The sequence below is a fragment of the Micromonospora sp. NPDC048935 genome (assembly GCF_043197875.1).
In the GTDB taxonomy this organism is placed as follows: domain Bacteria; phylum Actinomycetota; class Actinomycetes; order Mycobacteriales; family Micromonosporaceae; genus Micromonospora.
In genome coordinates this window covers 170,753-228,423 of the sequence record NZ_JBICTZ010000009.1, presented here as the reverse complement: position 1 = coordinate 228,423, position 57,671 = coordinate 170,753, and the positions used below count along the sequence as shown (strand labels likewise).

43 protein-coding genes and 1 pseudogene (1 of these 44 cut by a window edge) are annotated in these 57,671 nt (G+C 71.1%); 20 read left to right on the top strand and 24 right to left on the bottom strand.

The window, feature by feature from the left end; translation table 11 throughout:
* Together ACGFIW_RS24610 and ACGFIW_RS24605 are read right to left on the bottom strand one after the other, a co-directional pair.
* Positions 1-798 carry the 5' portion of a metallophosphoesterase family protein gene (locus tag ACGFIW_RS24610; protein ID WP_393319986.1) on the bottom strand. Its footprint begins 42 nt before the window's first position, so only the first 798 of its 840 coding nucleotides appear in the window; the start codon lies at positions 796-798; its stop codon lies beyond the left edge, outside the window.
* A gap of 178 nt (positions 799-976) precedes the next feature.
* Positions 977-2,179, bottom strand: a complete 1,203-nt coding sequence (locus ACGFIW_RS24605; protein WP_393319983.1) for a DUF418 domain-containing protein — start codon at positions 2,177-2,179, stop codon at positions 977-979.
* Between the two features lie 552 nt (positions 2,180-2,731).
* On the opposite strand from ACGFIW_RS24605, the gene fxsT reads away from it, so the two are divergent.
* Positions 2,732-8,659, top strand: coding sequence for an FxSxx-COOH system tetratricopeptide repeat protein (gene fxsT / locus ACGFIW_RS24600; RefSeq protein ID WP_393319980.1), 5,928 nt, complete (start codon positions 2,732-2,734; stop codon positions 8,657-8,659).
* A 68-nt stretch (positions 8,660-8,727) separates the two neighbouring features.
* Positions 8,728-10,053: pseudogene (locus tag ACGFIW_RS24595) on the top strand (FGGY-family carbohydrate kinase); the annotation flags it as partial.
* Positions 10,054-10,162: 109 nt separating this feature from the next.
* Here ACGFIW_RS24595 and ACGFIW_RS24590 read toward each other — a convergent pair.
* The gene (locus ACGFIW_RS24590) at positions 10,163-11,407 is read right to left on the bottom strand and encodes a PQQ-dependent sugar dehydrogenase (protein ID WP_393319977.1); all 1,245 of its coding nucleotides are present in this window, start codon (positions 11,405-11,407) and stop codon (positions 10,163-10,165) included.
* A gap of 566 nt (positions 11,408-11,973) precedes the next feature.
* On the opposite strand from ACGFIW_RS24590, the gene ACGFIW_RS24585 reads away from it, so the two are divergent.
* Positions 11,974-12,555 carry a hypothetical protein gene (locus ACGFIW_RS24585; protein WP_393319975.1) on the top strand — a complete coding sequence of 194 codons (582 nt, stop codon included), beginning with the start codon at positions 11,974-11,976 and terminating at the stop codon, positions 12,553-12,555.
* A gap of 249 nt (positions 12,556-12,804) precedes the next feature.
* Positions 12,805-13,485: a lytic polysaccharide monooxygenase gene (locus ACGFIW_RS24580; protein WP_393319972.1), complete on the top strand. Its 681-nt coding sequence runs from the start codon at positions 12,805-12,807 to the stop codon at positions 13,483-13,485.
* Positions 13,486-13,575: 90 nt separating this feature from the next.
* On the opposite strand, the gene ACGFIW_RS24575 is transcribed toward ACGFIW_RS24580, so the two are convergent.
* The 4 genes from ACGFIW_RS24575 to ACGFIW_RS24560 all read right to left on the bottom strand — a co-directional run bounded on the left by ACGFIW_RS24575 (position 13,576) and on the right by ACGFIW_RS24560 (position 20,422).
* Positions 13,576-16,443 carry a M48 family metalloprotease gene (locus tag ACGFIW_RS24575; RefSeq protein WP_393319969.1) on the bottom strand — a complete coding sequence of 956 codons (2,868 nt, stop codon included), beginning with the start codon at positions 16,441-16,443 and terminating at the stop codon, positions 13,576-13,578.
* Positions 16,444-16,711: 268 nt separating this feature from the next.
* Entirely contained in the window at positions 16,712-17,344 is a 633-nt protein-coding gene (locus ACGFIW_RS24570; RefSeq protein WP_393319966.1) for a TetR family transcriptional regulator, read from the bottom strand.
* Positions 17,345-17,894: 550 nt separating this feature from the next.
* Positions 17,895-18,449 (bottom strand): hypothetical protein, encoded by a 555-nt coding sequence (locus ACGFIW_RS24565; protein WP_393319963.1) that lies wholly within the window; start codon positions 18,447-18,449, stop codon positions 17,895-17,897.
* Between the two features lie 125 nt (positions 18,450-18,574).
* Complete coding sequence (locus ACGFIW_RS24560) at positions 18,575-20,422, bottom strand: glycoside hydrolase family 15 protein (RefSeq protein WP_393319960.1); 1,848 nt, start codon at positions 20,420-20,422, stop codon at positions 18,575-18,577.
* Between the two features lie 181 nt (positions 20,423-20,603).
* Between ACGFIW_RS24560 and ACGFIW_RS24555 the strand changes: the two genes are divergently transcribed.
* Positions 20,604-21,356, top strand: a complete 753-nt coding sequence (locus tag ACGFIW_RS24555) for an MBL fold metallo-hydrolase (RefSeq protein WP_393319957.1) — start codon at positions 20,604-20,606, stop codon at positions 21,354-21,356.
* 382 nt (positions 21,357-21,738) lie between these two features.
* Complete coding sequence (locus tag ACGFIW_RS24550) at positions 21,739-22,512, top strand: hypothetical protein (RefSeq protein WP_393319954.1); 774 nt, start codon at positions 21,739-21,741, stop codon at positions 22,510-22,512.
* A 64-nt stretch (positions 22,513-22,576) separates the two neighbouring features.
* Here ACGFIW_RS24550 and ACGFIW_RS24545 read toward each other — a convergent pair whose 3' ends face one another.
* The 6 genes from ACGFIW_RS24545 to ACGFIW_RS24520 all read right to left on the bottom strand — a co-directional run bounded on the left by ACGFIW_RS24545 (position 22,577) and on the right by ACGFIW_RS24520 (position 28,316).
* Positions 22,577-23,422: an oxygenase MpaB family protein gene (locus tag ACGFIW_RS24545; RefSeq protein ID WP_393319952.1), complete on the bottom strand. Its 846-nt coding sequence runs from the start codon at positions 23,420-23,422 to the stop codon at positions 22,577-22,579.
* Positions 23,419-24,657 carry an MAB_1171c family putative transporter gene (locus ACGFIW_RS24540; protein ID WP_393319949.1) on the bottom strand — a complete coding sequence of 413 codons (1,239 nt, stop codon included), beginning with the start codon at positions 24,655-24,657 and terminating at the stop codon, positions 23,419-23,421. Before ACGFIW_RS24540 ends, ACGFIW_RS24545 begins: the two co-directional genes overlap by 4 nt.
* 7 nt (positions 24,658-24,664) lie before the next feature.
* Entirely contained in the window at positions 24,665-25,237 is a 573-nt protein-coding gene (locus ACGFIW_RS24535; protein ID WP_393319947.1) for a hypothetical protein, read from the bottom strand.
* 2 nt (positions 25,238-25,239) lie between these two features.
* Positions 25,240-25,749, bottom strand: coding sequence for a hypothetical protein (locus ACGFIW_RS24530; protein WP_393319944.1), 510 nt, complete (start codon positions 25,747-25,749; stop codon positions 25,240-25,242).
* A 523-nt stretch (positions 25,750-26,272) separates the two neighbouring features.
* Positions 26,273-27,526, bottom strand: a complete 1,254-nt coding sequence (locus ACGFIW_RS24525; protein WP_393319941.1) for a hypothetical protein — start codon at positions 27,524-27,526, stop codon at positions 26,273-26,275.
* A gap of 139 nt (positions 27,527-27,665) precedes the next feature.
* The gene (locus ACGFIW_RS24520; RefSeq protein ID WP_393319938.1) at positions 27,666-28,316 is read right to left on the bottom strand and encodes a class I SAM-dependent methyltransferase; all 651 of its coding nucleotides are present in this window, start codon (positions 28,314-28,316) and stop codon (positions 27,666-27,668) included.
* Between the two features lie 109 nt (positions 28,317-28,425).
* On the opposite strand from ACGFIW_RS24520, the gene ACGFIW_RS24515 reads away from it, so the two are divergent.
* The gene (locus ACGFIW_RS24515; protein WP_393319935.1) at positions 28,426-29,022 is read left to right on the top strand and encodes a helix-turn-helix domain-containing protein; all 597 of its coding nucleotides are present in this window, start codon (positions 28,426-28,428) and stop codon (positions 29,020-29,022) included.
* 273 nt (positions 29,023-29,295) lie between these two features.
* Here the strand turns inward: ACGFIW_RS24515 and ACGFIW_RS24510 are convergent, their stop codons facing one another.
* The 3 genes from ACGFIW_RS24510 to ACGFIW_RS24500 are packed head-to-tail and all read right to left on the bottom strand — an operon-like array spanning position 29,296 to position 31,393.
* Positions 29,296-29,937, bottom strand: a complete 642-nt coding sequence (locus ACGFIW_RS24510) for a hypothetical protein (protein ID WP_393319931.1) — start codon at positions 29,935-29,937, stop codon at positions 29,296-29,298.
* Positions 29,934-30,683 (bottom strand): hypothetical protein, encoded by a 750-nt coding sequence (locus tag ACGFIW_RS24505; RefSeq protein ID WP_393319928.1) that lies wholly within the window; start codon positions 30,681-30,683, stop codon positions 29,934-29,936. Before ACGFIW_RS24505 ends, ACGFIW_RS24510 begins: the two co-directional genes overlap by 4 nt.
* Entirely contained in the window at positions 30,680-31,393 is a 714-nt protein-coding gene (locus ACGFIW_RS24500) for an ABC transporter ATP-binding protein (RefSeq protein WP_393319925.1), read from the bottom strand. Before ACGFIW_RS24500 ends, ACGFIW_RS24505 begins: the two co-directional genes overlap by 4 nt.
* Positions 31,394-31,505: 112 nt before the next feature.
* Here ACGFIW_RS24500 and ACGFIW_RS24495 point away from each other — a divergent pair, with 112 nt between their 5' ends.
* Both ACGFIW_RS24495 and ACGFIW_RS24490 read left to right on the top strand, forming a co-directional pair.
* Positions 31,506-32,354, top strand: coding sequence for a sensor histidine kinase (locus ACGFIW_RS24495; protein ID WP_393319921.1), 849 nt, complete (start codon positions 31,506-31,508; stop codon positions 32,352-32,354).
* Positions 32,351-33,016: a response regulator gene (locus tag ACGFIW_RS24490; protein WP_393319918.1), complete on the top strand. Its 666-nt coding sequence runs from the start codon at positions 32,351-32,353 to the stop codon at positions 33,014-33,016. The genes ACGFIW_RS24495 and ACGFIW_RS24490 overlap by 4 nt, the downstream gene beginning before the upstream one ends.
* A gap of 21 nt (positions 33,017-33,037) precedes the next feature.
* Here the strand turns inward: ACGFIW_RS24490 and ACGFIW_RS24485 are convergent, their stop codons facing one another.
* The gene (locus ACGFIW_RS24485) at positions 33,038-35,218 is read right to left on the bottom strand and encodes a HelD family protein (RefSeq protein ID WP_393319916.1); all 2,181 of its coding nucleotides are present in this window, start codon (positions 35,216-35,218) and stop codon (positions 33,038-33,040) included.
* A gap of 307 nt (positions 35,219-35,525) precedes the next feature.
* Here ACGFIW_RS24485 and ACGFIW_RS24480 point away from each other — a divergent pair, with 307 nt between their 5' ends.
* On the top strand, positions 35,526-36,476 hold the full coding sequence (locus ACGFIW_RS24480; RefSeq protein ID WP_393319914.1) for a hypothetical protein: 951 nt from the start codon (positions 35,526-35,528) through the stop codon (positions 36,474-36,476).
* Positions 36,440-36,895 (top strand): serine hydrolase domain-containing protein, encoded by a 456-nt coding sequence (locus ACGFIW_RS24475; RefSeq protein ID WP_393319911.1) that lies wholly within the window; start codon positions 36,440-36,442, stop codon positions 36,893-36,895. The genes ACGFIW_RS24480 and ACGFIW_RS24475 overlap by 37 nt, the downstream gene beginning before the upstream one ends.
* 269 nt (positions 36,896-37,164) lie before the next feature.
* Here ACGFIW_RS24475 and ACGFIW_RS24470 read toward each other — a convergent pair whose 3' ends face one another.
* Together ACGFIW_RS24470 and ACGFIW_RS24465 are read right to left on the bottom strand one after the other, a co-directional pair.
* On the bottom strand, positions 37,165-37,443 hold the full coding sequence (locus ACGFIW_RS24470) for a hypothetical protein (RefSeq protein ID WP_393319908.1): 279 nt from the start codon (positions 37,441-37,443) through the stop codon (positions 37,165-37,167).
* Between the two features lie 11 nt (positions 37,444-37,454).
* Positions 37,455-38,336 carry an alpha/beta fold hydrolase gene (locus ACGFIW_RS24465; protein ID WP_393319905.1) on the bottom strand — a complete coding sequence of 294 codons (882 nt, stop codon included), beginning with the start codon at positions 38,334-38,336 and terminating at the stop codon, positions 37,455-37,457.
* Between the two features lie 321 nt (positions 38,337-38,657).
* Between ACGFIW_RS24465 and ACGFIW_RS24460 the strand changes: the two genes are divergently transcribed.
* Both ACGFIW_RS24460 and ACGFIW_RS24455 read left to right on the top strand, forming a co-directional pair.
* Positions 38,658-39,554, top strand: coding sequence for an S-4TM family putative pore-forming effector (locus ACGFIW_RS24460; RefSeq protein WP_393319902.1), 897 nt, complete (start codon positions 38,658-38,660; stop codon positions 39,552-39,554).
* A gap of 49 nt (positions 39,555-39,603) precedes the next feature.
* Positions 39,604-45,273 carry a hypothetical protein gene (locus tag ACGFIW_RS24455; RefSeq protein ID WP_393319899.1) on the top strand — a complete coding sequence of 1,890 codons (5,670 nt, stop codon included), beginning with the start codon at positions 39,604-39,606 and terminating at the stop codon, positions 45,271-45,273.
* Between the two features lie 87 nt (positions 45,274-45,360).
* Here the strand turns inward: ACGFIW_RS24455 and ACGFIW_RS24450 are convergent, their stop codons facing one another.
* A complete protein-coding gene (locus ACGFIW_RS24450; RefSeq protein WP_393319895.1) occupies positions 45,361-46,215 on the bottom strand; it encodes an SMP-30/gluconolactonase/LRE family protein in 855 nt (284 codons plus the stop codon).
* Positions 46,216-46,722: 507 nt separating this feature from the next.
* Between ACGFIW_RS24450 and ACGFIW_RS24445 the strand changes: the two genes are divergently transcribed.
* Positions 46,723-47,115 (top strand): hypothetical protein, encoded by a 393-nt coding sequence (locus ACGFIW_RS24445; RefSeq protein WP_393320121.1) that lies wholly within the window; start codon positions 46,723-46,725, stop codon positions 47,113-47,115.
* Positions 47,116-47,190: 75 nt separating this feature from the next.
* Here ACGFIW_RS24445 and ACGFIW_RS24440 read toward each other — a convergent pair whose 3' ends face one another.
* From ACGFIW_RS24440 to ACGFIW_RS24430, 3 genes are all read right to left on the bottom strand, one after another.
* A complete protein-coding gene (locus ACGFIW_RS24440) occupies positions 47,191-48,276 on the bottom strand; it encodes a glycosyltransferase family 2 protein (protein ID WP_393319892.1) in 1,086 nt (361 codons plus the stop codon).
* Positions 48,277-48,330: 54 nt separating this feature from the next.
* Positions 48,331-50,070 (bottom strand): hypothetical protein, encoded by a 1,740-nt coding sequence (locus ACGFIW_RS24435; RefSeq protein ID WP_393320118.1) that lies wholly within the window; start codon positions 50,068-50,070, stop codon positions 48,331-48,333.
* Between the two features lie 251 nt (positions 50,071-50,321).
* Entirely contained in the window at positions 50,322-50,777 is a 456-nt protein-coding gene (locus ACGFIW_RS24430; protein ID WP_393319889.1) for a MaoC family dehydratase, read from the bottom strand.
* 178 nt (positions 50,778-50,955) lie between these two features.
* Between ACGFIW_RS24430 and ACGFIW_RS24425 the strand changes: the two genes are divergently transcribed.
* The 3 genes from ACGFIW_RS24425 (at position 50,956) to ACGFIW_RS24415 (ending at position 53,871) form a co-directional block, all read left to right on the top strand.
* On the top strand, positions 50,956-51,843 hold the full coding sequence (locus tag ACGFIW_RS24425; protein ID WP_393319886.1) for a helix-turn-helix transcriptional regulator: 888 nt from the start codon (positions 50,956-50,958) through the stop codon (positions 51,841-51,843).
* A gap of 102 nt (positions 51,844-51,945) precedes the next feature.
* Positions 51,946-52,950 carry a hypothetical protein gene (locus tag ACGFIW_RS24420; protein WP_393319883.1) on the top strand — a complete coding sequence of 335 codons (1,005 nt, stop codon included), beginning with the start codon at positions 51,946-51,948 and terminating at the stop codon, positions 52,948-52,950.
* A gap of 24 nt (positions 52,951-52,974) precedes the next feature.
* Positions 52,975-53,871: an MBL fold metallo-hydrolase gene (locus ACGFIW_RS24415; RefSeq protein ID WP_393319881.1), complete on the top strand. Its 897-nt coding sequence runs from the start codon at positions 52,975-52,977 to the stop codon at positions 53,869-53,871.
* Between the two features lie 64 nt (positions 53,872-53,935).
* Here the strand turns inward: ACGFIW_RS24415 and ACGFIW_RS24410 are convergent, their stop codons facing one another.
* Positions 53,936-54,364, bottom strand: a complete 429-nt coding sequence (locus ACGFIW_RS24410) for a hypothetical protein (protein ID WP_393319879.1) — start codon at positions 54,362-54,364, stop codon at positions 53,936-53,938.
* A 195-nt stretch (positions 54,365-54,559) separates the two neighbouring features.
* Here ACGFIW_RS24410 and ACGFIW_RS24405 point away from each other — a divergent pair, with 195 nt between their 5' ends.
* The 3 genes from ACGFIW_RS24405 to trpA all read left to right on the top strand — a co-directional run bounded on the left by ACGFIW_RS24405 (position 54,560) and on the right by trpA (position 57,439).
* Positions 54,560-55,330 (top strand): GntR family transcriptional regulator, encoded by a 771-nt coding sequence (locus tag ACGFIW_RS24405; RefSeq protein WP_393319876.1) that lies wholly within the window; start codon positions 54,560-54,562, stop codon positions 55,328-55,330.
* Between the two features lie 130 nt (positions 55,331-55,460).
* Positions 55,461-56,663: a tryptophan synthase subunit beta gene (gene trpB / locus ACGFIW_RS24400; RefSeq protein ID WP_393319873.1), complete on the top strand. Its 1,203-nt coding sequence runs from the start codon at positions 55,461-55,463 to the stop codon at positions 56,661-56,663.
* Positions 56,660-57,439: a tryptophan synthase subunit alpha gene (gene trpA / locus ACGFIW_RS24395; RefSeq protein WP_393319870.1), complete on the top strand. Its 780-nt coding sequence runs from the start codon at positions 56,660-56,662 to the stop codon at positions 57,437-57,439. Before trpB ends, trpA begins: the two co-directional genes overlap by 4 nt.
* Positions 57,440-57,671: the final 232 nt, after the last annotated feature.

The window sequence follows — 57,671 nt, the reverse complement described above, 5'->3', positions numbered from 1 at the left end:
GCCCCGCCGTCCCCACTCGCGCGGATAGCCGACCGAGACCTCGGTGTGCGGCACCCCGCCGTGCCACGTGACACGCGGAATGTGCAGGTGGCCGTACACCACCGCGGCGGCCCGGTAGCGCAGGTGCCACTCCGCCGTCCGGTCGGTGCCGCACCACTGCGCGAACTCCGGGTAGTGCAGCACCCGGGTCGGCTCCCGGACCAGCGGGAAGTGATTGACAAGGACGGTCGGCAGGCCGGGGTCGCAGGCGGCGAGGCGGGCCTCGGTCTCCGCGACCCGCCGGTGGCACCACGCGTCCCGGCTCGGGTACGGGTCCGGATGCAGCATGAACTCGTCGGTGCAGACCACGCCGGCGTCGTACGCCAGCTTCAGGCCCTCCTCCTTGGTCCGCGCGCCGGCCGGCCGGAAGCTGTAGTCGTAGAGCACGAACAGCGGCGCGACGGTGACCGGCCCGCCCGCCCCACGCCACACCGGGTAGGGATCCTCGGGCGTGTGCACGCCCAGCCGCCGGCACACCGACACCAGGTGCCGGTAACGCTCCTCGCCGCGCAGTTGCACGGGGTCGTCCTTCGTCGTCCACAGCTCGTGGTTGCCGGGCGCCCACACCACTGTCGCGAAGCGCCTGCTGAGGAGGTCGAGCGCCCACTCGACGTCGGCCGCCAGCTCACCGATGTCACCGGCCACCAGCAGCCAGTCGGCACTGGACTCGGGGCGCAGCTCGTCGGCGACGAACCGGCGATTGTCCGCATAGGACACGTGCAGATCGCTGATCGCCAGCAGCTTTCCGGGCGCTTCCACCCGGCCACCCTAGCCCGTCGCGGTGGTGCGCCCTCATCGCCGTGTGGCCGTCCCGACCGAGTTGAGCCCGACGAGGTTCGGATCGGCGTGGGTCGGTCCGGCCGGCGCGGACGGGCAGTGGCCAGCGGAGACCGGGGCGAGCCGGCACCGGGGCGGCAGGCCGCCCCACCGGGGCCCGTCATGCCGGCGCCCCGGCCCGCAGCCGTGGCCACCGCTGCTCGGTCCAGGCCCGCAACAGCCACTCCATCGGCCCGTACCGGAACCGGGCCATCCACACCGCGCTGAGGGCGACCTGCACAGCGTAGATCGCAACCGCGATGAGGACGACGACCGGGGGCGCGACGGTACCGGCGAGGCCCAGCCCGACGCCGGTGAAGACAAGCACGCAGAGCAGCGACTGACCCAGGTAGTTCGACAGGGACATCCGGCCGGCCGGCGCGAGCACGGCGACGACCCTGCGCCCCCGGTCGGTCTGGAAGAACTGGAGCAGACTGGCGGCGTACGCGGCCGCGAGCAGCGGCGCGGTGAGCACTCCCGCCGTCAGCCCGGTCAGGTTGGAGGTGCCGCCGCCCGATGCGAAGATCACCCCGCCGGCCAGGCCGACCGGGTAGCCCACCTGCTGTACGCGACGCAGGAGTTGCCGGTTACCGCCGACGTTGGTGAGGAGCCGGCGCCGCCCGGCCGCGTAACCGAAGAGGAAGGCCGAGAGGGCGAGCGGCCCCTGCACGAGGAGCGCGCCGAACATCGCCGGGAGCTGACGTACGTGCTCGGCGATCACGGAGCCGAGGCCGCCCTGTAGTGCCTCGGTGGACCGCTGCCCCGCCGCGAGTGCCGTCGCCGGATCGGTCACCAACTGGGTCCCGGCCGTGGCGGCGAGCGCGAGGACGAAGCCGATCCCGGCGGTCACCAGTACGGCGGTGCGCAGCGCGGTGCCGACCTTGACTCCCCGCATGGCGAGCAGGACCAGGCCGAGCAAGGCGTACGTGGTCAGGATGTCGCCCTGGAACAGCAGCACCGCGTGCAGGATGCCGATCACGAAGAGCCCGGCCAGCCGTCGCCGGAACCGTGGGGCGAAGTCGACGCCGCGCCGTGCGGCGGAGTCGAGCTGGAGCGTGAAGCTGTAGCCGAACAGGAAGGAGAAGAGCAGGTACGCCTTCATGGCGAGCATCATCTCGACAAGCCACACCACCGTCCGGTCGCTCCACGAGTCGTGGGCGGGGTCCGGAATGAGCTGGAAGGAATAGCCGGAGGCGAAGAAGGCGATGTTGACGATCAGGATGAATAGCAGCGCCACGGCGCGCAGGGCATCGACGTCGACGATCCGGGAGAGCGTCCCGGGCGCTCGATTCTCGACTGTCGGGTCTTCGATGGAAGGATTCACGTGACTACCTCCGGAACGGACAGGAACAGCGTGAGACAACTCTCCTGTGACCCTAGGAAGCGGCCCGTCCGGATGACATCCAGTGAGCGGGAAGGTCGCCGGTGGGGTAGGCCCTACCCCGGCTCCCGGCCAGCATTGGACGTCGCCGGTATACCGGAGCGCAGACGGCACGTGTGGTGCGGGTAGCCGGTTCTCGGCCTCCGGACCGCATTCGCACGGCGAGAAAGGAAGGTCGTTCGGTCAGGCGTGCGTAAGCCGCTTCGTCGACCTCTCGGAGCTCGACGCAGGGCCGTGGCTCGACACGTTTCTCCAGGGTGAGTCCCGCGTCCAAGAGTTCACCGAGGAAGGCTTCCAGCGTCATGCGCTGGAAGTGCAGAGCGCCCGGTCCGTGGGGTCATTCGACAAAGGAATCGTCGTAGTAGGAGTCGCCGACGTGTCGCGTCGCCCAGGATCCGCATCCGAGAAATGTCGGGCGGTACGTATCCGTTGGCTGCGGCGCGCCATCCGTCAGGTCGATCCCCCGGGGTGGTCACCCACCGCTAACCTCTGGGCATGAGTGGGCCGGCGTGGCTGGAGTTCGCCGATCACCTCGGCTCCATTGTCGGGGCGGCGGCAGGCGTCCTCAGTGTCGTCCTCGTCATTCTGCACGCCCGGACGGCGTCGCCCAGGCGCAGCTCGGTCGCCGCACCCTCACGCTGGCTGTGGGTCAGCGTTGTCTGCGGGCTGCTCGCGCTCGTCGTCGCCGTGTTCCACTTCCTCGGGGGCAGGACGTTCGGGCTCGTGGTGCCGATGTCCGTGGCAGCGCTGGTCCTCGGCGCCGTCTCCACGGCGATGTATCTCGTCGACCGCCGCCGGCCGCTGCTCGCCGATCAGCATCCGCTGCGTGCGCTCCTGACCGCGCAGTGGGAGGACGCGGCGACGCACAGGTATCAGTTCTTCTCCGGCCACGCCCCGGCCCTGCCGAAGATCTACGTCGAGCAGCGGGCAGTGACGCCGGCCGACCTCACCGGCGAGGCGCAGCCTGCGGTGCTGACGGTTCCGCAGCTACTGGACCGCTTCGACAACGCCCTGGTGGTGGCCGAGCCGGGCATGGGTAAGTCCACGATGGTGGCGCTGATCCAGCACCTGCAGTCGCGGTGGTGGCTCGACGCCAAGCGCGGCACCCGGCTCAGCCGTGCGCCGTTCGGGCCGGTCGTGCCGGTCGCGGTGCCGGCCACCGCTCTGGTCGACCGACGCCTTCCCGACGCGTTGGCGACGGCCCACCGGCAGGGAAGCCGACCCAATGTCGACGCCGTGAACTTCACGCAGCCTCCGTTGCCCGGCACCCGGTGGTTGATCCTGATCGACGGAGTCGACGAGGTGCTGAGCGGCAACGACCGCTCGGACGTGGTCATTCGAATCGCGGGCTGGTTACACCAGTCGGATCCGGCACAACGGTTTCTGGTGGCCACCCGTCCGCTGCTCTTCGGCGAGTTGGCCGAGGTCAAGGGCCGGTCCGTGGTGGAGTTCGCGCTACGCCGATTCGATTCCACCGACCTGGAGACGTTTGCCGAGAGGTGGTTCGCGGCGCGGGCCGAGGGCGGTAACGGCGCTGCTGCCGCGCGACGGTACCTCCGCGCGATCGCGGCAGCCCGGCTTGGCACCGTCGTCGAGGTGCCGCTGCTGGCCACCATCGCGGCGTTGGTCTTCGAGCATGATCAGCAACGACCGCTCCCGAGCAGCCGCACCGAACTGTACGCGGAGTTCGTCAGGCATCTGCTCGCTGGCCGGCCGGCGGCCGTCGAACAGCGCGACCGGATCCGCTCCGAATTCGAGCGCTACGGCGATCCCGGCCGGCAGTTCTGGGCGTGGCTCGACAGGCATCTGAAGAACCTGGTCGAGAGCCTCGCCGACGCGCAGGTGACCAACGACACGCTGTCGCTTGTCGAGCAGGCCCGTACCTGGGTGCGTGACCACGCGCCACCGGACACGCTCGACGCGGTTCCCGACTGGGACCGGCACGTCCGCGCGATGCTGACCAGCACGTCCGTGCTTGTCGAGCGCGGCTCGGGCCTCGCCTTCACCCACCGCAGCCTGGCGGAGTTCCTCGCGGCCGGTGAACGGGCGAGGCACTTCGACGAAGCCGCGTGGCTTGCCGACGTGCGGGCCCCGAACCGTCGCAACCTGGCGTTGTTCGTGCTCGGCCGCCGACAGTACGTACCGGCGGACCCGCTCGTCGAGACACTCCTGAACAGTCAGGACACCGACGTCGCCATCGCCGGCGAGATCCTCGCCGAGGGCATCGACGTCGCCGGGCCTCTGCGTCGCCGGGTCACCGATGCCCTACTCGCCCAACTCGCGGCCGAGGATCCGACCGCACCCGAGGCTCTGCGGGTACTGATCGTGCTGTGCCGTGATGACGATGTCGTCGCCGCGCTGCGCGCGATCGTCGCGGACGCCGCCGCGCGGCCCTGGGTGCGGTTGCTGATCGCGGACGCTCTCGACGAGGCAGCCGTGACCTCGAACAGCGTCCAGATGCTCGTCGCGGACCCGTCGTTGCCCGGCAGCGTCCGCCACTGGGTGCAGCGGACCGCGCCGGAGCGAGCCGGTTCTCGTTCCACGGACGCCGAGGCGGCCTCGGCTCCGAGCCATCTCCAGGCGTTCGCGTACCGCCGAGCACTCACCGAGGGCCACAGCGAGCCGGGATACCGGCTGGCGGTCGCACTCGAACTCGCCGATGCGGGCGACCCGTCGGGAATCACGGCGCTCCGCGGCTGTTGCGTCGACAGTGCCCTGCGGGTCGACCTGCGGTTACAGGCGGCCCGCGCCCTGCTCCGGGTCGCCGCCGCCGAGCACCTCGATTGGGTACGACGGCTGACCACCGACGGAGACCGTGAACTCGACTCGCGGGCGGCGGCGGCCACAGCGCTTCTCGAACTCGACGACAACGACGCCGAGCCGTTGGTCCGTCAGCTTCTTGCGATGGACGACACGCTCGCCAGCCGGCTGCCGGCAATGCGCATCGCGCTCGATCCGGCAACCAGGCCCGGTCGGAGCGGTCGCGACCGTATCGACGAGGGGTTGTTCGGCGTCGCCGGAAGAAACCCGATGGACGGCGGCGTCTCCCGGTCCGCCGAGGCGACGGGATCCGGTCAGATCATCACCTTCTACTCGTACAGGGGCGGCACCGGCCGGACGATGGCGTTGGCGAATGTCGCCTGGATCCTCGCGAGCAACGGCTACCGCGTCGCCGTGCTCGACTGGGATCTGGAGTCGCCAAGCCTGCACCGGTACTACCGACCCTTCCTGTCCGATCAGGCGCTGCGGACGTCGCCTGGCCTGATCGACATGCTTCACACGTTCACCGAGACGTGGATGGCGACAAACGACGACCTCGCCGCGGTGGCGGAGGCGTCCGCCGACGTCAGTGCCTACGCCCTCAGGCTCGGCTGGGCCTTTCCGGGCAACGGCCTGATCGACCTCATCCCGCCCGGGCGGCAGGACGCCTCGTACTCGGGGGCTGTGGCCACGTTCGAGTGGAGCGCCTTCTACGAACGGCGCGACGGGTACGCCCTCCTGGAGGCGCTCAGGGCGAACCTGCGCCGCAGCTACGACTTCGTGCTGATCGACAGCCGGACGGGCCTGGGTGATGTTGCCGGTATCGCCACCGTCCAGTTCCCCGACACGGTGGTCAACTGCTTCACGATCAGTGAGACGAGCATCGAGGGCGCTGTCGACGTCGCGCGGTCGATCGGCCAGACACGACCGGCTAATCCGGTGCGGGTGTTCCCGGTGCCGATGCGCGTCGACGACGGCGAGATGGCGAAGGTCGAGGCCGGCCGCGCGTACGCCCGAGCGCGGTTCGACCCGATGCTCACGTCGTCGGGCCGCGCCGACCTCGACCGGTACTGGGCAGAGGTGGAGATCCCCTACAAGCCGTTCTACGCATACGAGGAAATCCTGGCGGTCTTCGGCGACCGGCCCGGGATGGGAAGCTCGCTGCTCGCGGCGTACGAGCGGCTCACCAGCGAGCTGACCGGCATCCGCCTGGAGCTTCCGCCGATGGATGACCGGGATCGCGTCCGCTGGTTGGCCGATTTCACCCGCCGCCCGGCGCGATCCGCATCGACCTCGCTGACGATCAGCTACGCGGCGCCCGACCGGATGTGGGCCGAGTGGATCGGTGCCGAGCTGGAGTCGGCAGGCCAGCCCAGCACACTGTTCGAGGTCCGCGACTGGACGGCGGCGATGAACGGCGCCGACCGGATGGTGGTGGTGTTGACACGCGACTACCTGGAGACGGCGGAAGCTGCCGACGTCGGGCGCGTCGGAGGCGAGCGACCGCCGCACGGTCCCGCCCCGTTCCTGCTGCCGATCCGGGTCGGCGCGGTCCGACCACCTCGCGCCTTCGCCGCCATTCCCTCCATCGACCTGGTCGGCATGTCCGAAGGCCCGGCACGCGAGGCGCTGTTCGCCGCGCTACAGCCGCCGAACCCGGTTCGCCGGGTCCCGGGAGCCCTGCCCCGGATGCCCACCGTTGCACCAAAGGTGTGGCAGGTGCCGCCGCGCAACCTCGAATTCGTCGGCCGAGGCACCATTCTGGAGGCGCTGTACGAACGGTTGGCCCAGCACGGCACCACGGTGATCCAGGGCATGGCCGGCGCCGGCAAGACCGAACTGGCGATGGAGTACGCCCACCGCTTCGCCTCCGCGTACCGGCTCGTCTGGTGGGTGTCGGCCGAGGATCCCCGCTCGATCCCTGCTCAGCTCGCGCAACTCGAAGCCGCGCTCGGCCCCGACCTCACGGGCAACGTGCTGGATCACCTCGACCGGACGGACCACTGGCTCGTCATATTCGACAACGTGGACGACCCGGAGACCCTGCGGCGGTTCCTGCCCCGCGGCCCCGGCAGCGTGCTGATCACCTCGCGCAGCGCGGCCTGGCGGGACGAGGTCGATGTCCTGGAACTCGCTGGGTTCGAACGGGCCGAGTCCGTCAAACTTATCGCGCGTCGAATGCCTGGACTTGCGCCCGACGACGCCTCGACGATCGCCGAACGCCTCGGCGACCACCCGCTGGCGCTGAGCCTTGCCGGGGCGTCGCTCGCCACGACGGCCATGCCGGTGCCGGAGTTTCTGGAGAGCCTCGACCGCATGCCGACCCTCCAGGGGGCCTCGTCCACGTTGGGGCTGACGGCCCAGCGCCTTCGTGCGCAGCGTCCGGCCGCCTACCGACTGTTGGAACTCATCGCCTGCTTCGAGCAGGAGACGACTCCCATTCATGTGCTGTTGTCGCCGGTGGTCCTGGAGGAACTCGAAAGGTACGAACCCGACCTCGAAGGCTCGACCGCGGCGTTGATTCGCGACATCGCCCGGCTCGGCCTGGTGCGGATCGACACCGACGCCGCCACGGTCAGCACGCATCAGCTCGTGCGGCGCGTCATCCAGGAGATGCTGCCCGACGAGCAGCGTGCCGCCACCCGGGCCATCGTCGGCCGGTTGTCCGACGAGGGCGCGCCGGAGGACCGCCCCGCCCTGTCCGGCGACTTCGCGCGTGCCGTGGAGGTGGCACGCGACATCTGGGAGGAACGCCTGTCGACCGGCGGCGCCAACGATCCGGGGACCCTTGCGGCCGGCCACGACCTGGCTGTCGCTCTGCTCCTCCTCGGCGAGTTCACCGAGGCGACCGAGCGGGACTGGGACACCTACGGTCGCAGGCTGCGTAGCCTCGGTCCGCGGCACGCGGCGACTCTGCTGAGCGAGGACAGCTACGGTCGCGACCTGCGCGAGCTCGGCGACTACGACGGTTCGCGCAGCCAACTGGCCCGGACCCTGGAGATCGCGAGCGGTGCGTTCGGCACCGACCATCCGCTGAGCCTGCGCGTCGCCCGGAACCTCGCGCTGAGCCTGCGGCGTCTGGGGGACCTCGAAGAGGCCCACTCCCTGGTCACACACGCTCGCGGACGCTGGGCGGCGATACCGGGTCGGCAACACCCCGAGGCTGCCGCCTGCGAGGCGGAGCTGGCCTGCATCTGCTCGGCCCTGGGTGACAGCGACCAGGCGAGGCGACACGCCACTGCCGCGGTCGCGGTGTACCGCGACACGTACGGAGAGCGCCATCCGCTCACGCAGGTGGTCGCGAACACGCTTGGTGTCGTCCTGATCGGTGCCGGGGACCTCGCGGATGCCCGCGAGGTGTTGGAAGAATGCGTGGAGCGTCTCCGGGAACGGCTCGACGAGCGCCATCCGTACGTCTTGGCCGCCGGACTGAACTACGCCACCACCCTGGGTGACAGCGACCGGGCGAGACGCCTCGACCAACAGGCCCACGCCCTGCTGGCCGCCCGCTACGGTCCCCGACACCCGCTGACCGTGGCGGCCGCGACAAACGTCGCGGGTGGCGCGGATGACCGGGCGAGGCTGACTGTCGACCTCGAACCACTTGTCATCGGCAGAGCAACGGGTCTCTGGACCGATGGGGACGGTCGTCGTCGCGGATGAGCTGCCTTCCGTTCCGGTTGGATACCCGTGCTGAACGCCCCGGGTGGCGACCGGGCCGATGACGGCTCCGCGCACCGCACCCGCGCGGCACCGCTGTGCCGCCGGCAGCCTGGGAGGCCGCGCTGTCCGACGCGGTCACACAGGCTGGGGGCCTGGACGACGTGGCGGCCCTTTCGGTCGCCGGGCAGCAGCAGGGCATGGTGTGCCTGGACGCCGAAGGCGCCGTGGTTCGGGACGCGTTGCTGTGGAACGACACCCGCTCGGCCGGCGCCGCCAACGACCTGATCTCGGATCTCGGCGGCGGCGAGGCCGGGCGGCGAGCCTGGGCGGAGGCGGTCGGCCTGGTACCGGTGGCCAGCTTCACCGTCAGCAAACTGCGCTGGCTGGCCTCGGTCGAGCCCGAGAACGCGGCCCGTACGGCTGCGGTCTGCCTGCCGCACGACTGGCTGACCTGGCGTCTGGCCGGCGCGCCGGGGCTGGATGCCCTGTACACCGACCGCAGCGACGCCAGCGGGACCGGGTACTGGTCGGCCGCGGCCGGTGCGTACCGGTCGGACCTGATCCGGTTGGCGTTCGGTCGGGATGGTCTGCTGCTGCCGCGGGTGCTCGGGCCGACCGGCCGGGCCGGGCACCTGCGCACCGGCGCGCCGCTGGGTCCCGGCGCAGGCGACTGCGCCGCGGCGGCGCTTGGTGTCGGCGCCGAGTCGGGCGACGTCATCGTGTCGATCGGCACCTCCGGCATCGTGTCCACCGTTTCTGATGTGCCAGCCGCCGACGCGAGCGGGATCGTGGCCGGGTTCGCCGACACCACCGGCCGTTTCCTTCCGGTGGTGTGCACGCTCAACGCCGCCCGGGTGCTGGACGCGGCCGCGACCATGCTGCGGGTGGACCACTCGGCGCTGTCCGCGCTGGCGCTGTCCGCCCCGCCGGGCGCCGACGGACTGGTCCTGGTGCCCTACCTGGAGGGCGAGCGTACGCCGAACCGTCCGCACGCCACCGGAGCCGTACACGGCCTGACACTGCGGACCTCGACCCCCGCGCACCTGGCACGTGCGGCGGTGGAGGGCATTCTGTGCGCACTCGCCGACGGGCTGGATGCGATGATCGCGCAGGGCACGACTGTCAACCGGATCATCCTGGTCGGCGGCGGCGCCCGCTCGGAGGCGGTCCGCCGGATCGCGCCCACGGTCTTCGGCTGCCCCGTGCTCGTCCCCCCACTGGGGGAGTACGTCGCGGACGGCGCCGCCCGCCAGGCGGCCTGGGTGCTGTCGGGCGACCAGCGGCCGCCGGCGTGGACGATCGGGCAGGTCGAGGTGTACGACGCGGACGCCGTGCCGGCAGTCCGCGAACGGTACGCCGCCGCCCGCGCGAACGTCTCCGACCGCGCTGACTGACGGCACGCCCGCTGCCGTCACCGGGGCCCGCATCGACGTGCGTCGGGGACGGCCGCTCCGATGCGGCCGTCCCCGGGAGTGTCGCTGATGCGCGGGGGTTGCCCGAGACTCAGCGGTTTGCCGCCCCGCCGCCAGCGGCTGGCTGGACCCGCTCGAACCGCACCCGGCTCAGCCACCCCGGGAGGTCACTGAGCACGTACAACTCGCCGCGCACGTCGGTGCCGATCGCGGTCGGCTGGATGGGGAAGTTGCCGATCGTGGCGGACTCGTAGCCGCCCGTGGACTTGGGGCGCACGGCGAAGGCGAGCGTCGAGCAGTAGTCGCTCGCGACGTAGGTCCCCCACGCCTCCGGGATTTCGGACCCTCGGTACACCACGCCGCCGGTCACCGAACAGTTCTCCGTGAGGTAGTGCTCGTACTCGAAGACCGGGTCGGTCAACCGCACGCCCGGGCGGCACTGCGTCTGGTCGAAGACGGGAGTGCCCTCCCGGCAGGACCAGCCGAGGTTCGCCCCACGCTGCGACGGGCGGATGTGGTTGATCTCCTCGACCAGGCCCTGGCCGACATCGCCGATCCACAGTGAGCCGTCGACCGGGTCGACGGAGAACCGCCACGGGTTGCGCAGCCCGTAGACCCAGATCTCCGGCCGCGCGCCCGCCGTGCGGACGAACGGGTTGTCGGAGGGTACGCAGTAGCGCTTGCCCCCGCAGCTGCGGTTGACGTCGATCCGCAGGATCTTGCCGAGCAGGGTGCCGAGGTTCTGACCGCTCTTGAACGGGTCGTTCGCGTGGCCGCCGTCGCCGAGGGACCAGTAGAGGTATCCGTCGCGGCCGAACGCTACCTGTCCGCCGTTGTGGTTGCCGTACTCCGCGTGCTCCTGGGTGAGCAGCACCTGCAACCGCTCGGGTGCGCTGATGGGCACTCGCGCCAGCGTCAACGCGCCGGCAGGCAGGCTCGTGTAGGCCACGTAGAGGATCCCGGTCCGCGCGAAGTTCGGCGCGGGCGTGATGCCGAGAAGGCCACGCTCGTTGTCCGACGTGTCGATCCGGGCGGTCAGGTCGAGCACCGGCTCGGCCGCGAGGCCGGTGTCGGGGTGGTAAGCGCGGACGGTGCCGTTCTTCTCCGCGATCAGCATCCGGCCGTCGGGCAGCCCGGTGAGCGCGATGGGGCGTTGCAGACCGTAGGCCACCTGTTCGGATGTCACGGTCAGTTCGGCGAGCGGCGCGGCGCGGGTGTGGGATGGGCCGGCCGCGGCGGCACCGACCACCGGCGACGGTGGCAGGAGAGACACGGACAGGGTCAGAGCGAGCAGTCCGGCCAGAACGGTGGCCGGGCGATAACGCCGTCGCGACATGTGTGGGCTCCTCAAGCGGGTGGAATGGAGGTGGCAATCTGGGAGCGTTCCCAAGATACATCGACTGCCGCGAATGGCAAACCTGCCGTGTCGCTGCCTGTCGGTCGGCGGCGGACCTGCTCATCCGCATGATCGTGCTGCTTGCGGCGCCCCACGTCGCGGTCCCCGGGGGCCTGTCCCGGCCGATGATCAAGTGGTGGGGTACGCGGTCCCGCTCGACGGAGTTGTCCCTGCTGGTGTCGAGAGTGGCCTGCGCTGATGCTCGTCGATGTTGCCAGAACGGATCCAAACGTGTTGGAATGGCTCACATCGCCGCAGCGCGGGGGCAACCGCGCTGGGAACGGCCAGCACGGGAGCATCGCAGTGTCGGCAGCGCGCCGCTTGGGCGGGCGCTCGCCTGCCGCACCGCCGGGCCATTTCCATGGTCACGGGCATTCCCCGGGTGGGCAGCCCTGGCCGCCGTAGGCATCCCTCGGTCGGCGGCCCACGCGCTCGGCGTCTGACCTGCCGGGACGTCCGATCCGACCTGCCAGCCACCAGTACCGGCGACGAGGTGAGAAGCAGTCATGATTTCCCGAGAGAGTTTCGCGGGTTGGTACCGAAACCGCTTCGTCTGGGTGGCGGTGATCCTGCTGGTGGTGTCCGGCGCAACGGTCGTACTGCTGAACCGGGCAGACCCGGAGGCGGAGCCGGCGGATCTGCAGGGGCAGATCACGGCCCGGATGCGGACCACGCTCGAGAAGGCGGACCCGGGGCAGCACAACCACGCCGGACACAATGCCCAGCAGGCGGCCGCCACGGAGACGACGCCGCAGGTGATCTGCGGCGTCCGCGTCTACGGCTACGAGCCGGCCGACGTGACCGCGCTCGCCGACGTGCGGACGGTGTACGGCTTCCACCTCTGCGGGGTCGCCGAGCAGAAGCGTCCCTGGGACGTGGCGGTCAAGCTGGCCGGTCCGGTGATCATGGACATGTCCACCGACCCGCCGGGCATCCAGGTGGTCGAGGCGACCGACGACGTCAGGTTCGTCGACCGGCTGCGGGAGATGTTCCCGGACAAGTACGAGGAATTGGCGATGAGGGAGGCGCTGACCGAGTCGGAAATGGCCGACCAGCGCCGCCGGTACGACGCCGCAGCAGGTCTCTGACCACGACGGGCGGTCGGGCGTAGCGGTCGTACCCGGCGAAGCCGGAGGCTGGACAGCTCGCCCACCGGCCCCGCCGGTGGGTGTGGACCGTCCGCGTACCGCGGTGGACGCCGTTGCGGGCGATCCGGTCACCTTGATCCACATCAGACCGTAAATCGCTCAGTATTGATATCTAAGCTCATAGATGTAACAGTTGGTTTGGGAGCGTTCCCATTGTGATCTCTAGTACCGAAGAGCGGAGGATGAACAGTGCGTTCACACACGTCCGATCTATCCGGCGGGCGAACCCGGTCAACCGTCCGCCGACCCCTCCAGGTGGTCGTCCTGCTGGTTGCCATGGTGGTCGGCACGCTGCCCTTCACCGGGGCGGCCCAGGCCCACGGCACCATCATCAACCCGGCGAGTCGCGCCTATCAGTGTTGGAAGACCTGGGGCAGTCAACACATGAACCCGGCCATGCAGCAGCAGGACCCCATGTGCTGGCAGGCGTTCCAGGCCAACCCCGACACCATGTGGAACTGGATGAGCCAGCTGCGGGACGGCCTCGCCGGCCAGTACCAGGCTCGCACCCCGGACGGGCAGCTGTGCAGCAACGGCCTGACCAGGAACAACAGCGTGAACCAGCCCGGGGCGTGGAAGAGGACGAACGTCAGCCGCAACCTGACGGTCCAGCTGTACGACCAGGCCAGCCACGGCGCTGACTACTTCCAGGTCTACGTCACCAAGCAGGGGTTCAACCCAGTCACCCAGCAGCTCGGGTGGGGCAACCTCGACTTGATCACGACGACCGGGCGCTACGCGCCGGCGCAGAACATCTCGTTCAACGTCTCGCTCCCGTCACGCAGTGGAAACCACATCCTCTTCGTGATCTGGAGGGCGTCGCACCTGGACCAGACCTACATGTGGTGCAGCGACATCAACGTCACCTGATCGGCAGGACCGCGAGCCGCGACAACAGTCCGGCCCAGGGCGTTGGCGCCCTGGGCCGGACTGCGGCCGTCTACCGCACGCAGGCAGGCTCTACCGGCTGAGGGCGGCCACCGTCGAAGAGACCGCCGCTTCGAACACCGCCTCGTCCGGTGGCTCCGAGATGGCGGTCAGCTGCACCACCACGAGGTTGTGACCGAGCCGGACCAGGCCGTACAGGGTGGTACCGGTGATCTTGCTCGAACCGCTGCCGCTCGCGAGGTCGTACCGTACCCGCCAGGACTCCTCTCCCACCTGGGGCGTCGGCTGGGCGCTCACGGTGAACCGCACAGGTGAGCCGCCGGGGGTGGTGGCGGTGAACCGGGTGCACGCGGCGCGGGCGGCCTCGGCCTCGTCGAGGAGAGTGTCGGGCACGGGGTGGGCGTGCGAGGTGACGATCACGATGACTGTCGACCCGCTGATGCTGCTCGGCGACCTCCTGGCGGCGAAGCCGCGAATCTCGTCGACCCGTTGGTCCGGCTTGATCCGGCGCAGGTAGTCGTCAGTGGCCAACTGCCGGCAGGCCGCCGGCTTGACGACGGTCTTGGACTCACCGGTGTCCTGCTGCTGCGGCTCCGGCTTCCAGAACGCCGGCAGTTTCGCCCGGACCGCGCTGGCGGCGGCACCAGCCTCCGCGACGGTGAGCACCCGGCCGGGATCCGCACCGGCCGGCGTACCCGGCGAGGCGTTGGCGCTCGGAGTGACGATGGTCGGTGACGGCACCCCCACGACCGCCGGGGCGGTGGTCGCCGGTGCCGCGGTGGGCAGCAGCACCGGCCCACCGGGCAGGCCGACGAGGGCCGCGGCCCCGACCAGGACCGCTGCCGTGACCGGAGCGAGCACCTGCCACACCCGTGCTCGCGTGCCGGCCCGGCGGAACGGCCGGCCGATCGGCTCGGGTCGTCGTCCGAGCCGTCCGGCGAGAGCGGAGAGCCCGATCAGGACGGGCGTCGTGAGCACCGCGAGGTAGAACCACCAGATCACCGGTGCACCGACGTAGAGCCGGAGCAGTGTCGCGTCCACGGTACGACCGGAGACGACCTGGTGCACGAACTGCGAGGTGCCGGTCAGTGCCGCGACGCCCGCCCCGGCGACGAGGGCCCTCCCCACACCGGGGTCACCGCGTCCGACGGCGAGCACCACGAGTGCCGCCCACCCGGCCAGGGTGCAGATCCATCCTCGTTGCTGGAGGAGGGCGACCGCGGCGTCCAGCGTGGCCGGTGGATTCGTGAGCGCCTGTGCCGATGCGAGGCTCGCACCGATCACCCCGGTCACCGCCACGACGGACAGGACGGCGCGGGTGGCGAGGCGACGCCAGCCGATCAGGGCCACGACCGCCGTCGGCAGGGCCAGGCCCAGCCACGGCCACGGCGCGTCGGGCAGCGCGTAGACCAGCCAGGAACGTGTCGAGACCGGCCATTCCAGGCCGACGGCGAGGCTCGGCAACGGCCAAGAGATCGCCGTGACGGTCGCGGCGGCCGCCAGGTAGGTGAGCCCTCGCCGGAGTCGGGTGAACCGGTCCGGACCCCGGCGGGCCGCCAGCCCGGCCAGCACGGTGCAGGCGGTGCCGGCGACCATGCCGGCGAGTGCGGCCAGGATCGCGAACCACAGACCGCCGCCCAGGCTGTTGGTGCCGGTGGGGAACGACGGACCGCCGCCGCCCGTTCCGGTGGGAAAGACGAATCCGCCCACGGCGAGACCGGCGGCGGCCGCGACGATCGGGAGCCAACGCCGCGACGGCGCACCGGTGAGCGCCCGGCGATGCAGGGCGGGGGTCAGCCCGAACCCGAGCAGCACACCGACCAGACTGGCCGGCAGCACGGAGAGGTCCCGGTCCAACGCCAACACGTTCGCCGCCTGGGCCGCCGCCCCCGCGACGATCGCCGTCACCACCCCGGTCACCGCGGCCTGCAGCGGGCCGTCGAGCGACACAGACTGCCCGGCCCACAGCGCGGCGGCCCGCCGCTGCGGCGTCGGGTGCCGGGCGAACAGTCGGCGCACCCACCCGGGGTGCTGCGGTCGGGTCGCGGCGGCGGCCTCCAGCAGCCGGACCAGCGCGGTGGCGTCCCCGCTCCGGCTGACCTGCTGATCCGCCTCGTGTTCGCGCAGTCGCAGCACCAGTGCCCGCAGGAGGGCGCTCACCAGCACCAGTACCAGCGCCCGGACGGCCGTGACGACCGTGATCTCCGGCAGCCCCACCGCGCGGATCTCGGAGACACTGGCCACCGCCACCGCAGGCATGACCAGCCACAGCAGACCACGCACGGCGGAGACCCACCGGACGTCCCGACCCCGCACGTGCGCCAGCTCGTGCTGGACGACCGGGTCGAAGCGCGCCGGATCCCGGTAGGCCACCGCCACCGCGGCCGGCAGCACCACGAGTGGTCGGCCGCCGGGCCGGACGGTGGTGAACGCCTGCCGCACCGACGGCCCCGCCACGAACAGTGCGGGCCGGTGCCGGCCGTGCAGCCCCTGCCGATCGCAGAGCTCGGCAAACCGCTGCTCGGCACCGGCGACGGGGCTCGCGAGTCGGTGGCGGCGCAGCCGCCACCGATCGACCACCGGGGTCAGTGCGACGATCAGGGCGAGCCCGACCAGCAGCAGGACGCCGCCGGTGAGCATCACCAACCCGCGTACCCGGGCCGGGTCGGACATGCAGGTCAGGAACTGCATGCTCCGAGGGGCATCGAACTCGGCGGGTTTGCTCAGGTCGACGTCATGGATCCTGGTGCAGTTGAGCATCGCCTGCCCGTAGGGCCGCGCCAGGGGACGGTTGCCGTGGAAGAACATGGCGCCCACCGCGACACCGATGCCACCCACCAATCCGACGATCTGCAGATAGAGCCAGAGCAGGGGGGTGGGCCGACCGTCCGGCCCCCGGGTCACCGGATCAGCGGGCGGCTGCCCGTCGGTGCGGGTCACTCCGCTGTGGAAACGCGGTCGTGCGGGCGGCGCCCGCCGCGCCACCAACCGGCACCGGCCGCGCTCGCCTCGGCCGGGAGAACGTCGCCCAGACCCGACCTGACGGCCTGCGGAGCGAGCCGGGCCACCCCGGCAGGGGCAGCGCCCGTGCTGAGGTCGGGCATCCGCGTGTACGTGTCGACCATGCCACCCCTCCAGAGAGTAGGCATCAGGATACGCAACGTCCGCCAGTCAGTCGGCGTCGAGTGTGGACGCCTGGTTCGGCTGCCTACAGGCCGAAGGCGCTGCGGGCCTCCAGCTCGGCCAGGGTCGAGTCCAACATGGTGGGGAGGTCCTCGCGTGGATCACCGGTGACGGTCAGGTAGGAGCTGGTGACCAGACCCATGACCGCGCCCACCAGGGTCCGCACGGTGATGTCGTCCCTGTCGCGTCCGACGCGCTCCGCGAGGACCTCGGTGATCGCGCCGAACGCCTCCGCGAAGTCGTCGAGGATCCGTGCCCGAAGCTCGGGAACGGAGAGGATCAACGCGTGCCGCTCTCGTGCCAGCACCATCGTCCCCGACCCGTCCTGCTGGAACGCCTCGTCCTGGTCGTCCTCGTACAGGGTCCGGATCGCCGCGCGAAGCGCGCTTATCGAGGTGACGGTCTCCGGTTGACTGCGCAGGGCGTCAATGAACAGCGGCGCCAGATCGTCGTGCAGGACGACGTCTTCCTTGGTGGGGAAGTATCGGAAGAAGGTGGTGTGTGAGATCTCCGCGGCCTCGGAGATCTGACCGACGGTCGTCGCGTGATAGCCCTGCTTCAGGAACAGGCGGATCGCGTGCTCCCGGATCGTGGCCCGGGTCTTCGCCTTCTTCCGCTCGCGCAAACCCGGCTTGGACGGGGTCCCCGGTGAGGTCACGACGGACGATCCCTTCCTCGGCACCGTATCGGGGACAACGTCCGTGGGGTGGGGTGCGGGCACGCCACGTGGGCCGTCGTGGTGCTGGCCGACAGGGGTAGGTTGACCCGCTTGGGCCGACAGGGCTGATCTGGTCAGATCACGTTACCCGCTGGTGCTGTGTCGATGTGGCCCGGTTGCCTTGGGTGCCGAGGGTGCGCGGCAGCCGTGACGGGCGTGGCCCGTGTACGTCGCCTTGGTCAGCGCGGCCCGCGCCTCGTCGGTCACCCCGTCGCCGGACACGCGGTAGGTGACTGCGGAGTACGCCACTCGGTGATCCCGCGTCAGGACGGTCGTGGTGCTCGTGGCGTTGACGCTGATGCCCGCGCTCCTCGGCTTCGCCGGCCGGCGAGGCGCCACGGGCGGCCGGGGAACCCCTACCCAGCTGCGGGGGAGCGTGTCCTGAGGCGACCAGGCACGCGCGAGCACCGGCGTCCCGCGGCAGGGCATCGAGTCCGCGCACTGGCCGACCACCGAGCCGGCGGGGCCGACCCGGTGGCCAGCGCCGCGGTCAGCTCAACGTGAAGGACACGTCGTCCACGTCGAAGGCCGTGACGCCGTTGCCGGCCGTCTCGCTGGAGAGGAAGCTGGCCGTCGCGGTGCGTTCGGTCGTCGCCGTCCCGGTCGACATCGCGTACTGCCGCCACTGCGACCCGCCGTCGAAGGCCAGCGAGAACCTCGTCTTCGGCGGTATCCCGGTGACTGCCAGCCCGACGTTCAGGTAGTCACCGCGGCGGGTCTCCGTGGTGAGGGTCCGGACCCAGAAGCGAACCGTCAGCTCGCACCCGGCCGGCACCGTGACGGTGGTGCGCAGCAGGTCACCACGCGTCACGTCCAGCCCCGCGAAGGCGGCGTACGCCTGACCGGTGTGTGCGGGCCGGGTCGCGTCGCCGAACACGACGACGCGAGGGCCGGCGGTCCAGCCGGTGGTGCCGAGTTCGAACCCTGGGTTGGCGTGGATCTCTCCGGTGCAGGGCGTGTCGGCCGCCTGCCGGTCGGCGGATCCACCAGCCGATGGCAGGAGCAGCAGGACCGCGGCCGAGACGGCGGAGACGATGGCTTTCATCAACCCTCCCCAAGGTCAATGCATTCAAGAAAGTCGATTCGGATTGACGATGCGTGATGGACGTCGGCCCGTCAAGCCCATCCCAACGTTCACCCGCTGCGGGCGGTCGGCCGGAGTGCCGCGCGCTATCGGCGGCGCCGGGCGTCGGCCTCGGTGTCGAGCAGGTCGTTGAGCGTCAGCGCCGAGTTGATCAGCGAGAGGTGGCTGAACGCCTGGGGGTAGTTGCCGATCTGCTCCCCGGTCGCGGCGATCTCCTCGGCGTAGAGGCCGAGGTGGTTGCTGAAGGTGAACATCTTCTCGAACGTGAGGCGGGCGTCGTCGAGGCGTCCGGAACGGGCCAGCGCCTCGACGTACCAGAAGGTGCACATGTTGAAGGTGCCCTCGTGGCCGGGGAGGCCGTCGGGGGAGTGGACCGGGTCGTACCGGTGGACCAGGCTGTCGGACACCAGTTCGCGCTCGATCGCCTTCAGGGTGGACTGCCACCGTGGGTCGCTCGGCGTGACGAAGCCGACCGCCGGCATGGCGAGCAACGCCGCGTCCAGCACGGTCTCGTCGTACGCCTGCACGAAGGTGCCGCGGCCCCGGTCGTACCCGCGGTCCATGACCTGGTCGTAGATGCGGTTGCGTTGCTCGGTCCAGCAGGCCATGTCCCCGGGGCGGCCGGTGCGGGTCGCCAGCCGGATGGCCCGGTCCAGCGCGACCCAGGACATCACCCGGCCGAATGTGTAGTTGCGGGGGTGGTGGCGGCTCTCCCAGATGCCGGCGTCGGGTTGGTCCCAGTGCTGGCAGAGCCAGTCGACCAACCGCACGGTGCTCTTCCACACCTGGTGCGAGACGCGGATGCCCTGCTCGTCGGCGAGGTGCATGGCGTAGAGGGCCTCGCCGTGGATGTCGAGCTGGAGCTGGTCGGCGGCGCCGTTGCCGATCCGCACCGGTCGCGAGCCGCGGTAGCCCTCCAGATGGTCGAGAACCTCCTCGTGCAGGTCGGACGAGCCGTCCACCCGGTACATGATCTTCAGTGGATCCTGGAGGTCGCCGGCCTCACGGATCCGCTCGTCCAGCCAGTCCATGTACCGGCTGACCTCTTCGGTGAAGCCCAGGCCGAGCAGCGCGTGCACCGAGAACGACGTGTCCCGTACCCAGGTGTAGCGGTAGTCCCAGTTGCGGGTGCCGCCCACCAGCTCGGGCAGCGCGGCGGTGGGCGCGGCGATCATCGCACCGGTCGGTGCGTACGTCATGAGCTTCAGCGTGATCGCGGAGCGCTCGACCATCTCCCGCCAGCGGCCGGTGTAGCGCGAGCGTTCGAGCCAGCGCCGCCAGTAGTCCCGGGTCCACTCGAACATGCCCTGGATCTCTTCGGCCCCGATGATGCGTGGCTCGGTGCCGCCGGTCTCCAGGACCACCCCGCCGGTGTCGCCCTCGTTGAGGGTGCCGTACGCGACGAGGTCGTCGCCCTCGAAACGGATGTCGCCGTGATCGGAGATCAACCGCCGCGTGGGGTCGACCGGGTTGAATGTCAGCGACGCCGACCGGCTGCGGAAGACGTAGCCGTTGGGGTGGCGCTCCAGTTGGTGGCCCTCGCGGGCGTAGTCGAACCGCGGTCGGCACTCCACCTGGAAGCGCATGCTGCCGCGGACCATGGTGACGATGCGGACCAACCGGTGCGCGTCGGTGGCCCGCTCGCCGGTGACCGGCATGAAGTCCATCACCTCGGCCACGCCGTCGGCGCTGATGAACCGGGTGATCAGGATGGGGGTGCCGGGGAGGTAGAGCTGTTTGGTCACGTACCGCACGTCGTGCGGCGCGATACGGAAGTAACCGCCCTTCTCCTTGTCCAGGAGTGCGGCGAAGATGCTCGGCGAGTCGAAGCGCGGCGCGCAGAACCAGTCGACGGTCCCGTCACACGTCACGAGCGCGGCGGTCTGCAGGTCGCCGATAAGTCCGTGATCTTCGATCGCCGGATAGCTGTCCACGTCTCTCCCCGGTTCGGCGGCGTCCTGCGCATCGAACCTAAGGGGTGAATTGTCGAGTTAGGCGAGATTCACGTTTCAGCCACCCTGTTGCGTGCCCAGACGGGCCCCGACCTGGTCGGCGGCACCGCCGCTCGCGTGACCCGGGCTGGCCAGCCGGCTGGAGGTCGGGCATGGTGGGCGGATGCGACAGGTCACCGTACTCGGCAGCTCTGGCGCCTTTCCCGAACCGGGCCGTTCCTGTAGCGGATTCGCGGTGGACTGGGACGGCTACCGCCTGGTGCTCGACCTCGGCTATGCCACGCTGCCGCGCCTGCTCGGGCACTGGCCAGACGGTGCGCTCGACGCGGTCGTCATCACCCACGAGCATCCCGATCACTGCATCGACCTGCACGGGCTGTTCCGGATGCGGCTCTACGGTGACCACGGTGGGCCACGGCTGCCGTTGTACTGCCCGCCGGGGGTGCTCGACCGGCTCCGCGGCCTGGAACCGGACGTCGACCTGCACGCGGTCTTCGACGTGCATCCGCTGCCCGGCACCCACCGGCTGGGGCCGTTCGCCCTGACCGGGCTGTCGCTCCCGCACTACGTGCCCACCGCGGGCATCCGCATCGAGGCGGACGGAACGGCACTGGCCTACACCGGTGACACCGGCCCGACCCCCGTGCTCGCCGAACTCGGCCGCGACGCCGACCTGTTCATCGTCGAGGCCACCGACCACGACGGCGAGACCGACCAACCCACCCGCAATCTGCTGACCTCCGCCGAGGCCGGTCAGTGGGCTCGGCGGGCCGGCGCCCGCCGCCTGCTGCTCACCCACTTCTGGCCGGGCAACGACCGGGCAGCCGCGGTGGCCGCCGCGCGGCGGGAGTTTTCCGGTGCGGTGCTGGCGGCCGAGGAGGGCCTCACCGTCATCCTCGGGGCGGCAGATCACTGACCGCCCCGGCACGGTGTGCACGGGCGTCCGTCATCGATATTGCTGGATCGGCCGCGGGTGTGCTGGAATGGCTCACATCGCCGCGGCACGGGGGCAACCGTGCTGGCAACCGGCAGCACGGGAGCAGCGCAGTGCCGGCAGCGCGCCACTTCGGCGTACGCGTGCCGCATCGCCGGGCCATCTCCACGACGACGGGCAGGTGCCCGCCGTACGTGTCCCGACCCCGCGTTTCCACGACACCGAGACGATCGCCCGCGGGCAGCGGAGGCGTCCACATCGCCTGTCGACGCGCCCAGACCCGCGGTGAGCGGTGCTCGCGATGTCCGAGAAATACTCCGACCCGCCCCTACGCGGTGCGGGCCCCACGTCATGGAGGATGACCATGCGCCGTTCCCTCGCGGTGATCACCGCCGCCCTGCTCCTCGGCGCCACGGCCGGCAGCGTCCCGGCCACCGCGTCGGGTGCCCCCCAGCACTCGTGTACCCGTGGCCTGCTGTTCTGTGAGGACTTCGAGCGGTTGCCGCGTGGCGGCGCCAGCACGGTGGACTGGGGCATCGACACGCGCAACGGCACGCTCACCGTCGAGCGCGCCCGGCACGGCAACCAGGTGCTGCACGTCCACACCGTGGACAACGGGCGTGCCTTCCTGCGCGTCGACGACTTCGCCGCGCCGGGCAACCGCTTCTACGGCCGGATGCGGCTGCGCGTCGATGCCTTCCCCACCGCCCCCGACTGGGCGCACTTCACGCTCGTGGAGGCGACCGGCAGCGGGAGCCCGGAGGTCGTCCGTCCCGTCGGCGGTCAGTACGCGCCCACGGTCCCCGGGACCTTCTGGGGTGTGGGCGCCGACGGTGGCCCGACCGGCGACTGGACCAACTGGCGGGAGTCCGCCCCGGTCACCGAGGACACCTGGCAGTGCTTCGAGTGGAAACTCGACCCCACGGACAACCGCGTCACCGTGTGGATCGACGGCGTGGCCAACCCGGAACTGACCGCTTCCACGACCGAGCACGGCGGCAACGACGTGCCCTTCGTCCTGCCGGCGGTGAACACCGTGAAGATCGGCTGGCAGCTCTACCAGGGTGGCACCACGCCTGGCGAGTTCGACCTCTGGATCGACGACGTCGCTCTCTCCACCAAGAGGCTCGGCTGCTGACAGGTCGCGCTGGGGCGTGTTGTGGACGTGTCGATTCCCCCGACACCTTGCGCAACACGCCCCATCAGTGCCGCGGACCGAGCTGGCTGATCTCGTACCCGTCGGGGTAGCTCCGGGCGGTGATCCCGTCGGCGAACATTGCCGTCGTCCGTGGCGCCCCGAACCAGCGTTGCAGCCGCGAGCGCGTCCGCAACGCCAGGTGCAGGCCAGCCCGGACCGGCCAGGCCGGCTCGTCGACCTGCGTGGCACGCCGCAACGGTGCGTCGTACATGGCGCTGACAAGTGCGTTCCCCATCGGTGCGAGCATCCGGGGGAGCCGGGTGAGCATCAGCATCCGCGTGGCCCGCTCGATGGCCGCCGCGTCGTCGTTGGGCCGCAGGTGAGCCGCGTCGTGCGCGGTGAACCAGGTCTCGAACTCGTCGTACGACCCGGGGATGTCCGTGATGCCCATCCGCCGGCCGAGCTCCCGGTAGAACAGGTACGTGGCCTGCCGCTCGTGGCAGCAGGGCGGGCGCCATCCGTACTCCCGCAACCACCGCGTCGGGATCACGACCAGGCAGCCGAGGACGTAGAGGAAGTCGTCGTTGTCGATGCCGTACGGGCGGTGGATCTGGTTGACACGCCGCAACGCGTCCCGGCCACGGGGATGCTCGAACCCGTTGAGCACCATCTCGTACATCAGCAGGCCGGTGTCGTCGATCCGCTTCTGGGTGCGTTCGGTCAGCTCGCCGGTGGTCGTGTGCACGGCGGCGATGGCGGGGATGGAGAAGGACCTGTTGAATGCCAGGTTGAGCCCGAGCTTCATGTCCCACGGGAACTCGTACCGCAGCATGGTCTGGTAGATGTCCAGGTAGTCGCGCTCCGGCAGCAGAGCGCGCGTCCGGGTCAGGTTCGCGTAGCGGCCTCTCATCGGCGGGTGTCTCCAGCAGTGGGATGCGGGGCGCTCTCGGCGGTGTGCTCCCGGGTGGCGGCGAGTGTCTGCGCCACCACCGGCGAGCGGGCGTAGGCGTCGGTGACGAGCGTCAGCCACGCGACCTCGCCAGCGTAGCCACCGTCCGGGCGGTGCAGCTCGTCCGCGGGTTGGGGGACCGCGGCCACGCGCCCCGCGCCATGCCGACGCAGCGCGCAGGCCAGGTGGGCGGCCTCGACGGCCGCCTGCCGCTCCTCAGTGCCCAGCTCGGCCTGCTCGGCGAACTGCTCGGCCAGCGCCGTCACGCCGACGTCGGTGTAGGGGCGGAGCGCCAGGCGGCCGTCGCGGATCTCGGCCACCCGGCGGGTCAACGCGTAGTCGATGTCGCTCAGCGCCGCGAGAGTGCGGCGCAGGGCGGGATCGAGTTCGAGCGCGGGCAGGGCCGCGATGAGGTCGCTCCAGAGCGGTTCGAGCCGGCGGTAGGAGTGGAAGTCCTCCCATCGTCGGCTGATCTTGAGGGTGGGCCCCCACGCCGGCATGGTGAGCCCGATGGTGATGAGTAACGCGCCGATGGTCACCAGGACCGCGGCGATCTGCCGCTCGCCGGTCGGTCGGTGGCCGGCCCAGTAGGCGATGAGATACACGATCTTGTTCGTGCTGTAGAGCAGCGCGAAGGCCGCGCCGACGGCGGTGATGCGAAGGCCACGGCGCAGCCAGGGCCGCCCGCAGATCTTCGCGAAGCTCCAGCACAGCCGGGTGATGTCGAAGCAGTAGGCGAAGAAGCCGAGCAACAGGAAGATCAGCAGGTAGGCGGTCACGACGGGGTCGGTCGCGTACTCGACGGTCAGCAGCACCGGGTCGTCGTAGGTCAGGGTGTACACGAAGAGACCGGCCATGACGAGGAAGGCGAAGCCGGTGACCCACACCCAGACGCGGGCGCGAGCGGCGGCCTTCGCCGGGGGAAGCGCGAAGTGCAGGAGCATGATCTCGGCATTCGCCGAGATGGTCAGCGCGCAGCCGTGGGAGATGACCTTGGCCAGGTTGGGTAGGCCGGACGCGTCATCGATCGCGGCCGCGATCGGCGGGATGGCCGCGGTGATCCCCGCGGCGAACGCGCCAAGACCCAGACAGATCGCACGGCGGGCATGGCTCGGGTGCCGGCGTTGGAGTCGCACCATGTACGCGACGGCGATCCAGCCGGCGACGGCGCAGACGGAGTACAGGACGGTATCCATCGCCGCGCTACCAGTGGGGGTGCTCGAGTGAGTGCCGCAGCCGGCCGTACAGCTCGGCATCCTGGCCGTCCAACGGTTCGTCGTCTCCGTCGCCGAGCCCGCCGCGCAGCCGCCGGAGGAGGAGTGACCCGATCATCTCGGCCTCGCGTTCCTCCGCGGCGGCGTAGTTGCTGCGGCCGAGGCTGCGCCGGACCAGCTGCGGGTCGAGGTCCGGCAGCAGCAGCCGGGAGGCGTCCGCGTCCAGCACCTCGGTCGCCTGGTGGCCGGCGAGCAGGTGGCCCAGCTCGTGGCCGATGATCAGCTGTTGGTGCAGCGGCGAGGTGTCCTGCTCGAAGAAGATGGCGTCGAAGTCACCGGTGGGCACACACATCCCGCACACGGTCTGCGCCGGCAGTTTGATCGGCACCAGGTGGATGGGCCGGCCACGGCGTTCGCCGAGGGCGCCGCACAGCGTCTGGATGTCGAACGGCGTCGGCACCTCAAGCTCGGCGACGATCCGTTCGCAGCGCTTGCGTAGTCGGTACAACCTCACGTCAGCGTTCCCCTGCTCGTCGACGTACTCCCACCGGAGGATGTGCACGGCTATCTGCGCTCGTCAGGCGTGGAACTGGTGGCACCGGCCTCGGCCACGGCCCGCAGGCGGACCACCATCTGCTCGATGAGCTGCGTGTCGGTCGCGGAGAGTCCGTTGTCGGCGAGCACCTGCCGCAGCGCCACCTGCTTGACGTCCATCCGACGCAGCTCGCTGAGCAGCGTGATCTGGTCCTGTATTCGCCGTGCCGCCGCGTCGTCGACGAAGTAGCCCGAGTTCACACCGAAGGCGGTGGCCAGGGCGCGTACGTGTGAGGTGCGGGGATCACGTGCCACACCACGGCGCAACTCACCGATGTAGGCCGCGCTGATCGTGACACCTGTTTCGGCCGCCACTTGGTTGATCTTGTCGGCGATTTCCCGGTTGGTGTACTTGCGCCCAGGCTCGTCGGAGTCGCCCAGCTCGTCCGGGGTGGGGCGGATCTCGTCGAACAGATATTCGAGCCTCGCGGCCAGCGTGTCGAGGGGTGGCAACTCCTGCTCCGTGTGCCGATCCACCATGATCCTTCACCCTCCAGCGACCGAAACGACAGTGTCGCAGATGCGTGTCGCAGCGAAACAGGCGTTGACACGTGAACCGAACGTGAGCGTATGCTCGCTCCTGTTTGGAGCAACGGGCGTTGAGCCAAAAGCCAATCTGCTCAACACCTGTTGTGCGGCGGATGGGGTCGAGGTCCGACCACCCAAACCGAAGGTGCCGTGGGAGGGGTCAGCTCCGCAAGGAGCACAACGGGGGGACTCCTCCTGCCGCACTGGTCGACGTGCTGGCGCGGGGCCGGGTGACCACCACCTCTGCCCGGCTGCCGCGGATGCGCCGGCGGCGGACTCTGGAAGACGTGATGCTCATGGCGCACCACGCCATCCTCCCGCATCCGTGCGGGGGCGAGCCACGCGGCCGCGTCAGGTTCACGGTCGTTCGGTGGAGGCCACCCCGCGTCCACGGTCGACAGATCCGGGAGGTTGTCGCGGACAACGCCCTCGCTGCCGGGATGGGCTGGCAGCGTCGTCCTCGCGGTGGGGTGGGCTAACCGTCGAGGAACGGGAATGCCCGCCGCACCTCCGTCAGGAACTCGGCCCGCCGAGCGGCGTAGGTGGTGACCGCCGCCCAGAGCGCTTCCAACGCGGCCTGAAGTGGATCCGACTCGCCTGCGGCCACGAGCGCCGGCAGTGCCATCGCGACCGGATTCACCGGGGCGTCGAGAATCGCGTGGAGGGGATCGGCCGGGGCCCAACCCGCCGGGTGCAGCGTGACCGTGGAGAACGTGACGGCCGGCTCGCCCCGGGCCCGTGTCCACAGCGCCGTCGGGTCGGCGAATTCGGCGGGAAGCGGCTCGCCCCGATCCAGTGCCGTCCACGCCGGCCTCAGCCAGTCGAGGTCCGCGACGCCGGCGACGGTGAACGCCTGCCGCGCCGCCCAGATCGCGATCTGCCGCTGAGTGGCGGCATCGGCTCCGGCCACCCCGTCGACCAGGTCTCGGTCGAGCTGGACGATGCCCTGGATGTTGCCGCGGACGCGCCGGAGCCGGTCACTCGGCAGGCGTCCGCCCCAGCGCCGTAGCTCATCCCGCACGCGGTAGGCATGGGCGCGGCGGTCCCGCTCCAGCCGCGTGAGCATCTCGGCCTCGACCTGCTCCCACAGGGTGGGCGGGGGTGGCAGCGCGCGGGCCCACCTGTGCCAGTAGGCGGCGGCGCCGCTGGTCTGGCGCAGGATCGCGTCGGAGCGCGTCTGGCCGGCGCCCGCGCCGCCGTCCGTCCCGCCGCGATCCGAGTCGCCGTCCGTGGTGCCGTCCGGCCACAGGCACAGCAGGTAGCGGTCCGGCCGCCGGTCCAGGTAGGTGTCGTCGTCCTCGGCACGCTCGTCCGGGTCGAGCCCGCCGAACGGGTCGCTTCCCTCGTCCATGCCCGTGGCGCAGTACCGGGCGCGGTAGACGGGCAGCCGGCCGTTGTCCTGCCCCTCGGGGATCAGCGGCAGCCGGGCGAGTGTCCCGTCCCCCCACGGGACCAGGTCGACGACGCCCGCTCTCGGTGGAAACGACACCTCCACCACCTCCTGCCACATCTCCGCCGCGGCCGGCGGCTCACCGTCGTGCAGCTCGATCGTGAACCGGACCCGCCCGGTGTGGGTGCCGGTCATGAGGAACAGCGCGCCTGGCTGGCCGCCCCCGCAGAGGCCGTTCACCTGTCCAGCGAACGCCTCGTCCATGTCCGGCAGCTCACGACTCGTCACGTAGATCTGCCCGTAGGCGACAGGTGCCTCGCCGTCGAAGAGAACGCGCATCGGCCGATCCTGTCACCGACAGGTGGTCGCCCGCTGTCCGTGCGTCGCGGGGACGGCAGTCCTTCATGGACCGTCGTCGGGCCTCGGTTCGCCGTGCGCAGCGAGGGCGAGGGCGAGCGCTGACGGGCAGGTGATGGGGTCAGGAACGGCGCCTGGCCCTGACGACCACGTCGTGGATCGAGGCTTCCTGGCCGCCGTGTCCCGTCACGGCCCGGTGCGACTCCCGAGCGGTCACGATCTCCCACTCCAGCGGGTCGAGGCGGGCCGTGATGTCGGCGGCTGTCACCGAGGCCGAGGCGGGCGGTTCGGTCGTGCCGTGTCCGTGCCCGTGTCCGGCGCTGGCGGCATGATCCTCGTGGTGGAGGTGGCCGACGATGAGCAGGGTTCCCGCCGGGGCGACCCAGGACGCGATGCGGTCGTAGAAGTCCAGCTGCGGCATCGCGGGATGCGCGTAGTGGGTGGTGACCAGGTCGTACCGCGCGTCCGGTTGCCACGTGGACAGGTCCGCCTCCACCCACCGCACCCGTGCGGCGACGCCGCTGGCGGCGGCGCGCTCGGCCGCGCGGGCGAGCGCCGCGGGGGCGATGTCCGCCGCGGTGACCTGCCAGCCACCGGTCGCGAGCCAGACGGCCTCGGCTCCGGCGCCGCAGCCGGCGTCGAGAGCCGTCGCGGGTGTCAGGCCGCCGGCCTCCCGCATGAGGTGCGGGTTGGGCTGGCTGGCGGCCATGGCTGCGGCCCGATCCCCGTCCCAGATCCGGTCCCAGTAGTCCTTGTCGAACGAGTGCGTCATCGCGCGTCTCCGTTGGTGGTGGGGCGGGGCCGACGCGGCCCCAGCCGCCCAACAGTGACAAGGGGCGGACGGATCCGCAAAAGTTTTTGCCAAATGGCAAAATGGGGCCATGGACGAGTCAACTGACCGCACCCTCGACGCCGTCGGACCACGGCTCAAGCACCTGCGGCAGCGCCGCGACATCACCCTGACCGACCTCGCCACGGAGACCGGCATCTCCACCAGCACCCTCTCTCGGCTGGAGGCCGGCCTCCGGCGTCCCACCCTGGAACAGTTGTTGCCGCTGGCCCGCTTCTACGGCGTCACCCTGGACGAGCTCGTCGACGCGCCGCCGACCGGCGACCCCCGCATCAACATGCGCCCGCTGCCCACCAGCGACGGCTCCACGATCCTGCCCCTGACCCGCCGGCCCGGAGGCATCCAGGCCTACAAGTTCGTCCTCCCGACCGGGCGCGACGACGCCCAACCCGACCTTCGCACCCACGAGGGCTACGACTGGGCCTTCGTCCTCAACGGTCGACTCCGGCTCGTGCTCGGCGAGCACGACCTCATCCTCGAACCGGGCGAGGCTGCCGAGTTCGACACCCGCACCCCGCACTGGTTCGGGGCGACCAGCTCGGGGCCCGTGGAGTTCCTCAGCCTCGTCGGCAAGCAGGGTGAACGCGCGCACATCCGCGCCGCTCCCCAGCCGCAGGAATCGAGGTAGAGGCGCGTACGTGGGCGGGCGACGGCCTGGCGGAGCGTGCGGTCGACGACGACCAGCCTGGGTGGCACCGAATGCCGATCGCGCCGACGCTGGGCGGAAACACGACGTGAAGGTTGTCGTCGGCAGTCTCCACGGTGCTGCCGGTGGGGTGGTCGATGCGTGTGCCCGCCGGCCGGCAGGGTCGGCTGCGCCTGCACCGTCCGGGCCGCCGCACGCGCACCACTCACTGTGCCGGCCAGCGCAGTGGACGTTCCCGCGCGGCAGGCCCCGGTGTCACGCGTCGCGGCACCGGAACGCCACAGCGGCCAGCGTGAGGGCGCAGAGTGTCCACGCGACCGTGGCTGCGGCGCCGTGCGACGGGTCGAGAGCGGCGGTGTCCGGCAGCCAGGCGGCGCTGGCGCTGGACCCGGCCCGCAGCAGTGGTCCCGCGACGAAGTACAGACCGAGCAGCAGGATCGTGGCGGGCACCGCGCGGCGGACGACGTTGGCGACCGCCGCCGCCAGCAGCGTGGTGAGCGTCAGGTACGCGGTCGCGGCGGGTGTCCAGGCGGCCCCATCGGCCGGCAGAGAGCTGGTGGCCGCCGTCGCGGCGGCCACCAGGAGCGTCAGAGCGGCCAGCGCGAGGGCCTTCGCGCCCAGCAGGGGCAGGCGCCGGGGCATCGCGAGCAGGGTGGCCCGGATCTGGTCGCCCTCCTCGTACTCGGACGTGGCCGCCAGCACGCCGAGCACCAGGAAACCGGCCTGGGTGTAGCCGAGCGGAGCCAGGGCGGCGTTGTCGCCGAGCGGCTCACCGCGGGACTCGGCGGACACGTACGCGTACGTCAGCAGGAGGTTGGCGGCCCAGGTCAGCAGCACGGTCCGGCGCAGTGACGGCAGGGTCAGCAGTTTGCGCAGTTCGGCGCGGACGGCGTTCACGTGTCGCGCCGCTGGAACAGGACGGCGCCGACCACGAGCAACACGACGATCCAGGCCGTCATCACCAGCCCTGCGGTCACCGGGGCGACCTCGACGGGGAAGTCCCCGCCGCGGATGAACATCTGCGCTCCGACGATGTCCGGCAGGTAGGAGGCGAGGTCGGTGACCTTTGTCAGCAGGTACGACACGGACACCACGGTGCTGTTGATGATCAGCAGGGTCAGCGGCACGATGCCGTTGCGGGTGATCAGCGTGATCGCGTACGCGAGGAGTGCGGTGAGCGTCCAGTAGAGGATCGCCGCGGCGACTCGCGCCGGGGCGGGTGCCGGCGCGTGGTCGCCGTGCAGCACCCGGGTGAGGGTGAGCGTGGCGGCGGCGGTGACGGCTGCCTGTGCCGCGACGACGAGCACCAGCGCGGTGGTCTTCGCCAGGAGCAGACGCAGCCGGTTGGGGACCGCGGTGAGGGTGGTGGTGAGCTGGCGGGCGCCGGGTGCGTCCCGGCCGGTGGACGTGTACTCGCTGCTCACCACGATGACGCCGAGGACCATCGGACCGATCAGGCCGATACCCAGATCGCGTAGACCCAGGTCGGACGTGTCGGTGAGGGTGCCGGCGGCGATCGCACGCCGGGTGTACGGCGCGTTGAGCAGTACCACCACCGGCGCCACCAACGTGCCCAGCACCAGGCCGACCCAGGCGGTGGGCAGGCCGAGCAGCTTACGGAGTTCGGCGCGGACCGCGTTCACCACGCGCCACCCGCCTCGGTGGTGGTCAGCGCGAAGAAGGCGTCCTCCAGGGTGGGGTGGCCACCGGTGACGTCGGCGAGTCCGCCCTGGATCACGATCCGGCCCCGGTCGATGATGACGACGTCGTCGGCGATCTCGGCCAGTTCGCCCATCAGGTGGCTGGAGAGCAGGACCGTGCGGCCCTCTGTGGCGCTGTCGCGCAGGAATCCGCGCATCCAGCGGATCCCGGCCGGGTCGAGGCCGTTGACCGGCTCGTCCAGGACCAGCACCTCGGGGTCGCCGAGCAGTGCGGTGGCAAGCCCGAGCCGGCGGCTCATGCCGAGGGAGAAACGGCCGGCGCGCTTGCGCGCTTCGGCGGTCAGGCCCACGGTCTCCAGGACCTCGTCGACGCGGGAGTCCGGCAGGCCGTTGCTGGCGGCCACCCAGCGCAGGTGGGCGCGGGCCGTGCGGGCCCGGTGCGCGCCGCTGCCGTCGAGCAGGGCACCGACAGTCGTCAGCGGGCGGTCCAGTTTCCGGTACGGGTGTCCGCAGATCAACGCGGTCCCGCTTCGCGGGTTGTCCAGGCCGAGCAGGATCCGCAGCGTGGAGGTCTTGCCGGCTCCGTTCGGCCCGAGGAAGCCGGTGACCCGACCGGGCCGGGCCTCGAAGGTGACGTCGTGCAGGATCCGCGTCCCGCTCCTGGTCTTACTGACGTGATCGATCGTGATCATAAGGCGAGTCAACAGGTGCTTCGGCGCGCACACATCGGACCGTTCTCGCAACCGGACGGCCGGGTCGGTCCACGGACCGTCAGACCCTGGTCTGAGAACTACAGTCGGGGTGGTGAACGCCCATCCGCGCCCCTCCGGACGGTCCAAAGCCGTGCCGGTGGTCGCCGTGGTGATCAGCGTGCTGGTGATGGCCATGTGCACGGTCGGCACGCAGGGCCCGCTCGCCGTCGTACTGCCGCCGTTGCTGGTCGGCGGCGCTGTCACGGCCGCGCTGTGGGCGGTGCGGCGGTCCCGCGCCGACCGCGCCGCCTACGAGTCGAAGCTGACGGCGTGGGCCGCGTCCGAGGCGGTGCTCGCCGAACGGTTGCGCATCGCCCGCGACCTGCACGACATCGTCTCGCACGGCCTGGGTCTGATCACGGTCCGCGCGGCGGCCACCCGGCACCTGCCCAAGCCGGCCGAGGTGGCGATGGCACTCACCGACATCGAGGACGCGAGTCGGCACGCGACAGCCGAGCTGCGCCGCATGCTCACCGTCCTGCGTGAGCCGTCGGCCGCGAGCCGCCGTGCGCCGGTGGACAACCTCGACGACCTCCCCGACATCGTGCACGGCGCGTCGCTGGCCGGGATCCGGGCAGGGTTGACGGTCGAGCCGCTGGGCCCGGTGTCGCAGGGGGCACAGGTCGCCGTCTGCAAGACCGTGCGGGAGGCGCTCAGTAACGCGGCCCGGCACGCCGGCCCGACGGACGTGCGGGTGCGGGTCTACCGGGACGGGACGTACGTGGTGGTCACGGTCGCCGACACCGGCCCGTCGGTCGAGGGGTGGCGACCGTCGCCGGGCGCCGGACACGGGCTGGCCGGCCTGCGGGAACGGGTCGGCAGTCTCGGCGGCACCCTGTCGGCCGAGCGCGTCGACGCGGGCTTCCGCCTCACCGCGCGGATCCGGGACGAGGCGGCGTGAGCGACATCCGCGTGCTGCTGGTGGACGACCAGGCGTTGCTCCGACACAGCCTCGCCATGATCATCAACAACGAGCCGGACCTGACCGTCGTCGGCGAGGCCGGCGACGGTGCCCGGGCCGTGGCGTGCGCCCGTGCCGCCCGCCCCGACGTCGTCCTGATGGACGTCCGGATGCCGCACCTGGACGGCCTTCAGGCCACCCGGCGCATCTGTGCCGACCCGGCGCTGTCCACCGCCCGTGTCCTGGTCCTGAGCATGTTCGAGCTCGACGAGTACGTCTACGAGGCGTTGCAGGCGGGGGCGTCCGGTTTCCTGCTCAAGGACGCCCGCCCCGAAGAACTGATCGACGCGATCCGCCGTACCCACCACGGTGAGTCGCTGTTCGCGCCGTCGATCCTCACCCGGCTCGTCGCGCACTACGTCACGGCGCCCCGACCGGACCGGCCGACTCCGGCACTGCGGCGGCTGACCTCCCGTGAGGTGGAGGTGCTGACGCTGATCGGCGGCGGTCTGTCGAACGACGAGATCGCCACCGCCCTGGTCATCTCGGTGAAGACGGTGAAGACGCACATCACGCACCTGATGGCGAAGCTCGCCGTGCGAGATCGGGCCCAACTCGTGATCGCGGCGTTCGACGCGGGCCTGGTGCGGCCACGCCGCTGAACCTGACGGTTTCTGCCTCAGCTACCCGGGCGGCGTGAGGATCAGCTGGCCGAGTTCCTGGGTGCATCGGGTGAGCGCGACGTAGAGGCCGTTCCAGCCGCGCGGTTCGGCGGCGATGCCCTGCGGGTCGACGAGGAGCGTCGCGTCCCACTCCAGTCCCTTGGACTGGGTCGCGGTGAGCACCGGCACGTCGCTCAGCACGGCCAGGAGTTCGCCGACGCGGTCGGCGGGGGCGATGACGCCGACCGTGCCGCCACGCCACCGTTGCCGCAGCTGTCGCACCGCCTCGACGGCGGCGCCGGCCAACTCGGCAGGCGTGACCGTGCGCTCCCAGGGCGCGATGCCGGCGGAGCGGACCGCCCGTGGCGGCGCGTTGTGGCTGCCAGCTCTCCGCAGAACCGGCTCGGTGAGGGCCATGACCTCACGCGGGGTCCGGTAGCAGATGGTCAGGGCCGCGGCGGTCCAGCGGTCCCCGAGAACGGCCCGCACCGCGTCTGCCCAACTGCGGTGCCGGTGTGCCGCCTCCGCCTGGTCGATGTCGCCGACCGCCGTGATGGAACGACTGGGACAGCGTCGTAGCAACATGTGCCACTGCATCTCGGACAGCTCCTGCGCCTCGTCGATGACGACGTGGCCGTACACCCAGCCGCGCTGCCGGCGAGCGCGGTCGGCGACGAACTCGCCCTGTGGTTGCGGGGCTTCGACCTCGCCCAGCAGGTCGGCGAGGACGTCGAGCAGGGGAATGTCGCTCGATGCCCACGGGGCCGGCTCGGCCGCCACGGCGGCGATCTCCTCCCTCGACAGCCGCGGGGCGAACCGGGCCAGCAGGGTGGTGTCGGTCAGGAGAGCACGCAGCAGGGTTTCGGCGTCGAGGGTGGGCCACCACGCCTCGACGAACCGGGCGATGCTGGCGCTTCCGGCGATCCGCGACCGGAGGTCGTCGATCTCCTCCTCGGAGAGCAGGCCGTCGACGTCACTGCCGCTGGCGGCCCGCCCGGGGTGGCGGTCGCGGGCCAGGTCCCGGTCGAAGCGGGCGAGGATGTCCTCGAAGCCCTCCTCCATCTCGTTCAACAGCGTCTCGCGCTGCTCGACGACGGCTTCGGCAAGGAGGTGGTGCAGCTGCTCGGCGAACACCGCGCGGGCCCGATGGTACGGGCGTCCCCGCACCGCCGAGGCGAGCGACTGCGCCACCGTCGGGGCGGGGAGGACGTAGAACTCGCCCTCCCAGCGCAGCTTCAGCTCCCGGGGCCGGGGAAGCAGCGACGCGACGTAGTTCTCCAGCGCGGGTTGCCAGAGGGCCCGGCCCTTGATCTCGGCGAGCTGCCGGCTCTCGTCGCGGCCCACGCGGATCTCCGGCAGCAGGGTGTCGCAGGTCGCCGAGACGACCGCGGTCTCACCGAGGGCGGGCAGCACCTGGGCGATGTACTCGAGGAACCGTGGCGAGGGGCCGAGGACCAGGACTGCCTGGTCGGCCATCTCCCGGCGGGCGAACAGCAGGTAGGCGACGCGGTGCAGGGCGACCACGGTCTTGCCGGTGCCCGGACCACCCTGAACGATCAACGGGCCGGTCGCGTCGGCCCGGATGATGTCGTCCTGTTCGCGTTGCAGGGTGGAGATCGCCGTGGACATGCGGCCGGTGCGCCGCTGGTCGAGAGCGGCCAGGAGCGCGCCCTCGCCGACCAGCTCCGCCGACACGGTTCCGTCCAGTGGCTCGTCGTCCACGCCGACGACGACCGCTCCCGTCGTCCGGATGTGCCGGCGCCGGGCCTGCCCCTGCGGGTCGACAGCCGTCGCGGTGTAGAACGGGCGAGCCGCGGCGGCACGCCAGTCCACAAGTAGTGGCTCACCGTCCTCGCGGTCGTCGCGCAGACCGATGCGGCCGACGTGTCGCACGGTGCCGTCGAGGCCGTCGAGGCGGCCGAAGACCAGCCCGTCCTGTGCCCGCCGTAGCTCTTCGTACTGCTGCCGGAGCATGCGCTGCCGGGCCGCTTCCACCGGGTCCCGGGTGTCTGCCGAGAGCTCGACCCGTAGGTGCTCGGCCAACCTGTCGCGCCGGGCCGTGGCCACGTCGAGGAACGCCTGCTCCTCGGCGACCGCGGATCGGCGGGTGACGTCCTCCGCGGCGGCGATCGACGGACTGCCCTCCGGTGTCGCCTCGCCCCTGCGGGCAGTGCCGTTGTACGGAGCAGAATCCCGGCGCATTCGCGAATCCCTGTACTGGTGGTCGGCTGGGCCCGGATGAGCCGCAGCGTATTTCCGGAGCGAGCATAGAGCTCCTTTCTCCCCGTTCGCCAAGGACTTTGTCGGCAGAGACGGGAATCTCAATGTCTTGCGGCACCGGCTCGCTTGTGGCCTCATTTAATCCGTATTCGATTATTGACAGTTCGGGCCTTATCTGATCTGCGCGCCGACACCCACATGGCTGGGCCGGTGCCGGTGCCGTGCTTCGGGGAGGGCGGCCGGACCCTGGGGGGCGCGCCGGTCGATCGATACGACTAGCATCCCCGGAGTGATCGAGGAGCTGATCGAGAAGGCGGCCGTCGACGACGAGGACGCCATCGAGGAACTGTCCGCGATCGCGGACACCGACCCGGGGAGACTGACTCCGTACCTCGGAAACCTGCTCGACCGGGACGTGCTGTTTCCGGCGAAACTGTACCGAGCTGCGGAGGCCGACCTGGTCCGCCGGATCATCGAGCGGATCGACGGCGGCACGACCCCGGACGACCTCAATGGGCTCCTCGTCATCCTGGCGCAGACCGCTCACCCGCTGGCCGAGGACGCTCTGCGTCGCTGGACGACACAACCGCCGGCCGGTGCCGAGGAGCTGCACCTCAGCGCGCTGCGCTACGCCGAGGAGGGCGGCTGGACGCTCGGCCCGGACGGCAGCCGCCGGGACCTGTGTGGCGGCATCGCGTACCAGTGGGTCATGCGCGAGACGCCGCGGCGCGCGGACGGGCCCACCTGTCCGTGGTGTGCGTCGCCGTTGTGGACCGCCGCGGACCTCGACACCGCGGACCCGGCCGTCCGCGCCGCGCTGGCCCACACGGGCTGGTCCGGCCGGCTGGTCATCGAAACCTGCCATTTCTGCTCCTGCTACGCGACGCTGTACAGCCAGGTCACGCCGGCCGGCACCACCACGTGGTGGCCCGGCAACACCCGTCCGCCCTACCTCGGGTCCACCGAGCCGGAGGACCCGCCGACGCTGGCGCCGGTCCCGGGCCCGGCCCGGAGGAGCCCCTACCAGGCCAGCGCGTGGGATCAGGGCGGCTCGACGTTGGGCGGCCGGCCCGACTGGATCCAGGACGCCGAGCACGCCGACTGCCCCGGTTGCGCCCAGCCGATGGACTACGTGGGCCTGGTCGGCGGCGCGGACCTGGACGAATACGGCGAGGGCGCCTACTACCTGCATCTGCACCAGCCGTGCGGGTTCGCCGCCGTGAACTACCAGCAGAGCTGAACCCCGTAGGCGCCTGCGGGTTCGCGGCGCACGGTGGGAGGCCCTCCGTCACATGGGACTCACCGCGCGCCGGCCAGGTGACTGTCGGTGCGCTGCTGGCGCACACCGCCGGGCTGATCGCCGAGGCGCCCGGCCCGTGGCGGGAACGAACCCCGGGCACGCTGCGACCCAACCTGCCCGACGTGCTCGGCGGCGAACCGCAGGTGCATCCGGCCGGACAGCGCCACCACTACTCCAACCCCGGCTATGCGCTGCTCGGCGCGCTGGTGCGGCGGGTTCGGGGTCAGGCGTGGGGCGAGGTGCTGCGACGCGAGGTGCTGGAGCCGCTCGCGATGACACGCACCACCCTGCTGCCCCCGGGTTGCCCCGCGGGGCCACGGGTGCTTCCGTTGATAATGGGCAGAACACCTGGCAGGTAGCCCCGTCGGGGTGCCGGCGGGTGACCGTCGCCCGGACGGGCTCGGCGTTGCGATACTCTCCAGGCGCCCACACCGGGGTCGAGTAATCCGCGTCCGTCGGCTCTCGCCGGTCGACAGGGCGCCCCAGATCCAGGGAGATACCGATGTCGGAGCCTGAGCCCGTCCACGACGACCACGAGGCGGATGCCGAAACCACGGCCGAGGCCGAGGCTGACCAGCCCGCCGCTCCCGCGAATCGGGCTGCCCGACGCGCGAAGGGCAAGGTCGCCTCACCCCAACCGCATGGGAAGGGGCAGCATTTCGGCGGCCGGGGTGGCTCCGTCCAGGGTCCGCGGCAGTGGGGTAACCGGCGAAGCGGCTGATCCGCGCGTGACGCGACCACCCACCGGGTACGGCTGCGTGCGCTGATCCTCGTAGTCAAACGCGAAGGTGCCCGCCTCGATGAGGTGGCCGACGCCCCCGGCGGGGACGTTCCACTCGCGGGCGATCGTCGCGGCGTACCACCGATCGAGCAGGGGATAGAAGATCGGCTGGTCGGGGCGGATCACCGCCGATCACCTCAGTTGCCGAAGACGTAGCAGCCGCGGAGGATGCTGACGGCGTCGTCCGAGTCGGGCCAGGCGATCACCGGCTGACCCTGGACGTGCAGGTCGGTGGGCCATCCGGTCCAGACCGGGTCGATGCTCAGCTCGGCCGCGACCTGCGGCGCCCCGCACTCGATCACGAAGTCCCACAGGTAGTCGGTGTCGAGCCGTTCCGGTGCCTCGCCGAGGCCGAGGCGGGCCAGGGCGCGCTGTTCGACAGGCAGAGGCTCACCCGTCGACGTCTCCGGCTTGTTACTGCTGTAGCGGCGGACGATCCGCCCGCGGGAGCCGACCAGCCATGCGTCACCGTCGCCCTGGCTGCCGAAGAAGTAGGCCTGTGCGTCGTCGTACCGGGAACTCAGCTCCTGGACCCACCCCTCAACCTGAGGCTCGTCGTCGGGATCACAACTCGGGCCGTAGACCACGGTCCACCCGTTGAGCAGCGGTGAGATGAAGACGTGCCGCCACGTACGTGAATCGTCGGGGCCGCCGTGGCCGAGGTGGGCGACGAGCGTCTCGCCCAATTCGTACGTGGCGGGCGCGGACCGGCTCAACCCGAGCACCCGCATGATGTCCCGCTGGTCACCGCCGCGGACGGCCAGCCACGCGTTGAAGCAGCCATCAATCGAGTGCGGCTGGTCGTAGGGGCGCTTGGTCTCGATGAGCCGCCGCAGCACGGCAAGATCGGCGGGGTCGAGCGCCCGCTCGCCGCCGAGGTGCAGCAGAGCGAGCAGCGCGGCCCGCCGAGCCCGTGCGGGGCCGTCGCGGCGGATCGCGCGCAGCTCCGGCAGCAGAGCGGCGTCCAGGCCGCCGAAGCCCCTGTCCGCCGCGTCGATCACCAGGTCCGCGAGATTCACGTCGGCAACGTTAGTCCCGGGGTGTGACGGGACGTCTCGTCCGTCGGTGTCGAACGCGCCCGGGCCGATCGGGCTCGCTGCTCGCGAGCCGGTGGTGGTCGAGAAGGAACCGCAGCAGTGGCAGGTCGTCCGGGCGCCTGTCGTACCGAGCTGCCCGGCACCGGCCCAGGCTCTCGCTCGCGGTCCGGCGGGACCAGCGGAGGATATCCCGGTCGTCGGTAAGCGGCAGATGTCAACGATCGAACGCACGGTATCGTCTCGATCGCTGATCGTGTCACGATCTGTGGACAGGCGTACGGCGCTGACCCCTCGGAGGTTCGATTGGCAGACACCCGACGGATCGACGAGTTGCAGAACAATGCCCGTTCCCTGCTCCTCTTCCGGGCCATCGCGGTGGCCCACAGTTACACGCAACGCGCCCAGACGGTCAGTCTGCTCATGTCACTTGTCGTCGCGAGTCTGGGCGTCGTGGCCAAAGTGGCACAACCCGCGCTACAGCCCGCTGCCTCGATCATCGGTGCGCTCTGGGCCGGCGTCTACGCCGTCGTCCTGGCCCCTCAGATCGGTCGTCACCTGCACATCAGCGCGACGTTGCAGGAGATGCTGGACACTGATCTGTTCGGTCTGCCGTGGAACGCGGTCCTGGTCGGTGAGCGACTGTCCGAGGACGAACTGAGCCGCCTCAGCCGGCGTTACCGCGGCGACGACGCGCGGCTGCGGGACTACTACCTGGTCGCGACAGTCGCCGCTCCGTACGACGTGCTCTTCTGTCTAGAGCAGAACCTGGCGTGGGGTTCGCGGGTCCGGCGACGCTTCGCCGCCGGCCTGCTCGGTGTCGTCGCGGTCTGGTGCGCGGTGGGCGTTGCCGTGGGCCTGCTGACCGAGAGCACGGTCGCGAGCCTGGTCAGCGTGTGGTTCGTACCATCGTTGGGTCTGCTGTTGGCCTGTTCCGACATGGCCCGCGCGCAGATCCTGACCACCCAGGACCGCACCCGGGTGCTCGGCCTGGTGCGCGCGGAGATGGAGTCGTCCCGCGCGAGCGCTGACGACCAGGCGTTCGTGGTGTTCGCCCGGCAGGTGCAGGATGTGTTGTTCGTCGCGCGCCGGCAGCAGCCGCGGATGCCGCAGTGGTTCTTCCGCCTCTTCCACGACGACGATCTGGCCGACTTCCGCTACAAGATGCAGGTGCTCGAGCAGCGGGTGGGCGTCAACTCCTAGTGTGCGCCGGCGCTCGCGGGCCTTTGCGCCTCTCGATAGGGTGACCAGGGTGCCTGCCGATGGAAAGGCCCTTCTCGCGACAGTTGTCGGCCCCAAGGCCGCCGACGCGTTGCAGGCCGCCGCGCGTTCCCGTCATCGGGAAGTCGACCTGGCCGAGCCCCTCTGGACGGCGGCGGGCCACACCGGGGCCGTGCTCGCCGCGGTGGTGGAGGTCTCCCCTCCTCCGGCTCCCCAGCGGCCCGACAAGTACATCGTCAAGGTGTGTCCCGCCGACGGGCTGCGGCGGGAGGGAGCCCGGCACCACGCCGCGTTGGCGCTCTCCACCGCCGACTTCGCCACTCGTCACCTGGTCGACGTGGCGGGCGCGCCGATCCTGCTCGACGACGGCGGCGAGCTGTTACTCCAGCGGATCGCGGACGACAATCTGGCGCGGTGCCGCACCATGTCCGGCAACGACCTCGACGAGTGCGTCCGGACCGCCACGCGGGTGGTGGCCGCGTTGTTGGGGGAGTGGACGGGCAAGGAGCACCTGCGTCTGGACACCCGCTCCGTCGCGGACTATCTCGCCAGGGAACTCGTCGACGAGGAACGCGTCAGCATCGAGGTGAGCGCGGACTGGATCGAGCCCGAAGGCGAGCCGGCACCGCTTCCCCTCGCCAGCCCGCTGGCGCTGTTGCGGGGGTCGGTCGGTGGTCGTGTGCAGTTCCTCGCCGGCTTCACCCATGGTGACCTGCACGAGGACAACGTCCTCGTGCCGCGCGTCGACGGTGTGGTCCGCCACGATGCCTTCCGCCTCGTCGACCTGACGACGTTCGACGAGGCCGGTCCGCTGAGCCGTGACCTCGCCATGTTGACGGTCTCGGCGGTCGCGCGTCGCCTCGGCGGGTGCTCGCCCACCGAGGCCGAGGCGCTGCTGCACTACGTCGTGGACCGCACGGCCGAACGTGCCGTCGGGGCTCCCGCCGGCCTGCGGGCCTACGTCGACGCCGTCCGGTACGCCGACCGTCCCCCGCTGGTGGCCGCCCAGTTCGACGAGAACTGGTCCGAACAGCTGCTGCTCTCGCTTGTCGCCGCCGCGATGCGGCACCTGTCCTTCGAAGACCTCGGTGAGGACGCGCGCTGGTGGTCGTTCCGGCTGGCAGCCCATGCGGCGACCGAGTTCCTGAGCAGGCGGGGCATCGCCGCCCCGGAGCGGGGACGTGCCGTCGGACGGGAGACGGTCACGGCCAACGCCGTCCCACCGGTTTCCGACCCTGAGACGAGCGCCGGTGTCCTACCCATCGACGACGGGTACCGCCGCTCGCTGATGGTGATCTCGCCCGAGGACGACCGGGACGACACGGTCGCGACCGCGACGCGCGCGTTCAACGCCATCGGGTACCACTGCGACGACGTCATTCGCCTCACCGACGCCGACCAGGTGCGCGAGCGGATCGGGGCGCGCCTCGCGGGCGGGGGCGCGTCGGACATCGTCGCCATCTACCTCGCCGGCACTGTCGAATCCCTCGACAACGCGCGGGGTGGCCCGTTCGTGCACACCTCTCGGTCCCGTCCCGGCAGCTCCATCGGCGCGCTGCCGCTCGCCGAGTTGTTGGAAGGGCTGTGGCCACGGCCCAGCTACGCACCGGTCTATACGCCGACGGCACAGCTCCTGCTGGTCCTGGACACGCGGGGCGCCGACGTCACCGTGGTGGTCCAGGCGGCCGTCAGGGATCGCGTGGCCACGAACTCCCTCTGCGTGGTCGCCGCCACCACACCTGCCGGTTCCGGCCGGTTCGCCGGGTTCCTGGCGACGGTGCTGAACGGCGTCGAGGTGGCGCCACGCGACGAGCCGTACCTGGATGTGCGGCAACTCGCCGAGCGGCTCCGGTCGGCCCTGCCACCCGGCAGCGCGGTGCAGACGGCCGAGGTGTCCGACGGCGGTCGCACCGTATGCCTGCCGAATCCCCGTCACCACCTCGTTGGTGTCGACCCGTTCGAGATGACGGTGTGGTGGGAGCCGACCGCACGGGCGAGTCGGGGCGCGGCCGCACCGCAGGCGTGGTTCTTCAGTGGACGCCACCGGCTGAACCAGCGGGTGGCACGCTGGATCGTCGACCCCGCCGACCCGGTGCTGGTGCTCACCGGTCCACCGGGCTCCGGTAAGAGCACCATCATGGCCCGCTTCGTGGTGGCGACGGTGCCCGACGTCAGGGAACACCTGAGAAGTCGACCGGAGCTGTTGCGGCCGGACGAGTCACCGCCCGCGGACTTCCGGTTCGTGCTCACCCTTCGCCTGACCGGCCGCACCTTCGAGCAGGTACGGGCCAGCCTCGCCGCCGTCGTGGAGGCGGAGGGCGGTGCACCGGCCGGGGTGATCGCCATCGACGGCCTGGACGAGGCGGACCAGCCGCACCGGATCGTCGCCGAGTTGCTGCGCCCGATGGCCCAGAAGGCGCGGGCCGGGGGCATCCGGCTGCTCGTGGCCACCCGCCGCCACCCGGTCGGCCACGACCCCGACGATCCCGGCGCACCGTGTGGCGACCTGATCACGGCCCTGACCAGCGATGGTGGTGAGGCCCTCGACATCGGCGAGTCACCCTGGCTGGAAGCCGGAGACATCGCCGAATACTGCGACCGTCTGTTGACCGTCGCCGTCAACGATCGCGGGCGCCCCAACATCTACGCCGCTCTGACCGGTGCCCGGCGCGTCCTCGCCCGGGCGATCGAGACCCAGGCGCGCCACTCGTTCCTGCTCGCGGCCCACGTCGCCCGCCGGCACACCCTCGACGACGCACCGGCCGACTCGCTGAGCCCGGCCTGGCGGCGGCAGTTTCCGCGCGGCATCGGCGACGCGATGCGTCAGGAGATCGAGGCGCTGTACGGCGTCGACGAGGCCGACCGGCAGCTCGCCCTCCTGCGTCCCCTCGCCTACGCCCAGGGCAGCGGACTGACCCGTGAACCGGCGGTGGGATCGGAGCTGTGGGCGGTGCTGGCGAGCCGGCTGGATCCGGACGGGCGTTCGTTCACCACCGCCGACGTCAGTGAGCTGCTCGCCCAGCGTATCGCCACCCACCTGGTCACCGGCGTCGACATCGGCGGCATCGCCACCTATCGGTTCCACCACGAGGCGCTGGCCGAGTCGTTCCTCGCCGGCCGTGCCGATCGTGTGGCGGCGCATCGGACGATCACCGAGGCTCTGCTCGACACGCTTGTCGCCGGTGGGTCGCGGGACTGGACGCGGGCGGGGGCGTACACGCGGCGTGCCCTACCGGCACACGCCCGCCTCGCCGGGACCCTCGACAGGCTCGCCGAGGATGCCCAGCTCCTGATGTACAGCGATCCCGACCGGCTGCACGAGGCCCTGGTGACCGCGGACTCGCCGCGGCTGGTCGCCATGAGCCGGCTGCTACGCCCGTACCTGCACCGTCTCCGGGCGGCCACCCCGCCGGGCCGCGGATTCCTGCTGTCCGTGGCGGCCACGGTGATGGACCGTCCCGGTCTGTCCGAGGCCCTGGCCGCCGCGGCGGGCCTACCGGTGACGGTTGCGCACGTCCGGGTCCGGCACGAGGCGCTGCGGCAGTCGATCGCGGAGGGCAGTCCCGTGCAGGCCCTGGACTGCGTCGTCGACCGGGACGACAATCCGCTCGTCGTGCTCGCCAACGGCCAGTTCCTCGACGTACGCGACCCGGAGTCCGGTGCGCTCGTGGAGACCGTGTTGTCGGGCAGCGCGGCCGTGACGTCCGTCGTCGGGTACGTCGACGAGGACGGCTTCCCGGTCGTGGGCGCGGCGGGTGGGGAGGGCGGGGTGCGGGTCTGGGATGCCACCACCCGCGCCCTGCGTGCGGAAAGCCCTGTGGACTTCCGGCGCGGAATGGTGCCGGGGCGGGGCCGCGACGGCTCGGTGTTTCTGGCGGGCTGGACCGAGGAGCAGGTGGTTGTGTGGCGTCCCGGCAGCGCCGAACCACCGCTGGTGCTGCCGGTGCGCTGGGAGGCGGGACGCCAGCCGATCACCGGGGTCGCGGTGACCTGTGACGCCGACGGCGCCGACCTGGTCGCGGTCGCCGCGGGCGGGCGGGTCACGGTGTGGGAGCCCGGCACGGGCCACGAACGGTACGCGGTCGATCTGGAGGACTCGTTCAATATCCAGATCGTGGCCCTGCAACCGGGAACGCCGGACGGCCGGGTGCTCATCACCACCGGCCTGGCGGAGCGGGTGGCCCTGTTGTGGAGGCCGTCGGCCGGCGCCTACCCCTGGCCGTGGTCGGAGGCTCCGGTCTGCGTCGCTGTCGACGCCGACACGGAACGTCCCACGATCGTCCTCGGATACCTGTCCGGTGCCGTCGACGCGTGGGACGGCGACGAGCGGAATCCCGCCCGGCGTTTGCTGGATGCCGGCCTGTCGGTGCACGCCGTGTACGTCGGCCCGCCCGGAGCCGCGCGGCCCGTGCTGGTCAGCATCGACAGGGTGGGCCGGGTCCGGCTGTGGGAGCGTGGCCGCGGACGCGACGCCGTGACCCTGACCGGCTCGGCCCCGCACGCGGTGGCGATGGGCTCGCTGCGGCAGGCCGGCCGCTACCTGGTCGTCGGTCGTAACGACGGTGCCGACCTGTGGCGGATCGACGAGGTCAGTCAGGACCCCGAGGCCGCGGACCTGCACGACGGTGACGCCGAGCGGATCGTGGTGGAGCCGGCCTCCGGCTACTTCGCGACGGTCGGCGACGACGGGCGGGTCAGTGTCTGGTCCACGCGCAGCGGGGGCGTCCTGGGGGCGCTGCCGATACCCACCGGTGCGCCGTTCGCCGCCGTCGGGTGGGCGGCCGGTGGCACGGGCCGGCTCGCCGTGACCACCTCGACGATGCTCCTTGTCACCGACCTGCGGCCGGGTGGCCGACCGCTGCTGGAACGGGAGATGGAGGCGCCGGGACGGATCGCCGTGCTCGACGACGAGGGGGCCGTGCTGCTGGCGGTGGCCGACCGGCACCGGGTGTGGTTGGTCGACCCGGAGTCGGGCGACATCGACGCCATCGAGACGCCGGAGACGGGGCCGGACGGCCAGCGGCTGTCGACAGCGGCCCGCAACGTGGTCAGCCTGACCTGGGTGACGTCCGGCGGCGCGTACCTGGTCGCGGGCACCCAGGGCGGTGTGCTGGCCCGCTGGTCGCGCCGCGACGGGTGCCGGCCGGAGGCGCTGACGCCACTGGCTGGTGACCTGGGCATCGTCCTGGTGACCACGGCGGTGCCGGGCGGCACCGGCAGCCGGGTGCTGGTGGGGGGTCACGCCGGCGTGCTGCGGATCTACGACACGCACGACGGCACCGAGGTCTTCGACCTGACCAGGGACGACTGCCGCGTGATCGGTGCCGCCGTGGCCGACACGGTGCCCCCGGTCGTGGTCACCGCCCATCTGTTCGACGAGAAGGCCGAGGTGCGGGTCTGGAACACGGCGAACGGCCGCCTGCTGCGGTCGGTCGTCCACCCCGCGCGGCGGGGTGACGTCTTCGTCGGCCCGCCGCAGGCCGGTCGTACGGCGGCCGGGCGGCCGTTCGTCGTCTACGTCGTCGAGGACGGCGTCGAGCTGTTGTGGCTGGACCACCCGGCCGGCGAGGAGGAGCCGGTGCGGTTGCTGCTGCCCTTCACGGTCCGGGACGTCGCCGCCCAGGACGGCCTGCTGTTCGTTGCCGGCGGTGGTGGTTTTCTGACCCTCGCCCTCGGTGCGTCGGCGGACGAGGAACGGTGAGCCGGCAGCTCACGCAGGTGTCTGGACGGCGACGTCACGCATCTCGACCCGGTCGGCAGTGTCGGTGCGCCACCCCGCCTACCTCGGTCAGTAGGGATATCCGGGGACGTTGAGCCGCACACCGTAGAGGCTGGAGTCGTTGCGTGGGCCCGAGGTGATGTAGAGGGTCTGCCGGTCGGCGCCACCGAAGGCCACGTTCGTCGTGCCGGTGGTGGCGGGCCGGATCGTGCCGAGCTGGGTGCCGGTGGGGGAGTAGACGTGGACCAGGGAATCGAAACCCGAGGTCCAGTACACGTTGCCGGCGCAGTCGATCGTCCCGCCGTCCGGACCGCCGATGTAGTTCACGAACACACTGCGGGCGCCGATGCTGCCGTCGGGCTGGACGGCGTACTTGTAGATCTTGTTCTCGCCGTAGGCGCCCACGTACAGGGCGCTGCCGTCGGGCGAGAGCGAGATGCCGTTGGGCTGGCGCAACCGGTCGTCCACGAGCGACACCTGACCGTTGGAGACGCGGAAGACGCTGGTGCGTCCGTTCATCTGGTCCGGGCGGTTGCCGCGCTGGAAGTTGGGGTCGGTGAAGTAGACGACGCCGTCGGAGCGGACCGCGACGTCGTTGGGCGAGTTGAACGCGCGGCCCTGGTAGTTCGCCGCGACGGTGCTGCGGGCCCGGTCGGCCAGTCGGTACGCGGAGACGCTGCGCTGGTCGTGGGTGGCCGCGATGATCTGTTGGCCGTCGGCGCTGAGGGCCAGGCCGTTGCTGCCGGCGTTGGCGATGAACGTGTCGAAGGTCGCCGGTGGGGTGAACCGGCGGATCGTCGACGGCTGGACGTTGTACGGGCCGCTGCCGGCGGCCATGTCGGACATCAGCAGGTAGCCGCCGTCGGCGACCCAGATCGGCCCTTCGAGGAACGAGAACCCGCCCTGGATCTTGGTGGCCGACACGGAGCTGGCTGGCAGCGGTGGGCCGTATCCGACGCCGGCCGGGCAGACCCCGGGTGGCGCCCCGGGGGGACCGGCGAGAGTGGAGTGAGCGCTAACATGAGCGGAGTCGACGGCTGTCGAGGGTGCCGCGGCGGCACCGGTGGCGAACGGCGCGGCGGTGGCCGCGAGGCACAGCCCGGCCAGTGCGGCAATTGTTGGACGCCAGGTCATCGAATACTCCAATCGACGCCGGCCGTTGCGGGGTCGGCGGTAGGAGGTCGCGGCGGCCGGCACGGAGCGGGTGCGGTCCGTCGATCTGTCACCAGGCAGCCTAGGTGACGAACGTGCGAGTCGCATCGGTTTCGTGCCGGTTAATTCGTCCAAGATTACAAAGACGCTGGTCAATGGGTAAAGCCTTCGTAAAATGTTCCCCCGGTCGTACCCACCGTCCAGATCGTTTGAACCGCCCCGCACCGTGGGTACGCTCCCATCCGCTGATCCCCCGATCGACGGAGACCTATCGTGATCATGGCTTTGCTGCTCGACCTCGCCAACATCGTCGGCGGCTTCCTGCTCGCCGTCGCGGTGCTGCGGCTGCTGCCCCGGGTCGGCGACGACCTGGGCCGCCTCGCCGGACGGGCCGCCCCGATCGCGTGGGTGGTCGGCCTCGTGGCGCTGGTGACCGGCGGCTATTACCTCATCGTGCACCTGGTGTCCGGCCCCCGGGTGTTCCACTTCGAGGTGGTGGGGATCGGCGTCGGGCTCGCCCTGTTGTGGGACCGGCTGACCGGCCGGCCGGCACCACGCGACGAGCAGGCGACCGGGGCGACCGGAGCGACAGGACTCCGCCTGTTGCTCGCGATCTTCGGACTCATCGCGATCGTCGTCGGCATCCAGGGGCTCTTCACCCCGGACGGCTGACCGAGCCGCCCGCCCCGGTCCCACCGCGCCGGCCTCGACGATCGCGGTCTGCGGTCGGGGTTGGCGTCGGTGGGTTCAGCCCGCGTCGTCGGTCGTGGCCTCTCCGGTGGGCGGCCGCTGGGAGGGGCGGCGGAATGCCTCCTCCCGGGCCGGTGCCGCCTGCTGGCCCCGATCGGTCGACCGGGCCGCGGGCTGCGACGGCATCCGGGGCGACTCGCCGGTCTCGGTGACCAGGCGCTCGGTCTCCTGCACCAGATAGTGCGGTCGGCGCTTGGTCTCGTAGTAGATCCGGCCGATATACTCCCCGATCACACCCAGGATGGTCATCTGGATGCCGCCGAGCCCGATCACGCTGACGATGATCGTGGTGTAACCGGGGACGTCGATGCCCTTCTCGATGGCGTCCGCGACCACCCAGGCCATGTAGACAAGTGCGATGAGGGTGAGGAACATGCCGCCGTAGATCGCCAGACGCAGGGGTCGGTTGTTGAACGACAGCAGGCCGTCGAAGGCGTAGTTGAACAGCTTGCCGAACGTCCACCTGCTGCGCCCCGTCTGGCGGGCCTCGTTGCGGTGGGCCACCACCACCGTGCGGAAACCGATCCAGGAGAACAGCCCCTTGGAGAACCTGTTGTATTCCGGCATCGCCAGGATGGCGTCCACCGCGAGGCGGGACAGCAGCCGGAAGTCACCCGCCCCGTCCTGTAGGCGCACGTCGATCCACCAGTTGATCATCCGGTAGAAGGACCGCGAGGCGACCATGCGCACGAACCGGTCACCGTGCCGGTCCCGGCGGGCGATCACCTGGTCGAAGCCCTGCCGGTACAGCGCCACCATCTCGGGCAGCAACCGTGGCGGGTGTTGCAGGTCGGCGTCCATGATGACGACCGCGTCGCCGGTGGCCCGTTGCAGGCCGGCGAGCATCGCCGCCTCCTTGCCGAAGTTGCGGCTCAGCGACGTGTAGCAGACCGCCGGGTCGGCGGCGGCGAGCCGGCGCAGCGCATCGAGGGTGCCGTCCTCGCTGCCGTCGTCGACGTACACCACCTCGACATCCAGGTCCGACAGGTCGGCGAGCGTGGCCGTGACGGTCTCGTGCAACCGCTCCACCGACGATTCCTCGTTGAAGCAGGGCACCACGATGGACAACCGCATCCTGCTCACCGGGCCCGGCCCGGCACCGGGCATCCGCCGCCGACGCCCGCGGCGCGTGCCCGCTCAGAGGCGGTAGAGCAGCGTGCCATCGAGATCCTCCCGGGTGATGCCCAGCCCGTCGATGGGCCGGGCCGCGATGCCCTCCCACGGAGTCCCCGCGGTGCGGTCCGGCAGGGCGACCACCGACCGCACGCCGATCCCCCGCAGGTACGCCACGCTGCCCTGGTCGGGGAACGACGCCACCGCCGCCCGCGTCTGTGCCTGGCTGACCGGCTCGAACCCGGCCAGCCCGTTGGTCACCCGGGGGAACCCGTCGGTCGTCCACAGCATGTACGTCAGATCGCCCACACCGCCGGCGGGCAGCACCAGGATCGGATCCTGTGCGGCCCCCATCGCGGCCGGTGGCGGGGCCACGGTCGGGTGGGGTGTCCGGTTGACGCCCTCCAGGGTGACCAGGGCCAGCGGCACCAGCAGGACCAGCGGCATGACGAGCCGCGTCCAGCGGCGGGCCGAGGTCTGGCTCGACGACTCGGCCAGCGCCGTCACCGCTCCGGCGGCCAGCAGCGCCAGCAACAGGCTGGTCCAGTGCATCATCCGGCCCGGTGTGCGCAGCGCGTCCCAGCCCGGCAGGAGCGTGGACAGCGTCAGATAGCCCGGGTCGCCGTCGCCACCGAGGGTCGAGCCCAGGCCCAGCAGCACCGTGCCGAGCACGCCGAGGCCCAGCGCGATCCGGTGCCGGCCCGCGTACACCGAGACGAACAGGCCCGCCGCGGCCAGAGCGATCACCGTCAGCCCTGGCAGCAGCGCCATCTCCGGCGGCCAGGACAGCTGCTCGCGTGCGGCGGCGTGCCGCTCACCCCACAACCAGGAGTCCGCTGGTGCGGTCACGAACCCGATCAGCGGAGGGGAGAACATCCTGGTCCACTCCAGCCCACGCTCGGCCTGGGGATTGATGTCGACAACGCGCAGGTAGACCAGGCCCAGCAACAGCGTCACCGCACCGAACACGGCCCCACCGGCCAGGTCCGTGAGCAGCAACCGCCGACCGAACGGCGGGCGCTCCCGCTTTCGCCACCAGGACCACCCGTAGCAGCCCGCCGCCACCAGCACCGCGGCCAGCAGGAAATACACGAGGGGCAGCCCGATGCCGAAACCCAGCGTGACCTGCCAGGCGGCGACGAGCCACCCGGCCAGCGCCCAGCCGGGCCGCCGTCGCTCCGGCCGGTAACCGTGGCGCAGCGACCAGCCATGACCACGGGCCAGCATCGCCAGGGACAGCGCGATCCCCCCGCTGGACAGGATGTTGAGATGACCGGCGTGGGCCAACCGCCAGGGCGCGAACGCCCACGCGATCCCGGCGACCGCGCCGCCCCACCGGTTCGCGCCGAGCTGCCGCGCCAGCACGTACGCCCCGAAGGCCGCCAGCGCGTGCAGCAGCACGTACAGCACGTTGTAGCGGATCAGGGCGGCCTCGAAGCCGGAACCGATCATCCCGACCGGGGCGTACCCGAGCAGGGTGTCGCTGTAGGCGTACGTGTACTTCTCGGGGAAGAAGGTGTTCGAGTGCCAGAGGCCGGCCGGATCGCTCAGGAGAGCATGCCCGGACCAGGCGACCTGCCACGCCTGCAACGTCGGGTCACCGACGTCGTTGGGGATCGTGCTCGCCGGATGCCGCATCGTCGGCCAGGTCAGCAGCACGGACAGCAGCAGGCTGCCCAGTGCGGCCAGGATCCATTCGGGGCGGGCCCAGCGCCACCGATCCCATCCGGTCGGCGTCCGGTCGTCGGACGTCTGGTCGGGGATCGCGTTCTCGGCGGTCGGTGCGGCGCCGGTGGACCGGGTATTCACGGGATAGATCCTCTCCGATGCTGGGGACCTTGTCCATCAGCTGTCCACGGCGTGGCCGCACGCGGTGACGTGGGTAGGGCGGGTCTCATTTAACCCTGTCGGGCGGCGTTGGTGGGCAGGCACGTCCCGCGTGTGCAGCCCCTTCGGTGTCCTGCTGGCCGGCGTCGACGAGTTGACGGGAGACGCACGGCGCGGTGACGCGGGGATCAGTCGTTGAACACCAGGACCCAGTCGGCGACACAGGCCGGCTTGGTCTCGCCCTCGATCTCCACCCGCATCCGCACCACCACGCGGGCGCCGGCGGCCATCCGGCGGGCCTCCAGGAGGGTCGCGACGCCGCGCACCCGTGCGTCGACCGGGACCGGGGCGCGCATGCGCACCTTGTCCAACCCGGCGTTGATGACCAGGCGGACGCTGTCGACCTGCACCAACTCGGACAGGAAGGTGAGGCAGAGCGAGAGCGTGAGCATGCCGTGCGCGACGGTGGTCCCGAACGGACTCTCTGCCGCCGCCCGCGTCTGGTCGACGTGGATCCACTGGTGGTCGCCTGTCGCGTCGGCGAACGCGTTGATCCTGGCCTGGTCGACGAGGTGCCATCCGGTGGTGCCGAGCGGCTGGCCGGTGTGCTCCAGCAGGGCGTCGATGGTGTCGTATCGGCTCACCGTGTCCACCTTTCCGGCGACGACGGCCCATCCGCAACCCCACGTGTCGATATTGGCGGCGGAACATCGACCGCCCGGCCGGCGGCAACGACCGGCGAGGTCGTTCGCCGTCGTCGGCGTGCTGCCTATCCCTGCCAGGATGTGGTTGCGCCACGGCGAGGTCGCAATACTTCGAGTCATGAACGCGAGAGGACAGCTCGGCGACTTTCTCCAGGCCCGACGCTCCCAGCTCACGCCGGAGGACGCGGGCGTGGTGACGTACGGCGACCGGCGTCGCGTGCGAGGGTTGCGCCGGGAGGAACTGGCCCTGCTGGCCGGGGTGAGCGCTTCGTACTATTCGCGGTTGGAGCAGGGGCAGGCCGTCAACGCCTCACCCGAGGTTCTTGAGGCGCTGGCCCGTGCACTACAGCTCGACGAGGCGGAACGTCGCCACCTGGGCGAGCTCGCGGCCGGGACCCGCCGTCGGCCCCCGGTCCGGCGTCCGCCGCCGGAGCGGCTGAGCCCTGCGGTGCGCCAGCTCGTCGCGACGCTCGGTGACGTGCCCGTGGTGGTGCTCGGTCGTCGTGCCGACGTGCTGGCCTGGAACGTCGGGGGGCATTCCCTGTTCGCCGGTCACCTGGACGACAAGCTCCCGGAGCGGCCGGACCAGGGGCCGAACATGGCCCGGCTGGTGTTTCTGGACGCCCACACCCGCGACCTGTACGTGGACTGGCCCGCCAAGGCCCGCGCGGTGGTGGCGACGCTGCGGATGGTCTCCGGGCAGCACCCGAACGACCCGTTGCTGGCCGCGCTGGTGGGGGAGCTGACGGTGCGGAGCCCGGAGTTCGGTGCCATGTGGGCTGACCACCGGGTCAAGGCCGGCGGCGGCAGCGTCTACGAGATGCGCCACCCGTTGGTCGGCACGATGGCCGTGACCCAGCAGGCCCTGCGGACCGAGGACGGTCAGACGGTCGTCGTCGCCACGACCGAACCCGGTTCGGCGTCGCACGCCGCGATGACGTTGCTCCTGCACGGCGCCGTCACCTCCCGCGCCGGCACTCGGCAGTCGCCGGCGATGCGCGAATAGCGCCCTTTTCCCATCGGCTCGAAACGAGGTGCTCCGCAAGGAGCGCCGGACCCTTCGCGCCCGTACCAGCCGAATTTCATCGGCTTTCTGAAAGGAACAGAAATGCGCAGGAGAATGATGACCCTCGCAGTGGCTCTCGCGGCGGTCGGGGTCGGCGTCGTGGCGGTTCCACCGTTGGGCGTCGCCCAGGTCGGGACGGCCCGGGCAACCGCCGTCGAACCCGCCGGGTCGTCGGCCGCGCCGCTGCCCTCGCGGATCGCGGTCCACTTCGATCTGGCGAACGGGCAGATGCCCGAGAACATCGCGCTGGCCCCGGACGGCACCGCGTACGTCACCTTCGCGGCCGCCCGTCAGGTTGCCGCCGTCAGCCCGTCCGGTGCGACGCGGATCCTGGCGACCATGCCCGCGCCGGCCGACGGCGGCGTCAACACGCCGGTGCTGACGTTCGCGCTGACCACCGGCATCGTCCGGATGACCGACGGCACCCTCTACTTCCTCTACGCCAGCGGCGACGCCGCCACCACCGGCCTCTACCGGCTGCGCCCCGGCCGAGCCCCGCAGCGCATCGCCGCCCTGCCGGCTGCCGGACTGCCCAACGGCCTGGCGTTCGACGCGGCAGCGAGCCGGTTCTACCTCACCGACTCGGTGCTCGGCACGATCTCGACGGTCCCCCTGCGGGGCGGCCGCGCCGAGGTGTGGTCCTCGGCACCAGAACTCGCCTCGACCGGCTTCCTCGGCGCCAACGGCATCAAGGTGCGCCCCGACGCGATCTGGGCGACGAACCTCGACCGGGGAACGTTGCTGCGCATCCCGCTGCGGCACAGCCGTCCCGGACCCGTCCGGGTGGTGGCGAGCGGCCTCGTCGGCATCGACGACTTCACCTTCGTCGGCACCGGCGACCACCAGGTCGTCGCCGCCCTCAACGGGCCGAACACGCTTGTGGGCATCGACGCGGCCGGCCGTTCACGAACGCTGATGAGCGCCGCCGACGGGCTACAGAACCCGACCTCGGTGGCCGTCCGTGGCCGCACCCTCTACGTGCTCAGTGCCGCGTACACCACAGGTGCCGACCCCAACCTGGCGCTGGCCACCCTGCCGCGCCGCTGACCCGTCACCCTCCAGGAGATCCCCTTGCACGAGATCAAGATCGGTGACGTCAGTGTCACCCGCGTCGAGGAGACGCACGGCCCGATCATGCCGACCGGTGCCTTCTTTCCCACCATCCCGTCCGATGCCTGGCGTACGGACCGGGATCTGCTGACCCCGGACCACCTCGGCGCGGACGACGACCTCGTGCACGTCGCCATGCAGAGCTGGCTGCTGCGCAGTGCGGGCCGCACCATCCTCGTCGACACCGGCGTGGGTAACGACAAGGTCCGGCCCGCCGTCGAACCCTGGCACCGGCAGCAGGTGGACTACCTGGGCCGGCTCGCCGAGGCGGGGGTCCGGCCCGAGGATGTCGACCTGGTGGTCAACACCCACCTGCACGTCGACCACGTCGGCTGGAACACCCGGCTCGTCGACGGCTGGTGGTTGCCGACGTTCCCGAACGCCACCTACCTGATGCCGGCGGTCGACTTCCACCACTGGAACCCCGCGAACAACCCCGGCATCGCCGGCAGCGTCAACGAGAACGCGTACGACGACAGCATCGCCCCTGTGCACGCCAACGGTCAGGTCCACCTGTGGGAGGACTCCTACCTGATCGACGAGAACCTGCGCCTGGAAGCGGCGCCGGGGCACACACCCGGCCATGCCGTCATCACCCTGCGGTCGGGCGGCGAGCGGGCGCTGTTCGCCGGCGACATCGTGCACACTCCGTTGCAGTTGCACCAGCACGACCACAGCAGCTGCTTCTGCGAGGATCCGACGCAGGCCGCGCGGACCCGACGACGCCTGCTCGACTGGGCGGCCGACACCAACGCGCTGGTGTTGCCGGCGCATTTCAGCGGTCACTCCGCCCTTGAGATCGAACGGCGTGGTGGGTCGTACACCGTCAAGCAGTGGGGTCAGTTCCCCCGTTACTGAACGCCCGGATTGCCCGCCGCCGTCGCACGACGGCGGCGGGCGCTCGTGCGCCGGGGCTTTCCCGTCACCGGGTCGGGTCGGTGGTCGCGGGGCGCCAGGCCAGCCAGCCACGGCAGAGCACGTAGGCCGTCGCGACGACGGCGACCAGTCCGAGGTCGATGAAACCCGCCAGGCGCGCCTCGGCGACGTCTCCGATCGTCATGCCGAACACCACAAGGGCGGTCTTGCCGGCGAGCAGGATCTCCCAGACGCCCGCCGACTGGCGTGGCCTGAACGCGAGCAGGACGAAGAGCGCGGCGAAGATGGCGAAGCTGGAGACTCGCCAACCCTCGACGAACAGCCGGTCGTCGGGAGCGTTGAGAGTCATGAGGAGGCCGTTGACGAACGCCCCGACGGTGGCGAGCGCGGCGACGGCCGCGAACCCGCGACCGATGCGATCGGCCAGGGGGGCGGGGACGGTGGTGACGATGCGGGAAGCGGTCGCGGTGGTCATGAGAACTCCATCTCTGCGCTACGGACTTGAACTTACATCCGTTAACTTACGCGCTCACCTAACGCCTGTAAAGTCAGGGGCGATGGCGGGCGGAAGTCGTCGGCCATACGCTGGCACCGCTAGAAGGACGTGGAGTTCCGCACCTCATCGGGCGGGGCGACCCGCTCCGTCGCGACTCTCAGGGCTGGGCAGTGCATGCGCGTCATTCCGGGTAGGACTCCGAAGTACATGGTCATCCGCGACGACCTGATCAGACGGATCGGCAGTGGTGAGTTCGCTCCCGGCGACGCCCTGCCCGGCCAGCGGCACCTGAGCGAGGAGTACGGCGTCAGCCTCATGACGTTGCGGCAGGCTCTGGACGAGCTGTGCGGTCGGGGGGTGGTGGAGCAGCTTCCCGGCAAGGGCACCTACGTCCGGCCGATGCCGGTCCCGTACTCGATGGGCAACCTGCGCAGCCTCGCCGACGACCTGCGTGCGCACGGCATCGAGGTGCTGACCCGGGTGCTCGGCCGCGAGATCGTCGCGGTGCCGGACGAGATCGCCGCGCGGTTGGGGGTCCCCGCGGGCGACAAGGTGCTCAGGCTGGAGCGGGTCCGGGTCGTCCGGGGCGCGCCGCTGATCCATCAGTTGTCCTATGTTCCGCAGCCCTTCGGCGACCGGATCAGGAACGTCGACTTCGAGAGGCACGAGTTGTACGCCGTGCTCGCCGAACGGGCCGGCGCGGCGGCCGTGCGGGCCGAGGAGACGATCTCGCCAGTGCTCATGCCCGAGCGCGTCGGCGCCCTGCTCGGCCTGCCCGAAGGTGTCCCGGCCATGCGCAGCGAGCGGATCACCCGCGACGCCGACCGGCGCACGCTTGTCGTCGACGTCGCCATCCTGGCGGGCAACAGTGTCGTGATCATGAATATTCGCGAGGTCAGCGGCCAGCAGGTCAGCTACGCGGTCGGCGGCGCCGCACCGGCCTGACATCATCCGCGGGGGTACGCCCCGCGGAGCGCAGCAAAACTGTTCTAGAACTATCGCGCAACAGGTCTAGAACTCCACCCGGACCCCTGCTATAAAAAGGTGTCGTTCTAGAACTGTTAGGGGATGTGTCGTGGACCAGCTCTCACGCTCCACCCGCCCGGACACCCGGGCCGACCCCCGTCGACCTTCGGGACTGCGCAGGTTCGGCGACTACGGCGGACGCTTCGTTCCCGAGTCGCTCGTGCCGGCCTGTGCCGCCGTCGAACGCGCCTTCACGCAGGCGTGGGAGGATCCGCAGTTCCGGGGCGAATTGAACCGCCTGCTCTCCGTCTACGTCGGTCGGCCGACGCCACTGACTCCGGCGGCGCGCCTCTCCGCGGAGTTGGGCATCGACCTGCTGCTCAAGCGGGAGGACCTCACCCACACCGGCTCCCACAAAATCAACAACGTGCTGGGTCAGGCGCTGCTGGCGCGGCGGATGGGCAAGCGGCGACTGATCGCCGAGACCGGCGCGGGCCAACACGGCGTGGCCACCGCCACCGCCGGGGCACTGCTCGGCATGCCGACCACCGTCCTGATGGGCGAGAAGGACACCGAGCGGCAGCGGCTCAACGTCTTCCGGATGAAGATGCTGGGTGCCGAGGTGGTGCCGGTGACCTCCGGCAGCCGCACCCTCAAGGACGCCTGCAGCGAGGCTCTGCGGCACTGGGTCACCTGCGTCGACGACACCTACTACTGCCTCGGCTCGGTGCTGGGCCCGCACCCGTACCCCTGGATGGTCCGGCAGTTCCAGCGGGTCATCGGTGACGAGGCCCGCGCGCAGTGCGCGGCCGACCTCGTCACCGGCACCCCCGACTACGTCGTGGCCTGCGTCGGCGGCGGGTCCAACGCGGCCGGCACGTTCGCCGGCTTCGTCGACACGCCGGCCCGCCTGGTCGGCGTCGAGGCGGCCGGCGGCGCCGCCATCAGCGCCGGCACCCCCGGTGTGCTGCACGGCTTCCGCTCCCTGGTGCTCCAGGACGAGCACGGGCAGATCCGCGAGGCTCACTCGATCGCGGCGGGCCTGGACTACCCGGGTGTCGGGCCGGAACACGCGCACCTGGCCGAGTCGGGCCGGGCCAGCTACGTGACAGTGGACGACGCCGAGGTGGTGGCCGCCACCCACCGGCTGGCCCGCGCCGAGGGCATCCTCTGCGCGCTGGAATCCGCCCACGCGGTCGCCTGGGTGATCCGCGCCGCCGGCGATGGCACGATCCCCCCGGGTTCGACGGTGCTGCTCACCCTCTCCGGTCGGGGCGACAAGGACATGGCGACCCTGATGGAGCTGTCGTGAACGCACTGGAAACCCGGGCCCGCGCGGCCAGGGCCGCGGGCCGCAAGCTGCTCGTGCCGTACGTGACCGGCGGCGTCACCGAGAACTGGACCGACCTGTTGCGGGCCGCCGTGGACGCGGGCGCCGACGCCATCGAGATCGGCCTCCCGTTCTCCGACCCCACCCTGGACGGACCGGTCGTGCAGGAGTCGTCGTATCGGGCCCTGCGGCGGGGCACCACCACCCGCCAGATCCTCGACGAGGTCGCCCGGCTGGCGCTTCCCGTGCCGCTTGTCGCGTTCACCTACGCCAACCTGGTCCTGCACGACGGCGCCGACCGGTTCTGCGCCGCGCTCGCCGACGCCGGGGTGGGCGGCCTGATCGTGCCGGACCTGCCCGTGGACGAGGTGGATCCGGTCGCCGCCGCGGCGGACACCCTGCTCGACCTCGTGTTGCTCGCCTCCCCGGTGACCGCGCCGCAGCGCCGCGCCGAGATCGCCACGCGCAGCCGGGGCTTCGTCTACGCGGTGAGTGTCATGGCGACCACCGGCGAGCGGTCGACGTTGGGCGAGGCCGGCGAGCAACTGGTGACGTCGCTGCGCCAGGCCACGGACCTGCCCGTGGTCCTCGGCTTCGGCATCTCCGGTCCGCGGCAGGCGGCGGAGGCCGGTGGGTACGCCGACGGCGTGGTGGTGGGCTCGGCGCTCATGCGTCGTGTGCTCGACGGGGCCGAGGCGGGAGAGATCTGCGGCTTCCTGACCCAGCTCCGGACGGCGCTGGACACGACCGCCGCGTGACGACCCGCGCACCGGGACGTGCGAACGACTCCCGTTGCCCGATGGTCGGTGGATGAAGGCGGCAACCTGGCGGGTGGTGGGGCGGACACGTCCCGGCCCCAGGGTTCTGGCGGACATCAGATGTATCGGGCTCTGGAGTGCCCTCGGTCGGCTCTGTCCGGCACCCCGACCCGCTGGGCCGGGGCGGTCCATCGCCACATCCCCGCAGAAGCGTCCTGCCGGGTAGGGCCGG

Coding starts and splice junctions, on each gene's coding strand:
- fxsT (WP_393319980.1), top strand. CDS start 2,732: ATGAGTGGGCCGGCGTGGCTGGAGTTCGCCGATCACCTCGGCTCCATT.
- ACGFIW_RS24590 (WP_393319977.1), bottom strand. CDS start 11,407: ATGTCGCGACGGCGTTATCGCCCGGCCACCGTTCTGGCCGGACTGCTC.
- ACGFIW_RS24585 (WP_393319975.1), top strand. CDS start 11,974: ATGATTTCCCGAGAGAGTTTCGCGGGTTGGTACCGAAACCGCTTCGTC.
- ACGFIW_RS24565 (WP_393319963.1), bottom strand. CDS start 18,449: ATGAAAGCCATCGTCTCCGCCGTCTCGGCCGCGGTCCTGCTGCTCCTG.
- ACGFIW_RS24555 (WP_393319957.1), top strand. CDS start 20,604: ATGCGACAGGTCACCGTACTCGGCAGCTCTGGCGCCTTTCCCGAACCG.
- ACGFIW_RS24550 (WP_393319954.1), top strand. CDS start 21,739: ATGCGCCGTTCCCTCGCGGTGATCACCGCCGCCCTGCTCCTCGGCGCC.
- ACGFIW_RS24545 (WP_393319952.1), bottom strand. CDS start 23,422: ATGAGAGGCCGCTACGCGAACCTGACCCGGACGCGCGCTCTGCTGCCG.
- ACGFIW_RS24540 (WP_393319949.1), bottom strand. CDS start 24,657: ATGGATACCGTCCTGTACTCCGTCTGCGCCGTCGCCGGCTGGATCGCC.
- ACGFIW_RS24530 (WP_393319944.1), bottom strand. CDS start 25,749: ATGGTGGATCGGCACACGGAGCAGGAGTTGCCACCCCTCGACACGCTG.
- ACGFIW_RS24525 (WP_393319941.1), bottom strand. CDS start 27,526: ATGCGCGTTCTCTTCGACGGCGAGGCACCTGTCGCCTACGGGCAGATC.
- ACGFIW_RS24520 (WP_393319938.1), bottom strand. CDS start 28,316: ATGACGCACTCGTTCGACAAGGACTACTGGGACCGGATCTGGGACGGG.
- ACGFIW_RS24515 (WP_393319935.1), top strand. CDS start 28,426: ATGGACGAGTCAACTGACCGCACCCTCGACGCCGTCGGACCACGGCTC.
- ACGFIW_RS24500 (WP_393319925.1), bottom strand. CDS start 31,393: ATGATCACGATCGATCACGTCAGTAAGACCAGGAGCGGGACGCGGATC.
- ACGFIW_RS24485 (WP_393319916.1), bottom strand. CDS start 35,218: ATGCGCCGGGATTCTGCTCCGTACAACGGCACTGCCCGCAGGGGCGAG.
- ACGFIW_RS24445 (WP_393320121.1), top strand. CDS start 46,723: ATGGCTTTGCTGCTCGACCTCGCCAACATCGTCGGCGGCTTCCTGCTC.
- ACGFIW_RS24425 (WP_393319886.1), top strand. CDS start 50,956: ATGAACGCGAGAGGACAGCTCGGCGACTTTCTCCAGGCCCGACGCTCC.
- ACGFIW_RS24420 (WP_393319883.1), top strand. CDS start 51,946: ATGCGCAGGAGAATGATGACCCTCGCAGTGGCTCTCGCGGCGGTCGGG.
- ACGFIW_RS24410 (WP_393319879.1), bottom strand. CDS start 54,364: ATGACCACCGCGACCGCTTCCCGCATCGTCACCACCGTCCCCGCCCCC.
- ACGFIW_RS24405 (WP_393319876.1), top strand. CDS start 54,560: ATGCGCGTCATTCCGGGTAGGACTCCGAAGTACATGGTCATCCGCGAC.